Consider the following 57671-nt stretch of genomic DNA (forward strand, 5'->3'; position numbering starts at 1 on the left):
CCCAACATTAAAAGTGTTGTGCTCTACCAGCTGAGCTAGCGAATCATCGAGGTGCTTTTTTCAAAAGCGATGCAAAGATAGTAATTTCATTTTATTGTTCCAAATTATCTTATTTATTTCTTTAAAAGAAAAAAAGTAATACTTGGTCGGTTAACATATTATATATATTTTGATGTTTTACCCAATTAGACAATTTATATATTATATTTGTGAATCAAAATTTTTATTATGAAAGAAATTATCCAATTTCTGAGTGAACTCAGGAAAAATAATAACCGGGATTGGTTTAACGCACATAAAGACGAATACAAAAAATTACAAACGTATTTTGAAACGCAGGTAGATGCATTGATACAACGTATGCAAGTTTATGATAAAGATTTATCGGGTCTCGATGCCAAAAACTGTATGTATCGTATATATCGGGATATACGTTTTTCTTCTGATAAAACACCTTATAAAACTCATTTTGCAGCTTACATGGCGAAAGGTGGCCGTAGCAGTTTACGTGCAGGGTATTATTTACATATCGAACCCGGGAACTGTTTAGTAAGTGGGGGAGTGTGGTGTCCCGAACCCAAATTACTGAAGGCTTTACGGCAGTCGGTATTTGAGAATTATGAAGAATTTCTTTCTATTATAGAAAATAATAAATTTAAGAAGGTATATCCTCAATTTGAAGGTGAAACATTAAAGATAGTACCTCGACCTTTTCCTAAGGATTTTATATATCCTGATTTACTGAAAAGAAAGGATTATGTCGTGCTTAGTTCTAAGCCAGATTCTCTTTTTTTACATTCCGATTGGCAAGATGAAGTAATTGATAATTTTAGAGTATTGATGCCGTTTAATGAATTCCTGAATTATACGGTTGATGAATTAGTTTAAGTATAAAAAAACGCAATAATTTTGCTAAATCGTTGCGCCCTTTTATATTGTTCTATAAATAATTATTATTCAAGCTCTACAATAGTGATGCCCGCACCTCCGAATTGAACATGTTCGTCATGATAATTTTTAACTCCCGTAACTGTAGCCAAATATTGTCGTATTATTTGGCGCAAAGCTCCTGTTCCGGTACCATGTAAAATACGAACACGAGCACAACCTACCAAAATCGCATCATCGATAAAATAAGTTACAGCTTGTAATGCTTCGTCTCCGCGCATCCCTCGTATATCGATCTCTTGTTTGAAGTTCAATCTTTTTTCTCTCATATCATCAGTTGTCTGAACACTCACAAAGGTAGATTTTGCATTTCGGTCTTTCTTTAACTGATTTTTGCTTACTTTTTCAAGCCGATCCAATTTTACATTCGATTTGATGATTCCAAAAGCTACTAACACATTTTTTCCTTGTATTTCGAGTACTTCTCCGGCTGAACTTTGGCCTTTTAGTCTTACAGCATCACCTACTTCTATCGTATCTGGTTTAAATACTGTTTTAGTATCTTTTTCCCCATTACTTTTCTTTTTTTCTTCTCGCTCTTTTAGTTTTTGTATTTTTCTGGATATTTTGTCATCGATTATAATATCTTTAGAAACTGAGTTTTTAAACTCCTCGAGCTGTTTTCTTATTGCTCTTGTTTTTTCCTTTTCTGCCTGAGCTTCTTTAATTTGGCGTATCGTATTTTCGATACGGGCATTTGCTTCAGAAAGTATTTTCTCAGCTTCAACTTTCGCATTTGTCAATACTTCTTTCCGTTGTTTTTCTAAAGTCTTAATTTCAATCTCGTAACGGGAAGTAAGTTCTTCTAGTTTTTTTTCTTGCTGACGTATATTTTGTCGTTTATTCTCCCAATAACGTTTATCTCTTACTATATCTTGCAAATATTTATCCATATCGATATAATCAGAACCTACTTTCTGAGAAGCATCTGCTATTACATCTTCTGGTAACCCAATTTTACGAGCAATTTCAATTGCAAAAGAACTACCCGGATTTCCAATTGACAGTTTAAACAATGGTTGCATAATGTGTCTGTCATATAACATAGCTCCGTTAATAATACCAGAGTTATCTTCAGCAAAATGCTTTAAATTCTGATAATGAGTAGTTATTACACCATAAGCTCCCTTTTGGTTGAAACGATCGAGTAGAGTTTCGGCTATAGCTCCACCTATTTGAGGCTCGGTTCCGCCGCCAAATTCGTCGATGAGTAAAATCGTACCGGAATCACAGTTGCGGACAAAATATTTCATATTGGTAAGATGTGAACTATAGGTACTTAGATCGTTTTCGATCGATTGTTCGTCGCCTATATCTATAAATATGTTTTTAAATATGCCGCAACGTGAATTTTCATAAAGAGGAATAAGCAACCCGCATTGCAACATATATTGCAACAATCCTACGGTTTTGAGACATACCGATTTACCTCCGGCATTGGGCCCGGAGATAAGCAATATTCTATTTTTTTCATCAAGAGTAATATCGAGTGGAACCACATCTTTTTGTTGTCTTATCAATGATAGATATAAGAGGGGATGTACAGCATGATACCAGTCAATTTGTCTGCAATCTTCTACAACAGGTAAAAGCCCATTTACTTGATTGGCAAATAAAGCTTTCGCTCTAATAAAATCTATATCAGCCAAAAATTCATATGAAGAAAATATATCATCGATATACGGTCTTAATGTATCTGAAAAAGAGATGAGGATACGCATGATTTCCCGGCGTTCATCCCCCTCGAGTTCCCGTATTTTATTATTAGCTTCTACAACTTCTGCAGGTTCTATAAAAACGGTTTTTCCACTGGCAGATTCGTCATGAACGATTCCCCGTATTTTTCTTTTAAATGCAGGAATTACCGGAATTACCAGTCGCCCATCCCGCATAGAAGGGGTAACATCTTTATCGACATAACCTTCACTTTGAGCAGTTCGTAATATATTATTAAGGCTACGTGATATTCCCGACAAGGTACTTGATATTTCACGCCTTATTTTTAATAATTCGGGAGAAGCATTATCTCTGATGCGTCCGAATTTATCGAGTATTTTATCGATGTACCCAATAAGCTGCGGAAAAACCATAACGTTACCAGCTAACGTCGAAAGATAAGGGTAAACAGGAGGAAGATCTTCCTCCGTTTTAAAAAATTCTACAATAGATTTTATCGTGTCGAGTGAACGTCGAATATCAAAAAGCTCATTCTCTTCGATATATGTACCCTCTACATGTATTCTTTTCAATGCTTTCCGTACGTCGAAAAAATAACTTACCGGGAAATTATCTTCACTATCAAGAATAGAAGTAAACTCGTGCGTCTCATGTAATGTTCTGAGAACAGAATTATAATCGGTTGAAAAACTCATATCATAAACCCGTTCTGTACCAAGCGTACTTAGGCATTTGGATGCAATGAGGTCCCTGACTTTATCGAATCCTATCTTCTGTTCGAAATTATGCGGATATATCACGTAAAATATTTTAAAATAAACTACACAAAGGTACGTTTTTTCGAAGTTAAATAAAACAGATGATTAAAAACATAATAAAACGTCTGAACAAAATACAAACAGGAATGTATTATTCTGAAAAGAAGTAAACTTATCATCGTATGGGAAATGAATATGTGTCGAAAACACCAGCCTCCGAGGAAAAGCTATTGCAACAACGTTTCATGGTATGGGTGTATCGCTGGATGACTTTAGGACTTGCACTTACGGCTGTTATTGCTATGCTGGTGTTTTATAATAAGACTTTGCTCACTTATATAAGCAACAGTAATTGGATATTTATGGGAATGATCTTAGCTGAGCTGGCTGTTGTTTTTATTTTGTCATTCAATATACAACGTATGAGTATAAGTATGGCAATTATAATGTTTTTATTATACTCGATACTCAACGGTTTTACGGTATCGGTCATCATATCTCTTTACACTGCTGCATCAGTAGGGTATACGTTATTTATTGCAGCTTTAATGTTCGGCATAATGAGTATATACGGATATTTTACACAAAAAGATTTGACTCGTTTTGGGAATTTACTCACTATGGGACTCATCGGACTTATTATCGCATTTATAATCAATATAATTTGGTTTAACAGTACGGTTTACTGGATATTATCGATTGTAGGAGTACTTATCTTCGTAGGACTTACCGCATTCGATACACAGCGTTTAAAACAAATAGGTGAGAGTGCTACGCCCGGTGAAGCGAGTATGAAACTGGGTGTAATAGGGGCTCTTACATTATATCTCGATTTTATAAATATCTTTTTTCTTCTATTGGGTATGAGTGCCCGCAGATCATAAAATTAAATATCAAATTATTATGGAAGTTGTAAACGAAGCATTTAACGTACTAAAAGAACTGTTGTCATCTGTCGTTCCTCCATTTACGGCAACAATAGATGATAATTCACAGTATGAAGTTTGGGCAATAAAACAAGAAGCCGGGAAATCTCAGGAAAACCATGTATTTTTCGGAAAAGTCATTAAACATGCCGATAGCATAACTGTTGAATTTAATGATCATCTTGGAAAAGATAAACTAAAGGAACTTTTTTCTGCATATCTTTTACAAAAGATGAATCCGCACGGTCGTATTCGGATACACGAAATGAATCATCAGTTACATACCGATTTACAAGGTGCAATAGACAGCATATGGAGATATTATAACAGTATGGGTTGGATATAATGTTTGTAATGTCTAAAATTTAGGCATAGAAAGTTTATATATAAATTTTTGTCAGAAATTGTCCGATTTAATGGAGTTGAATATAAAATTTCAACTCCATTTTTCGTATTTATTATTTCTCATTTTATAGATATTCAATTTATAGATCAAAAAATAATTATTTATTCAGAGATAAGTGTCGAAAGTAAAGTTATAAATGAAATTATTATACGCAAAATAAAACTAAAATAATAATATTTTATATTATATCCCATATAAAATTATTTATTTCGTCAAATATTTTAATATCAAAAACAGAAAATTACTTATTAATGCTGAAAACACAAATTCCTACGGCTGCTTTTGCCGATACTAAACCACATTACGAAATACTCGATGGCTTACGAGGAATTGCAGCCATCACTGTTGTATGTTATCATATATTCGAAGCTTTCGCAACCAGCCATTTAGATCAAGAAATAAATCATGGTTATTTAGCTGTAGATTTTTTCTTTATATTATCAGGATTTGTCATCGGCTATGCTTATGACGATCGCTGGGGAAAAATGAAAATAACAGACTTTATTAAACGCAGAGTAATTCGTCTTCAACCTATGGTTGTAATAGGCGCTATCATCGGCGGGATTATGTTTTATTTTCAGGGATGTTCAGTATGGGATGTGTCGAAAGTAACTATTTTTGCTTTATTCGTCGCTACTTTTGTAAACGCGATACTGATTCCTGTTACTCCAGGAACTGAAATTCGAGGATTGGGTGAAATGTATCCTTTAAATGGTCCGAGCTGGTCTCTATTTTTCGAGTATATCGGAAACATTCTTTATGCCTTGCTTATTCGTAGATTTTCGACCAAAATTTTAGCTGGGCTTTCCTTTATTTCCGGTTGCAGTTTAGCAGCCTTTGCAATATTGGGGCCTTATGGCGATATATGTGCTGGATTTAAACTTACGGGAATAGAATTTATCGGAGGATTTTTACGATTGTTGTTTTCCTTTACAGCCGGGCTCCTTCTTTTTCGAATTTTCAAGCCTGTTAAAATAAAAGGCGCTTTCTGGATATGTAGTTTATCAATTGTTGTTCTATTATCTGTTCCACGTATTGGAGGAGCAGAACATTTATGGATAAACGGAATATACGAAACTGTTTGCTTTGCTGTACTTTTCCCATTTATTGTTTACCTCGGTGCTTCAGGTAAAATTACCGATAAATATACAACCCGACTATGCCATTTTTTAGGAGAAATATCTTATCCTTTATATATGGTGCACTATCCTTTTATTTATCTCTATTATGCATGGGTTAAAAATAATAATTTCACTTTTTTAGAATCTTTGCCCGGAGCAATAGGGGTTGTTGTAGGGAGTATTATTTTAGCCTATATTTGTTTGAAATTTTATGATGTCCCAGTTCGAAAATACTTAACATCTAAATTTTTAAAGAATAAAAACAATTAATATTCCAACAAATATCATAATATAACATAGAATTTATATACAAATATTTTTTTAGATATATTTATTATTCGAAATTAAAAATTTATATTTGAATCAGAAAATCTGTTTTTAAATATGTACACTGTAAAAAAGACCATAGAAATATCTGCGTCACACAGCCTTAAGTTATCTTATCCGAGTAAATGTTGCGATTTGCATGGACATAACTGGATAATTTCGGTATATTGCAGATCGATGAATTTAAATGCTGACGGTATGGTTGTAGACTTCACGCATATCAAAACTCTTGTAAAAGAAAAATTGGATCATAAAAACCTAAATGAGATACTTCCTTTTAACTCTACCGCCGAAAATTTGGCAAAATGGATCTGTGATCAGATTCCACAATGCTATAAAGTAGAAGTTCAAGAATCGGAAGGTAATTTAGCTATTTATGAAAAAGATCAATGAAATATTTTACAGTCTTCAAGGAGAAGGCTATTTTACTGGAACTCCAGCTGTTTTCGTTAGGTTTTCAGGATGTAATCTTTTTTGTCCGTTTTGTGATACCGAATTTCAGGATTATACAAATATGTCCGACGAAGAGATAATATCGGTCATAAAAAATTATCCTGCCCGTCATTTGGTACTTACGGGAGGAGAGCCTACTCTACAGATAAACGAACCATTTATGCGATTACTGAAAAAAGAAGGATGGTATATACAGATAGAAACAAACGGTACCAAAACATCCGGGTTAGAAATCGCAGATCGTTGGGCCGACTGGATCACATGTAGCCCCAAGTCTGCATGTGTACGAAACAGTGCTGATGAACTCAAAGTGGTATATACAGGTCAAAATATGGAACCATATGAAAATTTTTATTGTAAATACCGTTTATTACAACCTTGTTCTATGGAGAATACGGATGAAGTAATCGACTATATAAAAAAACATCCTGAATGGCGATTGAGTCTGCAAACTCATAAGTTACTCGAAATCCGTTAAATCCTATACGAGTTATCTATAAGATTTTAATGTTGTTCATAGTCAAATATGCATTATTATTAATATATTTGCATCCATTTATAAAATATACCGTCTTTTGAATTAAGCCTATATGACACAGATTGAAAATAACGAAGAAGAAAAAAGAAGCCTTAACTTTATTGAAGTCGCAGTCGAAAGCGATTTGGCTGCAGGTAAGAACGGGGGAAGATTGAATACTCGTTTCCCGCCTGAACCGAATGGTTACCTTCATATCGGCCATGCAAAAGCTATTTGTATGGATTTTGGAATAGCGCAAAAATATGGAGGTACCTGCAATCTGCGTTTCGATGATACTAATCCGGTAAAAGAAGATGTAGAATATGTCGACTCTATAAAGGAAGATATTCATTGGTTAGGTTTCGATTGGGGAGACCGTTTATATTATGCGTCTGATTATTTCCCCAAATTATGGGACCTCGCTATTCGTCTGATAAAAGAAGGTAAAGCATATGTCGATGAGCAATCGGCAGAAGAAATTGCTCGTCAAAAAGGAACTCCTACACAACCAGGGACCGATAGCCCTTATCGTAATCGAAGTATTGAGGAAAATCTTGATTTATTTGCCCGTATGAATCAAGGAGAATTTGAAGAAGGCTCTATGGTATTACGTGCAAAAATAGACATGGCGTCTCCTAATATGCATTTTCGAGATCCAATCATGTACCGCATTATTAAACATCCTCACCATCGTACGGGTACAACTTGGAAAGTATATCCCATGTATGATTTCGCTCATGGACAATCAGATTATTTCGAAGGTGTAACCCATTCTATATGTACTCTTGAGTTTGAGGTACATAGACCTCTTTACGATTGGTTTCTCGATCAATTTGCAGGTCCGGATTATCGTCCACGACAAATGGAATTTAATCGATTGAATCTTACTTATACCGTAATGAGTAAGCGCAAATTGTTACAACTGGTACAAGAAAAGTTAGTATCTGGTTGGGATGATCCCCGTATGCCGACTATTTGCGGGTTGCGTCGTAGAGGATATACATCGACTTCTATAAAAAATTTCATAGACAAAATCGGTTACACTAAATATGACGGCCTTATCAGTGTGTCGCTTTTAGAACATAGCATACGCGAAGAATTAAATAAAACGGCAAATCGGGTTTCTGTGGTTATCGATCCTGTAAAATTAATTATAAAGAATTATCCGGAAGGAAAAACAGAAAATATGATCGCTGATAATAATCCGGAAGATACTGAAGCTGGAACTCATGAAATACCGTTTACCCGTGAGCTGTATATCGAAAGGGAAGATTTCATGGAAAATCCTCCGAAGAAATTTTTCCGTATGACTCCCGGGCAAGAAGTACGCCTTAAATCGGCCTATATAGTAAAATGTACGGGATGTAAAAAAGACGTGAATGGTAAAATAGAAGAGATATATTGCGAATACGACCCCTTAACCAAAAGCGGAATGCCCGAAAGTGGTCGCAAAGTAAAAGGAACGTTGCATTGGGTTTCGGCAGAATATAGTCAATCTGCTGAAGTCCGTTTATATGATCGTTTATTTAATGTAGAAAACCCGTCTGAAGAAAAAGAAAAAGATTTCAGGGAATTACTTAATCCAGAATCGTTGATTATCCGAAAAAATGCCCGTATTGAGCCTTATCTTGCAAAAACGGCTGAGATCGGAGATCGATATCAATTCCAACGTACGGGTTATTTCACTGTAGACCCAGACTCTACTGAAAATCATCTTGTATTTAACCGGACAGTTGCATTAAAGGATAGTTGGGAAAAAATTAAATCGAAGTAAAATATTACGATAATATACAGAGCCGAACGATTGGCAAGGCTTATATTTGGGCAATGCCTTTAGTTCGGCTTTTATTATTTCAATATGTCAAAAAAAGAAAAGTCAGGATTGTTGGCTCGTTACGAATTCATGCTGGAACATGATGAGAGTTGTTATTTCGATACCGACGAATGGGAAGAAATAGCTTATCAGTATGAAATCGACGATAAATATCAGGAAGCCTTAGAGGCGATAAACCGGGGATTATCGATGCATCCGGGTAATATTGCTTTAAATATAAAAAAATCCCGCTATTTAATGAGTCTCGATAATATCGACGAAGCCGAAGAGTTGATATATTCTATTCCTCATGATTCTGAAGATGCTGTATTAATACGGGCTGAATTATGTTTTATAAAAGCTAAACCGGAAGAAGCAGTAAGATTATTGCACGGACTATTAAAAAGTGATGAAATATCAGTAGAGCTCTGTTTCGAAATAATGGACATGTACATTGATTTCGGATATTTCGAGGATTTGGTTACTTTTATATATGAAGCTGATAAAGTATTGAGCGACGGTTCTGAATTACTGCGAGAACTCGCATTAATGTACGAAGATCGCCAAGAATTAGACAAAGCAGAAGAACTATATAATCTTCTTATCGATCGAAATCCTTATTCTGCCGTAGATTGGTTTAATTTAGCTAAGATAAACGCTATAAATAAGGAATATGAGAAAGCAATAGATGCCTGTGATTTTGCATTGACGGTAAACGATGGCGATGAGAATATTTTATCCTTTAAAGGGTATTGCCTATATGATTTAGGTGAATATGAGAAAGCGATAGAAGTATTCGATGAATATGCAAGAATATCAGATGAAAAAGCTGTTGCATACGAACTTATGTCCGAATGCTATGTGAAACTTTTACATTATGATATTGGAATAGAATATTTGAAGAAAGCTTTAGAATATAGTCCCGACAATACAAATTTATATTATCAGTTGGCTACCGATTATTATGATATCGGAAATCGAGAAAAAGCATTCGAGTGTTTATTAAAAGCAATTAAGCTAGAGCCGAATGATGCCGATGCTCTTTCTTTTATGGGCGAAATTCTAATCGATGAAAATAAGCTCGAACAGGCAGAATCGTTTTTGAGAAAGTCTATTGAAATAGATGCTACAAATGCCGAAGCATTTGTTTTACTCGGTGATATAATGGTTAGAGAAGAAAAGTACGAAGAATCAGTTTCTTGCTATGAAAAAGCTCGTAAAATTACTCCGTATGATGTAAAACTGATATTTAAATTAACCTTATCATATTATAATATAGGTGCACAAGATAAAGCTGAAGAATTAATAAAATATCTTGAGGAAAGTACTTCCCATATTGATGAAATACCGGATATACCCGAAGAAAATAAATCCGAGTTATTAGAAACAAAAGAAATGCTCGAACAATTACGAGAGATTTTAAAAAATAATTTAGGAGAAAATTTATAAAAATAATATATTTGAAATTTCATACATTCTTATCCTATTTTTTAAGTGCGAATGGAGTATATTTTTTTGTATAAAAGTAGCGTTCACTAAAAATAAATAACCTTATGTCATTAAAAAACACTTGTTTAAAATTATTTTCGTTAGTCATTCTTATCAGTTTATCATCCAATCACGTTATGGCATCTCAAAAGGGAAAGGCTTCAACCAATGCTTCTCCTAAAATTGTAAACATCATTAATTTTATACGTGAATGCGAGCCCAGAAGTAAAGAAATTACAAACGATGTATTATATGAAACAGTATATAATCAAGTAAAACAGCTATCACAATATGACCTTCCGGGAACTTTCTTATTACAATATGATGCTCTTATAATTCCAAGATATCAAAAATTACTTAAAAATGAAATGGTACGAGGATCAGAAGTAGGAGCTTGGTGGGAAATAACACAGCCTCACGTAGAAGCTGCAGGACTTACCTGGCGTGGAAGATATTCTTGGGATTGGCACGCAAATGTAGGATTTTCTACAGGGTATTCCCCCGTAGAGCGGGAAAAACTGGTTGATGTATATATGGAAAAGTTTAAAGAAATATTTGGAAAATATCCGGCATCAGTGGGTTCGTGGTTTATCGATGCTCATACATTATCATATATGTACGATAAGTATGGAATCGTTGCTTCCTGTAATTGTAAAGATCAATTAGGAACCGATGGGTATACATTATGGGGTGGCTATTGGAATCAGGCGTATTATCCCAGTAAAGAAAATGCTTATATGCCTGCACAAAATAAAAAAAATCAAATTCCGGTTCCTATATTTCGTATGTTGGGAAGTGACCCGATAACTCAATACGATAATGGCATAGGAGGTCATATACAAGGTGTAGTTTCTTTAGAGCCAGTATATCCCGAGAGTGGAGGAGACCGATGTTGGATAGAATGGTTTTTTGACGCAATATTTAATGAACCATGTCTCGCATTCAATTATACGCAAGCCGGACAGGAAAACTCGTTTACTTGGAATGCGATGAAAAAAGGGTTGAATGTCCAAATTCCATTATTAGATTCGTTGAGAAAAAAAGGGAAAATAAGAATCGAAACTTTAGAAGAATCGGGTAAATGGTTTAAAGAAAATTTCCGAGAAACCCCATCTACGGCTGTTACAGTAACAAAAGATTTTAAAAATAATGGTCGTAAAACAGTTTGGTTTAATAGTCGTTATTATCGTGCTAATTTATTATGGGATAACGGAACCTTTTATTTTCGGGATATTCATATTTTCGACGAACGCTATCCTTCTGACTATTTTAAAAAGGCCGGCACATCTACTCAGTGTATTTATACCACTCTGCCTATTGTAGATGGATTTCAGTGGAGTAATTCGAAAATATTAGCCGGACTTTATTTTCAGCATGTAGGTAGTAATGGAAAAGAAAAAAATATGTGTTTTAGTGATCCTGAAGTAAAAGAACTTTCGAAGGATGTGTTACAAGTGTCCTGTGAAGCAGAATCAGGAGAAAAAATCCATATTCTGTTTTATGAAGACCATTTTGAAATTACAAATACATCCAAAAGCAAAAATAATTCATGGGCGTTACAATTGATAACTGCTCCGGACGCCCAATTACCTTTTACATCTTTAAATAAAAAAGAAATCAAGGCTGAATTAAAAGGTTTTCCTTATCAGCTAAAATGCAGTAAAGGAGATATTTATTGGCCGAATAATCACAATTATAGATTTATTCCACAAAATGAAACGATAAAAGTAGATTGTTCTATCCGGAAATAGAATAGAATATTTATTAATCTAATATGTTTATTTCTATTATTATTACTTGCGTGTACATTAAATAATAAAAGTAAAAATGTTGAATTTATTTCGAATATCGATAGTAGTAAATGTGAACGAATAAATTTGTCATCTTTTTTAGCAATGTTGAACCTATTCTTTTAGAAACAATATTACTCCAAGTAATTTCACAATAGATACAGATAATGGATATGTATATATAATGGATTTTTCTACATAATATCTTAATAAATATAAGTAAACACTGGAGAATTTGTAGATCGTATTTTATGATACTCAAATGTATCATGCACAATATACAAATGGACATTTATAATGAAGATGTATATTAATACTTATCTCTCAAATAAAAAATATTTATTAAAAGAATTTCCCTAATATATAATATCCCTGTAAAGACTTTAGTTATTCAAAATTCGATTTCAGGAATTGTAATAAACCCCGATTGGGGATAAATATTTTGGGCATAACGTTTTATATATGACATTGTATCTTCAGCAATGATGGAATCAGTAACAGGGAAAAGATTATAGACGATATAACGTAGTTCTATATTTCGTCTTTTTAAAGCTTCCAGGCTTAATAAAGTATGATTTATGCTCCCTAATCGGCCTGACGTAACAAGAATGACGGGATATTTTTTTTCGGCAATATAATCTATTGTAAGTAAATTTTCGGTGAGTGGTACCATAAGACCACCGGCACCTTCAAGCAGCACGACATCATACTTTTTTTTAAGATTTTCGGTCGCTTTCGATATAACATTCATATCCAGTTCTCTTTTATCAAGACGGGCTGCCAGATGTGGAGAAGCCGGATATGTATATATAACAGGTGCTGTTAATCTATGTCTATCTTCGTCTAATAATTTTATACCCATTATTTTTCGATGCAATTCAATGTCTTCAGAAAATTTCCTATTTCCAGTTTGAACCAACTTTTGGGTAATTACCTTTTTCCCTTTATTAATCAGTCCCCGAGCTATCCAGCCGGTTGCAACCGATTTACCGATATTCGTATCTATACCACTGATAAAATAAACTTTACTCATACTTACCGTTTTTTGCGTACAATAATATAAATCGGATGATACGTTAGCGGTACACATCCGTTTACTTCATATTTAATTTTATAATTTTTTATCAATCTATTTAGTTGTTCCCTCGTTTTTAATGTTGTTTTCGTACCATTCACTCCCGTAAATTTCAGATGGTAAAAGACCTCTTCGGGAGACGAAAACCAAAGTGTATAATATTCTTCAGAAATATATAGTATATCATATACGGCAGATAATTGCTGTTGCCATTGCGAAAGCGATATGTAGTTCAATGCGCGCTCTCCTATGGAATTGGATAGTTCATGCAGATTTTCGGGACCAAAAGTACTGAAAGCGATTAAACCATTTTTTGAAATAGACGAATCGAGCCGAAGTATATAAGATATTGGATTATCGAACCACTGTAAAGAAGAACTGCTGACTATCATATCGAATAACCCTGTTAAAGTCATCGTTTCTGCATCTCCCGGATAAAAAATTATGTTATCGGGGAGAAACTTAGAGACATCCGGACATATATCGATCGCAAAATATTCACAATTACAAAAGAAGTGTAGTAACTTTCTGGTGAGCAAACCTGTTCCACAGCCAATTTCAAATATTCTTTTCCTTTCACTATTTTCAATTCCGATAATCTTTTCGGCCAATTTCTCCGCAACTTTTATTTGTATTTGAGCATGATCGTTATAACTGTTTAAAAAACGTCCGAAAGATTTTACAACCCTGTGTTTAGATGTATTCATATTTCTAACATAAGTTTAAAGAAATCGGTATAATGATATATCGGTTTTACAATTATATTATTACAATCATTTTCCCATGCTCTGAGTTGGCATTCATAAGGGAAAATATGATCATCACTGCCTATGATTACTTTATCCCAGGGATATTTGAATACCGGGGTTCTGTAAATTCGGTCTCCAATGACTTGAAGCTCTTTTTTAATATCTTCTATGCTCCGTTGTGGATGCAAAGAGTTATATACTGAGACTTTTTCCTTATTACCACACATACGAAGATTAAATTTTATCAGTGAATTTTTATTTAACCCCTTTAAGGTTGCATCGAAGATATCAGCGGATATCCCTTTTTCGTTATCAATAGGGAACATGGTTCCGTTTATCGCTATTCTTTTTCTAACCGGTAAAGTAGAATTTCGTAAATATAGTGCAGCATGCCAAACCCCCAATGACCATGCGTATATATCGATATGAGTATAGGAATCGAATATTTCCGAATTGAGATGCATGTCAGTATAATCATAACAAATACAACAATCATTAGTAATATTCCGCAACGAAATAAACGGATGTATATCCATTCCCCAACCGGCGAAAAATAAAGTTAGCCTAGGAGTATTATTTTTATTAATAAATGTGTATTTCATTTTTATCTAAATTTTTCATTAGCGATAACAATTTATCTATTTCATTTTCTGTACAGGCGGCCGTTAAAGATATCCGTAATCTCGACGTACCTTCGGGCACAGTAGGAGGTCTAACCGGTAATATATAAAATCCTTCTTTTTGAATTTCTTTTGCATACAAGGAACAGCGATGGGAATCTCCGATTATAAAAGGGATTATGTGAGAAAAACTACAATTATTTTCTACACATTCATTAAATACGGTGTGTACTTTTATACTTAGATTATTCAAATACATTCTTTCTTGTTTCATTTCAACTGCTTTATTCAACATATATAGGCTCCATCGTAAATTTACAGATGGCAATGCAGTTGAAAATATAAATGAACGTGCTGTATTAATTAGAAAGTTACGTTTTTTTTCATCACAAACAACATAAGCTCCGTAAGAAGCGAGGGCTTTACCAAAAGTCCCAATTAAAAAATCAATATTCGGAATTACATTTTGCTCTTCTGCGCATCCTAATCCATTTTTTCCTCTTACACCCACAGCATGAGCTTCATCAACATATAGAACAATGTTATCATATTTATTTTTTAATTTCACTAAAGCTTTGAGATCAGAAATGTCTCCATCCATGCTATAAATACTTTCGACAACAATTACAATAATATCATAATTATTAAATTCCCGTTCCACAATGCTATTTAAATGATTCAGATCATTATGTTTAAATCGAATACATTTAGCTTCGGATAAACGTATGCCGTCGATAATACTGGCGTGCACGAGTTTATCTGCTAAAATCAAAGACCTACGAGTTGTTATAGCTGGTAAAATTCCGATATTAGCATGATATCCACTGTTAAATAATAGAACCGCACGAGAATAATATAATTCAGATAACCTGTTTTCCAGCTGTCTATATTCTATAGAATTACCGGTAAGTAAACGAGATGACGAAGATGCAAATTTAGTTTCCTTCCGATCAAAATCTTTGTTCGAATAAAAAGATGAAGCCAGTCCGAGATAATCATTCGATGAAAGATTTAACATACATCTGTTTTCTACATAAACATATTTTCCCTCTATTTTCAATTCAGGAAGCACTCGTAAATTCCCTTTTTTTTCTATTTTATTTAAGCGGTCGGCTAAAAAATCAATCATATTATTTTTGCTTTTTTACTACACATAATAAGGCATTCGTAAGAATAGAAAGCTGTTCGGACGTAATAATATAGGGAGGCATTACATATACCAATTTGCCAAAAGGCCGAACCCAAACACCCAGCTCTACAAATTGTTTTTGTATCGTTGCCATATCTACGGATTCTTTCATCTCTACAACGCCAATAGCACCCAAGACACGAACATCGGCAACTTGAGGGAATTTTGCGATGGGGGCTAACTCATTCCATAATTGAGTTTCAATAGATTTTATTTTCGATTTCCAATCATAAGAAAGCAATTCTTCTATCGATGCTTTTGCGATAGCACAAGCTAAAGGATTCGCCATAAATGTAGGTCCGTGCATAAATACTCCAGGTACTCCCTGAGATAAAGCTGTGGCAATATTGTCGGTTGCCAATGTCGCTGCCATTGTCAGATACCCTCCGGTGAGTGCTTTACCGATACACATAATATCAGGAGTAATGCCAGCGTGTTCACACGCAAACATCTTTCCCGTGCGGCCAAAGCCTGTAGCAATTTCATCTACAATTAGTAACACTCCAAATCTATCACATAATTCACGCGCTTTTACCAGAAACTCAGGATGATAAAAACGCATACCACCTGCACCCTGTACAATTGGTTCTAAAATAAGAGCAGCTAATGTATCAGCATTTTGTTCGAAACATTCTGTTAAAGGCTCGATACAATCTTTTTCCCAAATATCTACATAACGACAAGAAGGAGATGGAATAAAAAAACGTTGGGGTAGTGTGTTACCAAAAATCGAATGCATTCCTGTTACAGGATCGCAAACAGACATCGCATTCCATGTATCACCATGATACCCGGAGCGAATAGTCACAAAGTTCTGCTTTTTATACTTTTTTTTACTGTACCAATATTGTATAGCCATTTTAAGTGCAACTTCAACCGAAACAGAACCCGAGTCACAATAGAAAATTTTTTCAAGTCCCAGAGGTACAAGAGACAGGATAAGTTTACCCAACTCCACTGCCGGACGATGGGTTATGCCACCAAACATCACATGTGACATACTTTTAAGCTGGACATTTGCAGCCTTATTCAGACGAGGATTATTATAACCATGAATAGCGGCCCACCAAGACGACATCCCGTCTATTAAACGTTTTCCATTCGATAATTCAAGATAAACTCCTTCTGCCCGTATGATCTCATAAACCGGTAGAGGCTGTTCTGTCGATGTATAAGGATGCCACAAATGTTCTCTATCGAAATATAAAATAGCTTCGTTTGTCATATTTCATCTGTTAAAATGTAACCAGCATGCTGAAATAGCTTTTTATCTTCCTCTACTTTAGAACTTATCGTAGTAAGCATATCTCCTGTAATGGCCGAATTTATTCCGATCTTTAAAGCCTTTTCCTGTAGTGATTTTGACATAATTCCTCGTCCACCGGCAAAACGTAATTTTGCCATAGGATGTATAAAACGAAAAACGGCGATAGTAGTAAGAACATCTTCTTCGCTCAGAGGTGGCATATTTTCAAGTGGTGTCCCAGAAATAGGTTGTAACACATTTATAGGAATAGAAGTCACATTTAATTCTCTTAAACTGAAAGCCAATTCGATTCTTTGTATCATAGTTTCACCCATGCCTATAATTCCTCCCGAACATATTTCCATACCCGTTGCACGGGCTGCACGAATCGTTTCAATTTTTTCTTCTTGAGAATGAGTTGTACAAAGTGTTGGAAAATAAGAAGCTGCTGTTTCGAGATTACAATGATAACGGGTTACTCCCGAATCGTATAATTTTTGTAATTCTTCTTTATTTAATAATCCCAAAGATGCGCACAACGAGAGCTTGGTTTGTTTGCCTATAACACGATATATATTACAGATTTCATTTAAAGTTCTTCCAGATACTTTACGTCCGCTCGTTACTAAAGAGAATCGTTTAATACCAATATTTTCATTGTGAATAGCCTGGCGTAAGCATGTTTGAATATCGAGTAGAGGATACGTCTCAATTTTTGTATTATGATGTGCCGACTGAGCACACCATTTACAATTTTCGGGACAGCTTCCCGAACGAGCATTAATAATTGAACAGGTATCAAAAAATCTGGATCCGAAATGTCTGGTGATTTCACCTGAAGCTTGGTATAACTTATCTTTATCCGTTGTTTCTGATAATTGAACTGCTTGGTCGAATGTAATGCATTTTCCTTCAAGTACCAATTTCTTAAATTTTTCTATCATAAGCATTTTATTAAAATAAAAAGCGACAGATGATTGATTTCTAATTATCAAGCATCTGTCGCTTCTAAAAAATATAAAAATATTTGCATAAACAAACATCCTTGGAAATATCAAATCTCGTAATTATTTCAGATTTTTCTTCCAGAATAATTATTTCCGGACAGAAAAAAGCCGGATCGGTAAATTCTGAGTTTTCTTCAGTAAAACAAGTAAACGTAATATACTTTAAAGAAATACTTATCGGTTGCTTTCTTAATGAAGCTTCGATAATACTTTTACAGACAGTCCCTATATTTACACACTTTCCGATACTGCAGAATGCCGCAAAACGACTACGACTCCATCTGCGAAATCTTAATTTATAATATGTAAATAATATTTTATTTTGCATTATCTGTTAGTAGTTACCTACTGCAAATATATAGAAATAAAGCTAAAGATAACTAATATATTGATGAAGAATTAATAAAACTTATCATTCATTTTAGTACAATCTTAGTATATTTGGCGAAGAAAATTTATTTCTAAATAAAGTAAGAGTTTATGAAATTATTTCGCAATATTATTACTTTTATCATTACTTTTTTGTTTCTCTCTCAGGGAGTCGAAGCTGCTTCTCCATCTGATTTTTTTAAAAAGAAAAATGAAAACACAGAAAACGAGGAACTTTCAGTTGAAGAAATTTTTATGCGGACTAATTTTAGTACAGAAAATTGTCTTTTATGGCCAATAGGAAAAACATTTATTCATGTAGGAAATAAATTGGGGTTAACTTTACGCCCCGATACTTTACTACCTGATAAGGAAATATCTTATAAAGATAAAATATTTACTTATAAAGGATCCCGAGATGAGTTGATATTCGGATATATGCCCTCTGTAAATCTTATTTTTGAGTGTGATGGGATTATATATAAATATGAAAGCAGAAAAAAACGTCAGGAGATGGAACGATCGACATACCGCCCATTGATTCCGGATTTAGTGCCTGTTTCAGAAATCGAACTTGCTAAAAAATTACTCATCGGAAAAACATTATATATAAAAACATCTTTATGGTATAATGCGAATGGTAAAGAAATAAACGGATTTAAAATGGTTCCCGTCGTCATAACCGACATATTACCTGGAACAAATGTTCTTCCCATACAATTTGTATTTAAAACAACTGATGAAAATGAAGGTCGTGTTTTCGGAGTTTTGTCTCCGGACGGCATTGCTGGGGAATTTATAACATTCGATCAATTATTTACATTTGAAGATCCTAAAAACAAATATAAAGATATATCAGAAGAAATGTGGGATTCGATTACCCAATCTAAAGTTAAAAAAGGGATGACTCAACAAGAGTGTCGTTTGGCTATCGGGAAACCGGCTGATATAAGACAATATCTCACGACAATGGGACTCCGGGAAGAATGGTTTTATAAAACCGGTGCATATTTATTATTTGAAGACGGCATATTGAAAAATTTTAGACAATAAATAAACTGCGGATTAAATGATTATTCACGAAAATATACAATTAAAAGACAAGCATACTTTCCATATTCCTGCCATAGCAAAATGGTTTGTCGAATATGACTCTGTAGAAGAATTAAAAGAATTGTTGGCATCGGAATGGATAAAAGATAAGAGATTTTTGCACATTGGTAGTGGTAGTAATCTTCTTTTCCTCGGAAATTATGACGGTGCGATCTTACATTCCCGCATTAAAACAATCACCATTAAAGATGAAACGGAAAGATGTGTAAAAATAAAAGTCGGATCGGGTGTAATATGGGATGATTTTGTAGCTTATTGTATTGATCGAGGATGGTATGGCACCGAAAATCTTTCGAAGATTCCCGGAGAAGTAGGAGCGAGTGCTGTTCAAAACATAGGTGCATACGGTAGTGAGGTAAAAGATATTATAGATACTGTTGAAACGATTGAGATCGAATCGGGAGAACATCATGTCTTTAATTGTATAGATTGTAAATACGGTTACAGAAATAGTATTTTTAAAAATGAATTAAAGGAAAAACACATCGTTACATTTGTTACGTATTGTTTGAGTAAACAACCGATATACAATCTAAGTTACGGAAATCTGAAAACTGCAGTCGAAACTAAAGGAACTATAAATTTGAGAAATATTAGGAACGCGGTTATTGAGATTAGAGAAAACAAATTGCCTGATCCGGAAATAACAGGTAATGCAGGGAGTTTTTTTATGAATCCTGTTATTCCTCTGTTTCAATATTCTTTGTTAAAAGAAAAATACCCTGATATACCCCATTATCCGATAGATAATGAAAAAGTTAAAGTGCCGGCTGCTTGGTTGATAGACCGGTGTGGATGGAAAGGGAAAATACACGGAGGTGCAGCTGTTCACGACAAACAATGTTTAGTCCTCATTAATAAAAACAATGCAACTTCCGACGATGTTGTCGAGCTTTCTGAGGAAATAAAACAGTCGGTAAAATCTAATTTTAATATAACGATTACTCCTGAAGTAAATTTCATTAGATGAATGGATCATATGATGAAAATTGAATTTTTAGGAACAGGAACTTCCACCGGAATCCCACAGATAGGATGCAAATGCGAAGTATGTACGTCGATTGATAATAAAGATAAAAGGTTACGTACTTCAGCTCTAATTTCTGTCAACAATAAAAATATTTTAATTGATTGTGGCCCTGATTTCAGACAGCAAATACTCAGAACAGGTGTTACGTCTCTCGATGCAGTGCTAATTACCCATGCTCATTATGACCATACTGCCGGTTTTGACGATCTGAGACCATTTTGTAATAATCGTCCAGTTCCGATTTATTTGGAAACCTCGGTTGCTCAAGCTATACGAACCCGAATGCCATATTGCTTCACAGAAAAGAAATATCCGGGTGTACCCAATTTACAATTAAAAGAAATAAGTATCGCCCCTTTCAGTATAAACGGAATACAAATTATTCCTATACGGGCAATGCATTATAAATTGCCGATATTAGGATATAGAATAGGAGATATGGCCTATATAACTGATATGCTTACTCTTCCAGAAGAAGAATATCAAAAGCTTTCAGGATTAAAGATATTAGTTGTAAATGCCTTACGTATTACCGAACATATATCGCACCAAAGTCTATCACAGGCATTGAATGTAATTGAACGAGTTTCACCTCAAAAAGCGTATCTTATTCATATGAGTCATCAAATGGGTTTACATGAGCATGTTGCACCCCAATTACCTGATAATGTATATTTATCTTACGACGGCCTTACCGTTGAATATTAAATTGAACTTATTGATTTTACCATTTGTTTTATAAGTAGTATTTGTAAACAAAAAATTATGGCAAAATCAAAAAAAATTCCGGTAGAAGTCGGTTCTAAAGCGGCTCCAGAAACATTTTACATTAAAATTACAGATCAAGGTCCTTATCTTGTGTACGGAAATCCACCTATCGATCAGGAAATAATTATGCCTAACGAAGAAGGGAGTTCGTGGGTATATCGTAAAGGGACACACTTTAAAAGTGAAGGAGAGCCTATTTCATTATGCCGATGCGGAGAGTCCAAACACAAACCTTTCTGCGACGGTTCTCATCAGCATGCTCACTGGAACCCCAAAGAAACAAATGACAAAACACCTTTACTAGAAAATGCAGAAGAATTTGAAGGACCGACTATGATTTTGGCTGATAATCAGGATTACTGTGCTTTCGCACGTTTTTGTGATGCATATGGCCGTATCTGGAATTTGGTTCAAGAGGCTCAGTCAGAAAAAGAAAAGGAACTCGTAAGACACGAAGCCGGTCATTGCCCTGCCGGTCGATTAGTATTATGGGACAAAGAAAAAGAAGAAGTATTCGAGCCTCCATTTTTGCCTTCAATCGGTATTATCGAAGACCCGGGAATACACGTTAGCGGTCCCATATGGGTAAAAGGAGGTATTCGTATCGAAAGTGCCGACGGAACAAGCTATGAAATAAGGAATAGGGTAACTCTCTGCCGGTGCGGACAGTCCTCGAACAAACCATTTTGTGACGGGACACATGCCCAAATGAAATTTCAAGATCACCTGCCCTTAGAAGATGCTGAGAAAGAATGGTAATGGTATTTATAAAATAATAGATATAAAAACAGAGGATAAATATAGCCTCTGTTTTTTGCATTTTTATGACTACATTTAAAATACGGTACAGATAAATGAAAAGTTTTGGCAACATAAATTGCAGAATAAAAAAATAGCGCTATATTTGTACCCGCAAAAGAGAAAGATCGGGGTGTAGCGCAGTCCGGTTAGCGCACCTGCTTTGGGAGCAGGGGGTCGTGGGTTCGAATCCCGCTACCCCGACACTGAAAAGAGGAAGTTAAGTAAGATTAGCCTCCTCTTTTTATCTATAAATAAGTCTATTCAAAATTATTCGAACGATATTCTACAATCGTCAAGGCTTTTTATTATAGCTAAAGATTCAACTCTAATACCTTTTCGACGTAAAACTTCACCTCCATTCTGAAATTTTTTTTCTATTATAAATCCCATTCCCGAAAGGTGAGCTCCGGCCTGTTGTATAAGATCATACATTCCCAAAGCAGCATTACCATTTGCCAAAAAATCATCGATACAAAGAATATGATCTTTAGAATTGAGATATTCTCCGCTAATGCTTACCGGGTATTCTCTATCTTTAGTAAAAGAATGAACGGTCGTAGTAAGCGCATGTCGCATGGTTTTTGGCTCTTTCTTCTTAGCAAATACAACCGGTAGTTGCATAAGGTAGCCAACCATAATAGCAGGAGCTATACCACTCGCTTCTATTGTCATAATTTTATTTATTTCTACATCAGAGAATCGTTTTACAAATTCTTCGGCTATCAAACGCATTAGCATAGGGTCCATCTGATGGTTGATAAAACTATCTACTTTAAGGATTCCCCCTTCGAAACATACGCCATCCTGCAATATTCTTTTCTTCAATATTTCCATATTTCCTTTTATAAAGCGAGCAATTCCTTTTCGGAAATCAATTCAAGGCCAAACTGTATCGCGACTTTCTTTGCTTTCAGTACATTATCTGTTTTTAATATCAAAAATGCCTTTTCAGCTATCGAGAAACAATACATATATTCTATACTAATCCCATTTTCTGAGAAATATCTTAACTGCTTGGCAAACGTACCCGCACGAGAATCACAGGATATAGCGATAACTTCACTCATATTGGCACTTACTTTTTTTTCTCTCAGTGTCGTACAAGCTTTTTGAGTGTCGGTGGTTATCAATCTCAAAATGCCATATTCAGAAGTATCAGCGACCGTAGCGGCTATAATACGAATATTTACTTGCCCCAACATTTCAAGAATTTCATTTAATCGCCCCGATTTATTTTCAAGAAACACTGATAATTGTTGTATGATCATGATATCTGTATTTTAATTTTTATTTTTTTCTTAAATCTTTTACTCTAATAGCCTTTCCATCGCTTTGCGGCAGACTCCCTTTATCCACTAAAGTTACTTTCGGAGTAAGCAATATTTCATCTTTTAAACGCCGTGTAATTTCGCGGGTAAGTTGCTGCAACTTGGAATAATCATCAGTAAAAAGTTCACCAAGTTCAACTTCAACCATCATTTCATCATTATTACCTACCGTATCAATTGTAATCAGATAATTAGTCCCTAATTCGCTAAATTGCATCAGTATTTTCTCAATTTGCATAGGAAAAATATTTACCCCCTTCACAATAAACATATCGTCACTGCGTCCTTTTATCCGATCAATTCTACGATGTGTTCGTCCGCAAGGACATTTACCGGGAATTATGCGGGTGAGATCTCTTGTCCTATACCGTATCAGAGGCATTGCATCTCTATCGAGAGTTGTAAGTACCAGTTCTCCAATTTCTCCCTCGGGCACAGGTTGTAAAGTTTCAGGATCGATTATTTCCATAATAAAGCAATCTTCCCAAAGATGAAGCCCATTCTGATAAGTACATTCAAATGCGACGCCCGGACCACTCATTTCAGACATTCCGAAGCAATTATACGCCTTTACACCTAATAATTTTTCAATCTTTTTACGTTGTTCTTCGGTATGAGGTTCGGCTCCAATAATTAAAGTATGTAATTGGGTATCTTTATAGGGGTCTATTCCTACTTCCTGCATGACTTCAGCCAAACGTGTAGCATAACTGGGAATGGCATGTACTGCGGTAGTTCCAAAATCGGTAATAAACTTAATTTGCCTTAAACTATTACCGGCAGCGGCAGGTACTGTGAGAGCTCCTAATCTTTCTGCAGCGTATTGTATCCCTAATCCACCGGTAAACATTCCATAACCCGATGTGTTCTGAAATACATCGGTATTTCGTAATCCGACCATATACATACAACGTGCCAAACGATTTGACCATTGGTCGAGATCGTGCTGAGAATGGCATATAACAGTCGGATTTCCTGTAGTACCACTTGAAGAATGTAATCTTACCACATTCTTCATGTCTGTCGCAATTAACCCGAAAGGATAATTATCTCTTAAATCAGATTTTGTTGTAAATGGCAATTTTTTTAAGTCATCGATACAACCAACCGACTCATGAGTAATTTTATTATCAGAAAATAATTTTGCATAAAAAGGAGCATTTGATGCAATCCTTATCGTTTCTTTTAATCGGGCTAACTGTAGTTTTTCAAGTTCTCCCCGTTCTATGGTTTCAATTTCCGGCTGATAATAGATAGATTCTTCTTTCATGTGTTTTGATATAAATATCGTTTGATACTTCTTTTGGGTGTTTTTTCAAATTCTTCGTAAAATATTTTTATTTGACTAATTTGACTATATGCGGGTAACTCTTTATTAATAACGATACGATTTTCCTCCATTTGATCCTCGATTTTATCTTTGGTAATTCCTTCTTTTTCAGCATTATCAAAATCAGGATAAATAAGAGCTACCAATTTGCCGTCTTTATCGATAACTACCGATTCATTTACATACGGCATATTATTAAGTTTTCCTTCTATTTCTTCAGGATATATATTTTGTCCTGAAGGTCCGAGAATCATACTTTTACTTCGACCTTTCAGATAGATATAATTATCTTTATCAAGAAGGGCAAGATCTCCAGTATTCATCCACCCGTCTTTTTTCAAGACCTGATGAGTCGCTTCATCATTTTTATAATACCCTAACATTACATTATCGCCTTTTACCCACAATTCTCCAACTATGTTTTGTGGGTCTGCAGATTCAATTTTAGCTTTCATACGTTGAACTACCTTTCCGCAAGATGTAAGTCGGGTTTCAGTCCAAGGGGCATAGGAGATAAGGGGGCCACATTCCGTCATACCATATCCCACAGTAAAAGGAAATTCTATTTTTCTCAAAAAATCCTCTACTTCTTTATTCAGAGCTGCTCCGCCGATAATTAGTTCCTGTAGATTTCCTCCAAAAGTTTCAGTAAGTTTATTCTTTATCTTCGATAACAATTGAGTATCGAGAAAAGGAACCATCATCATTAACCTCATAATAGGCTTTTCTAAAAGCGGAAAAACTTTTGTTTTTATGATTTTTTCTATAATCAAAGGTACAGCAACAATCATTTTCGGTTTAATCTCAGCAAACGCATCCATTATGACTTTGGGAGAAGGAACTCTAGTAAGAAAATGAATGTGACATCCTTTAGCGAAGGGATTCATCAACTCTATCGCCAAACCGTACATATGTGCCATCGGTAACATAGATACTGTTCCATCACCCGCCTGCAAAAAGTCGAGGTTCTCATTACAAAACTTCAGGTTAGACCAAATACTTCTATACGATAACATAACTCCTTTTGAAAAACCGGTAGATCCAGAAGTATAATTGATAAGAGCCAGCTCATCGAGTGAATCTTCATGATATTTCACATCCTCTTTTGTAAACCGGCTCGGATACTTTTTACCAAAAAATTCATTTAAATGTTCTCGAGCCGTAATCAATTCTTTTTTGTCAGTTTTTAAAACAGAAAAATCGTTGATTAGAATAATTGCGTTAAGATCGGGCATTTGCTGGTCATTGAGATTTTCCCATACAACATCTCCAACAAACAATACTTTTGCATCTGAGTGATTTACGATATGATGTACATTATCGGCTTTAAATTCGTGTAATATCGGAACAGCAACCGCACCATAAGTAAGAGTCGCAAAAAAAGAGACAGCCCAATGAGAGGAGTTTCGTCCGCAAATAGCTACTTTATCCCCCTTTTTTATACCTGATGCCTCAAGAAGTATGTGTAATTTTGCAATTTTACGAGCGATATCTTTATAGCTATACGATACCCCATTAAAATCAGATAACGCTATTCGTTCCCAATTTTCGATAATTGCATTTTCTATATAACGGTTAAAACTTGTCTGCATAATTACTTTCAATTTGATTAATAAAATAATAACAAACACTATCAGCAATAAATTAATATCAAAGTCTCATTATTACAAATAAGATCGTAATATTAATTATTATTACAGTTTATGTTGAATTTCCTTTAATACGCTCAGAAATTCTTCGTTAGAAAGCCCGAAATCAATATTATCCCTATAATGGGCATAATCTTCGAAATAATCACTGGCAATATCTGCCATTAAGTTTTCTCCATCGAGCGAAAGATTGTTCAGAAATTCTTTAAGCTTATTTTGATAATAATGAATAATCTCAATTTTTTGTTCCCATTGATCATTTTTATCAAGAGAAGTAAGATGTTCGTTCTTCGCAATAAGATAGGCGGTTTTATAAAACATTTCGGGATTTCCGAAAACCTGGGCAAAAGCATCCTTTAAATTCGAGGATAACTCTACAAAGTATTTTTCAGTCTGTGTCATGTCGGCATTCGATTCCGGGATTAATAACAGACAAATGTACAATTTTAACCAGATTATCAAAAATAATGACTTCTGAAAATCAAATGTAGCGACTCTTATTTCATTAAAACTCTTAATTTCAGGGAAATGAGATTCTCATTTTTTCAATGTAAAAAGAAACTCGAGGCCCCCATCAAGCTTGTTTTTAGCCAATATTTCTCCTTTATGAAAAATGACTGCATTTTTTACAATAGCTAATCCAAGCCCTGTACCTCCCAACTTACGCGAACGACCTTTATCAACACGATAAAAACGTTCGAATAATCGATTCAGATGCTCCTCCGATACACCTGGACCATTATCAGAGAAAGAAAAATAATAGTAATTGGCATCCTGCAAATAACAATTGATCGAAACCTGAGTATTCTCTCCAGCATAAGCAATTGTATTATCGGTAAGATTGCGAAATATCGAATACAACAAAGAATGATTTCCATTGATAATTGCATTTTCAGGGACAGATATTTCTACCCTCATATGCTTTTCTTCTAATTGTACAATCGTATCATTAATTACTTCATTAATTATGAGTCCGAGATCGATACTTTCCATATCAAAAAGATCATTCGACTCATCGATCCGGTTCAAAATAGAAATATCCTGAAGAAGACCGGTTAACCTGATTGTTTGGGCGTAACAACGTTCTAGGAAAATTACTCTTTTTTCATTACTCAAAGATGGATTGGATATAATAGTTTCCATATATCCCTGTATACTACTAACCGGAGTTTTTAATTCATGAGCAATATTTTGTGTAAGTTGTTTTTTCAAACGACTTTCTTCTTCTTGTTGTGTTATATTATTCAAAGATATTTCAAAAGTTCTGTCTTGAAAAATTATACATTCTATAAGAAACGATTTACCGTTTTTTGTAACGGTCATCGAGTCTGAAATATACTCTTCGGTTTTATTGGCTCTCCAAAGATTATTATCGATAAATACAGTAATTTTTTTAAATTCGGAAAGAGAGAAAACATCATCTGTCGATGTCAACTGATCATCGGAAATAAGATTTACATATTGTATAAAAAGATTATTGGCTATAATCGCTTTTTTATCTGTAGAAAAAACAGCAAGACCTTCTTTTGAAAATTGAAGGTGAGTAATCAGCTTTTCCTTCTCTATGGACAATTCATTTTTAGTCGCTCTTAAATTTTTATATATCCTAATTATATTATGAGTAATATCCCCTATATCATTTTTAGCGACTTTTACATGTAAGTCTACAGGTTGATCTTGTTCTGCTTTTTGAGAAAACTCCTGCAAAATAGAAATTGACCGACTCAATTTATTACAAAAATAATAAAGCAAAAGAATTACTAAAATAGAGATAGCGAATAAAAAATAAGTGAATTTATTATCAGCCTTTAACATGCTCATTGTCGATACATCGAATGGGAGGGAAGACCGTACAATAATATCTCCATATCGCCTTGTTGAATAAAAGAAATCTTTACCCAATGTGGCCGATTCTCTTTGGGCATATCCTAATCCGTTTTGTAAAGCCTCCATTACTTCAGGACGAGTCGAATGACTGGGCAATGGTATCGAATCGTTATGGCCACTATCGGTAAGGACTTTACCATTAGTAGTCATAATGGTTACGCGTAAATTTTTATCAGTTATTCCCTTAATAATCGAATCCAGGCGTGCTTCTGTCATTTTAGATGAAGAATATTCCCTATAAATTAGATTATTGTAATCTTGGAGGATGGAGTTAAGCATCTCTTTTTTGGATTCTCGTTCGAGATTGAATTGAAAAAAGAAAATAACCAATACGAATAGTACAAATAATGAAGCGATCGAAATGAACAGCTCTTTATAAAAAGGTAATTTATAGTTAGTTTTATCAGAATTTCCCATCCTCCTTCATATTAATATACCGCTTATGCTATCTCAAAACAGTATCCATATCCTAAACGTGTTACAATATTTTTTCCGTATTTACCGATTTTCTTTCTTAGGCGAGTAATATTCACATCTATTGTACGGTCCAATACATATACTTCATCACTCCAAACCCTGCTTAAAATTTCTTCTCGGGAAAAAACATGACCCTGATGTTCGAGTAACAATTTAAGTATTTCAAATTCTTTCTTGGTAAGAGTTATTTCTTCATTATCGATAGTAACTTTTTTCTTTGGGAGATCGATTTTTAATGTTTCGAACAGAAGCAATTCCGGCTCTACATCACTTTGTTTGACAGCCGTACGGCGTATTACAGCTTTAACTCTTGCTATCACTTCCCTAATTGAAAAAGGCTTGGAGATATAATCGTCCGCACCCAAATTAAAACCGGTAAGACGGTCATTTTCAGCATCTTTTGCTGTAAGAAAAATAATGGGAATTTTAGCTTTAGCTTCGTCTTTCCTGATTAGGTTAGCCATTTTAAAACCGCTTATTTCACCCATCATCACATCAAGCATTAACAACTGATATATCGACAAATCTTTTTTTAAAGCTTCTTCAGCAGAATTTGCCGTATCTACTTCAAATCCTTCAATCTCGAGATTAAATTTTAGTATTTCGCATAAGTCTTCTTCGTCGTCAACTACAAGAATACGAGCATTTGTTGTCATAGCTTTTATTTTTTAATACAATGCGAAGTTCTTATTTATTTATTTCAATCTTATGAAACAAGTATTACAAATATATTTCATTTTTTGTTATATATCATTACAATAAACAATTTATATCGCAATTCCTGCAAACGATAATCCGGTCGGCTTCGTTATTTGTTTGTAAACGTATTAATCCCCATTTTTAAGAACCAAAAAAGTGTTATATTTGCATTTGAAAAAGAAAAAACAATAAATGAAGAATATACGCAACTTTTGTATAATCGCACACATCGATCATGGTAAAAGTACCTTGGCAGATCGCTTACTCGAATTTACAAATACTGTCGCAGGAAAAGATTTGCAAGATCAAGTATTAGATAATATGGATCTGGAAAGGGAAAGGGGGATAACAATAAAAAGTCATGCGATACAGATGGAATATATATATAACAATGAAAAATATATTCTGAATCTGATCGATACCCCGGGGCATGTCGATTTTTCATATGAAGTATCGCGTTCAATTGCAGCCTGTGAAGGAGCTCTTCTTATCGTAGATGCTTCACAGGGAATACAGGCTCAAACAATTTCCAATCTGTACATGGCTATCGAGAATGATCTGGAGATCATTCCGGTTGTTAATAAGGTTGATCTTCCGAGTGCTATGCCCGATGAAGTAGAAGACCAGATTATAGAACTTATCGGATGCAAGCGAGAAGATATTATACGAGCCAGCGGAAAAACCGGTGAAGGTGTGGAATCTATTCTTAATGCAATCATCGAAAGGATAAAACCTCCTATGGGTGATCCTGAAGCTCCGCTGCAAGCCCTAATTTTCGACTCCGTATTTAATTCTTTTCGTGGTATTATCGCTTATTTCAAAATCGCCAACGGAACAATACGAAAAGGTGATAAAGTAAAGTTTGTCGCAACGGGGAAAGAATACGAGGCCGATGAAATTGGCGTTTTAAAACTCGACATGTCTCCGAGAGAAAAATTGCAAACGGGTGATGTAGGCTATATTATTTCGGGTATAAAAACATCTCGTGAGGTAAAAGTCGGGGATACGATAACACATGTAGCACGTCCCTGTACAAAAGCCATTGAGGGATTTGAAGAAGTTAAACCAATGGTTTTTGCCGGTGTTTATCCGATCGAAAGCGAAGATTTTGAAAATCTGAGAGCTTCTCTGGAAAAACTTCAACTGAATGATGCATCTTTGACATTTCAACCGGAATCATCCGTGGCACTCGGGTTCGGATTCCGATGCGGTTTTTTGGGCCTTTTGCATATGGAAATTATCCAAGAAAGGCTCGATAGAGAATTTAATATGGATGTAATCACGACTGTTCCGAATGTTTCATACAGAATATTCGATAAAAAAGGAGGAATGACCGAAGTCCATAATCCTTCGGGATTACCCGATCCTACACTAATCGAACATATTGAAGAACCTTATATACGGGCTTCCGTTATTACTAATACCGATTTTATCGGCCCTATAATGACTTTATGTTTGGGGAAAAGAGGAGAACTCGTTAAACAAGAATATATATCGGGAAATCGCGTAGAACTTATATACGACCTTCCTTTAGGGGAGATTGTAATAGACTTTTATGATAAACTAAAAAGTATATCTAAAGGTTATGCTTCATTCGACTATCATATTCATGATTTTCGTCCGTCGAAATTGGTAAAACTCGATATACTGCTTAACGGAGAACCGGTAGATGCTCTTTCGACACTAACACATTTCGATAATGCGGTAACATTCGGGCGTAGGATGTGTGAAAAGCTTAAAGAACTTATTCCCAGACAACAATTTGATATTGCCATACAAGCTGCAATCGGGTCGAAAATTATTGCTCGGGAAACAATTAAAGCCGTAAGAAAAGATGTAACTGCCAAATGTTACGGAGGGGATATCAGTCGAAAACGTAAATTATTAGAAAAACAGAAAAAAGGTAAAAAACGAATGAAGCAAATCGGATCGGTAGAGGTACCTCAAAAAGCATTTTTAGCTGTACTTAAATTAGATTGATAATATATAAACAACAAACGACCCTTTATTTGCACATATAAAAGATTTCAAACATAAAGGGCCGTTTGTTGTTCTAATAAAAATATGTATACTCAATAAAAGATGAAAGATACTATTTTTGCATTACGAAAATCGTTACAAAATTATGCAAACGGAGGCTATGTATTAATCGCAGTCACGGCTTTAGCCCTGATTATGGCTAATTCTCCGTTAAATACATTTTATTTTTCTTGGTGGAATTATCCAATCTCATTACAGATCGGGAATTTTAATCTTTTCAGCCATCATGGCGAATCTATGTCGCTAATGCAATTCATTAATGATGCTCTTATGGCTATTTTCTTTTTTTCAGTCGGCCTCGAAATAAAAAGAGAAGTTTTAGTCGGAGAACTTTCTTCTATAAAGAAAGCTCTTTTGCCGGTCATAGCAGCAATCGGAGGTATTATATTGCCTATATTGATATTTCGTTTTATAGCGACCGGAGAAGCCGAATTACGAGGCAGTGCTATTCCCATGGCTACGGATATTGCCTTTTCATTGGGGATATTAAGTATGTTGGGAAAACGAGTACCTATCGGATTGAAAATATTTTTGGCAACATTAGCGGTAGTAGACGATATAGGAGGAATTCTTGCAATTGCATTGTTTTATTCCGATAGTATAACTTTCACCTATCTGTTATATGCTGCTGGACTTTTAATAATAATGGGGTTAGGAGGTTATGTTCTCAGAATTAATAGCAAAATGTTCTATATTCTCATCGGAATAGCTGTTTGGTTCCTTTTTTTGAATTCTGGAATACATCCGACAATAGCCGGTGTATTGGTCGCATTCTGTATTCCTGCCCATCCACGTATCCCTACGGCCCGATTTATCGAAAAAATAAGAGAAGAAATTGCTAAATTCCCTGTAAACGAGACTCAAGTTAAAGGCCAAACCAACATTTTATCAAAAGAACAATTGAATATGCTAAAATGTGTCGAATCCGCTTCAGATAAAGTAATAAGTCCTCTTCAAGACCTCGAAGATACATTACATCCTATTGTTAATTACCTGGTAATTCCTCTATTCGCATTTGCAAATGCTGGAATTGCATTACAAAGTTTACAAATGAATGATATATTTCACGGAGTGAGTCTGGCTGTATTTTTAGGTTTAGTAATCGGTAAGTTTATTGGGATTTTCCTATTTTCATATGTGGCTGTAAAATTAAAAATTGTTGCAATGCCGAAAGGTACTACCTGGAAAATGATTGCCGGTATATCAGCCTTGGGGGGTATCGGATTTACAGTATCCATGTTTATTGCAAATTTATCTTATGGAAATATGGAAAGTATAGGCGATACGTTATTGAATCAATCAAAAATCGGTATTCTTTTGGGATCTTTATTGTCAGGAATAGTAGGATATATATTGCTTAATTTATTTTTGCCAAAACATATACCTGAAGAAGAATTGTAAGATATACATACAAAAATATCTCTGAAAATTATTCAGGGATATTTTTTATAGTAGAAATCAATAACCGTGATTATGTATATTTTTTACTGCACGACCTGAAGGATCATTCATATTCTGAAATGAAGCATCCCAAGCTAAAGCTTCTGCCGTACTACAAGCAACAGAAGGAATTGACGGTACTGTTTTTGCCGCGGTACGAGAGGGGAAAAGTTCTTCGAAAATAGTACGATAGTAATATTCTTCTTTATTCATGGGCGGATTTACCGGAAATCGTTCTGGGGCACGAGACATTTGTTCGTCGCTCACTTTTTCCGAAGTAATTCTTTTCAAGGTATCTATCCAACCATAACCTACACCATCAGAAAATTGCTCTTTCTGTCTCCAGGCAATACTTTCGGGCACCATATCTTCAAAAGCTTTTCTCAATACCCATTTTTCTATTTTCCCATTTTTCGACATTTTGGTATCAGGATTCATTCTCATTGCCACATCGATAAATTTTTTTTCAAGAAATGGGACACGTCCTTCAACTCCCCAAGCTGCCAATGATTTATTTGCACGCAAACAATCATAAAGATATAATTTACTTAATTTTCTAACGGTTTCTTCATGAAAAGCTTTAGCATCAGGAGCTTTATGAAAATAAAGATATCCTCCGAATATCTCATCGGCACCTTCACCCGATAAAACCATTTTTATACCCATTGATTTTATAACACGTGCCAACAGATACATAGGGGTAGATGCCCGAACGGTAGTAACGTCATAGGTTTCTATATAATAAATAACATCACGCAAAGCATCGAGGCCTTCTTGTATTGTATAATTTATTTCATGATGTACTGTACCGATATAATCAGCGACTTTTCGTGCAGCTATAAGATCAGGGGCACCTTTTAAACCTACGGCAAATGAATGTAATTGAGGCCACCATGCATCTTTCTGACCATCCGATTCAACTCTTTTGGCAGAATATTTTTTAGCAATTGCCGAAATAATAGAAGAATCCAGCCCACCCGAAAGTAGTACCCCGTACGGCACGTCTGACATAAGCTGTTGTTTTACCGCTTCTTCCAAAGCATTTTTCAATTCGGATATATCGGCTTTATTATCTTTTACACTATCGTATTTTTCCCAATCTCTTCTATACCAGCGTACAAGGCCAGGTGCTTTACTATACCAGTAATGTCCGGGCAAGAAAGGTTCGATGTGTGAGCATATTCCCTCCAAAGCCTTTAATTCGGATGCAATATAGAATTGGCCTTTATTATCCCGTCCCATATAAAGAGAAATAACCCCAATCGGATCTCGTGCAATAAAATAAGCATCATTTTCTTCATCATATAGTGCAAACGCGAAAATACCGTCTATATCTTCCAAGAAATCAATTCCTTTTTCTTTATATAAAGCTAGAATAACTTCACAATCAGATCCTGTAAGAAACTCATATTTCAATCCCAACCGTGCACGTATGTCTCTGTGGTTATATATCTCACCATTAACAGACAGAATGAGCTTCCCGTCTTTACTCTTTAACGGCTGACCTCCCGATTCGGGATCTACAATAGATAATCTTTCATGTGCAAGTATCGCTCTATTTCCACAATAAATTCCCGACCAATCTGGTCCGCGATGTCTTATTTTTTTAGACATTTTTAATACTTGTTCCCTTAAATCATCCGATTTTACTTTTAAATCAAATACACCTACAATTCCACACATATGCTTTGTATTTTTTAGTGATATTATCTATTTGCAAAGATAAAAATAAAAATATCATAATGATTAAATATAAGCATTTAATAAATCACATTTCTTTATATATTTACAAATATAAATCATATATCTATTTAATACATTATATTAATATTCAAAATGATATTTTTAATATTAAATAGAAAGAATGATAAAAATATAATAGGTAATCTTGTTAACTTTGTACATAAATCAAAACAATATTGAAAAATGGAAAGGAATAAGATTATATTATTATTAATAATACTACTATCTACTGCCTGTAATCACATACCAACATCCTATTCTATATATGGTGAATGTTCGAAATTAAATGGTAAAATGGTTTATATATCAAAAGTATCGGAAAAACAACTGATAGATATCGATAGTGTATTAATAGAAAATAATAAATTTATTATAAAAGGGATACAAGATGCACCGGCAGTTTATTATATAAGAGTAGGGGATGACCATAATTTACATACTCCTTTTGTTCTCGAAAATGGTAATTTATTATTAGATTATAACACTACGCTTACAGTATCGGGTACATTTTTAAACGATGTTTTACAGAAATATTTACAATATAAAAAAAATATAGATTATTCGTTGCTTAAGGTAGAAGAAAGATATATGAAATCATTAAAGGACAGTACTATAAATCCCTCTTTGGAAAACTTATTGTCTCTTCGCTACGATTCACTAACCGATGTGAGAAAAAAAGAAATAAAAAAAATGATATTAAATAATTCGGATAATGTAGTAGGTGCATTTATTTTAGGAAGAAATTGTAATATATTTACCAATAACGAACTATCATCGATACTGGATAAGGTTGAACTTATATTCAAAAATGAAGCAGATATAAAAACTCTACAATCCCGTTTGAAAAATCAGTCGAAAGTTTCGGTAGGACGATATTTCGAGGATTTGGTATTAAAATATCCTAATGGAAAAAAAGGAAATCTTTCGGATTGCGTTGGGAAAGGAAAATTTCTGATAGTAAATTTTTGGGCGTCATGGTGCCCTGCATGTAATCGGCTGTTTCCTGAATTAAAGCAACTATATTATGAAAATAAATATAAAGGTGTAGATATTGTCGGTATATCTCTCGATAGAGATTCTTTATCATGGAGAACATCAATTTCGCAGAATGAACTACCTTGGGAACAGTTTTCCGATCCCAAAGGTTGGGATTCAGAAACGGTAGAAAAATATGGAATTTATCGCATTCCGTCTTTCATGATTTTTACTCCTGACGGAACAATAGCCGCAAGAGACTTATCAATAATAAACTTAAAGGAAAAATTAACCGAATTAATTCAATAATATTCTATTCATATTTTATAGATTTTGCCGGTCTAATCAAAGACACAAGATAAGAAGGCCCTATAAGCATTAAAACCGAAATAATCAAAGAGGATATATTCAGTAATAACCAATACCAAAAATTAAATTCAATAGGTACTGAAGTAATATAATATACTTCAGGGTCTAATTTGATAATCTTAAAAAAATACTGAACGGCACATAACCCTAATCCGATAACATTCCCCCAAAGCATACCTTTACCTACCAAAAATACAGCAACATATAAGAAAATTTTTCTTATCGTGATATTATTGGCTCCTAGTGCCTTTAATATTCCGATCATATTGGTATGTTCGAGAATAATTATCAATAACCCGGAGATCATTGTAAAACCAGCAACCAATGACATAAGTATAAGAATAACCCATACATTAGTATCTAAAAAATCGAGCCAACTAAATAATTGAGAGTTCTGTTCTTTAACAGATCTTACATAATAATTTTCACCGTATTTATCAGTTTTATCGATATATTTAAAATACAACGTCTCAGTCATAAAATTAAGCTGATCAAAATTTTTTAACCGTATTTCTAAACCGCTATACTGATCTTTCTTCCAATTATTTAGTCGCTGTACCTGCTTAATATCACCGATAATAAATATCTTATCATAATCGGTATAATAAGTTTGATAAATACCTGTAATCTTAAATTTACGAGCCCTGATGTTATCTTGTACAAAATAACACAATATCTGATCACCAACACCGAGATGTAATTTATCTGCAATATTTTTTGAAATAAGTATTTCGTTAGAAATTACAGAATCGTTGATCTGAGGTATAGATTCAGATACAAGATACTCTTTAAAAAAATCCCAGTTATATTGGCTGTCGACTCCTTTAATTGCTACGCCAAGAAAAGCATCATCGGTCTTTAATATTCCGGGTTTTGTCGCAAATGGTTCAACATCTTTTATTTCAGGATATAAACATAAAGAGTCTCTCATCTCTTGTGAAATGGCGATAGGATGTGTTTCGTAAGACTGATTATTATCAAATGTCGCTATTTGTATGTGAGAACCAAACCCAATTACTTTATTACGAACTTCTTCTTTGAAACCGATAACGATAGCTACAGCCAATATCATTACCGCTAAACCTAAAGTTACCCCCGTTATAGCTATACGTATGGCAGGAGGCGAAACCTTACGAGTTTCGTCTTTTTCAAAATGTATTTTACGGGCTATGAAAAGCTCTAAATTCATATTATTCTTCCCGGATAAGCCTCAAGTGCTTTTGCTAACACTGTTAAAGCATTTGCCAAATCTTCTTTTTTAAGCACATACGCAATTCTGACCTCATTTTTCCCTAATCCAGGTGTTGTATAAAACCCTGAACATGGAGCCATAAATATGGTTTGTCCTTCATATTGGAAATTACTAAGGCACCAGGCGCAAAATTTATCGGCATCGTCGACAGGCAACTTAGCCACTGTGTAAAAAGCTCCCATGGGTATGGGTGAATAGCAACCCGGTATGCGGTTAATACCATCAATTAGGAACTTTCGTCTTTCAACATATTCATTATATGTATCCAAAAGATATTCTTCGGGAGCTTCGAGAGAAGCTTCTGCAACCAATTGCCCGATTAAAGGAGGACTCAAACGCGCTTGGCAGAACTTCATAATATTCTTTTTCAGCTCTTTATGTTTTGTAATAAGTGCGCCAATACGTATGCCGCATTCACTATAACGCTTAGAAACAGAGTCTATAAGAATAACATGATCTTCAATACCTTTTAAATGAAATGCTGATATATAAGGTGCTCCTGTATAACAAAATTCACGATATACTTCATCTGAAAATAAGAACAAATCATATTTACTTACCAGATCACGTATCTGGTTCATTTCTTTTTGAGTATATAAATATCCTGTCGGATTGTTCGGATTACATATAAGTATGCCTTTCGTGCGTTTTGTAATCAATTCTTCGAATTTTTCAACAGAAGGCAAAGCGAATCCTTCTTCGATAGAAGAGGGTATTGTCTTTATTACGGCACCGGCAGATATTGCAAAAGCCATATAATTTGCGTAAGCCGGTTCGGGTACGATTATTTCATCACCTGGGTCAAGACATGCCATAAATGAGAATAATACAGCTTCAGATCCACCTGTCGTTATAATTATATCGTCTGCCGTAACATCAATATTAAATTTAGCATAATATTTAACAAGTTTCTCTCTGAAACTTCTAATTCCATCACTGGGACTATATTCGAGGACCTTACGATCGAGATTACGTGCCGCAGCTAAACCAATTTCCGGTGTTGGTAAATCAGGCTGTCCGATATTCAGATGATAGACCTTAATTCCTTTTTTTTTGGCTTCATTTGCCAAAGGTACTAATTTCCGGATAGGGGATGCGGGCATAATTTCTCCGCGGTACGATAATTTAGGCATTCTCGGTATTCAGTTTAATTTATAAATCTCTTACAAAGTTAGAATTCTTTGTACGATTTCACAAGTATTTTTATCATTATCACAATTATTGTACTTAATACGAATTTAATTATTATTTTTGTCAGGTTAATGAACTGGAACATTCCCAAAATGATAAAAAATATACTATCCCGAATTTTTTTTCTGATAGTAGCACCCGGTAAGACATGGGCAGAAATCAAGGAAAAGGATGAATCTACAGACCATTTTCTGAATAATTTCCTGTATCCGGTTATGGGTGTTACCGCATTATCAGTTTTCGGAGGATTTTTCGGCTCGGATTTTACTTTGGAAAAAGGAATAAAATTAGGGACTATCTGTTTCGTTAAATATTTCGTAGGTTTTTATCTATGTGCCTTTTTAATTGAAGAAATGAGCCTACGTATTTTTGAAATGCCGAAAAATATTAAAAAGAGCCGAATATTTTCAGGATATCTATTGAGCATTTCCATGGTTATTACTTTTGCAATGAACTTGTTGCCGAACAATTTTTCATTTCTCGCGTTTGCACCTTTATACATTGTATATGTCGTATGGGAAGGAATTAAAAATTATTTTGAAGTCCCCGAAACGAAAAAAATGTTGTCAACCATATTTATATCGATCGTCGTATTACTTTCACCGATGATTATCGAACGTATCATGTATATGCTCATGCCTGGAATCAAAGGATGATAGATATTTATTAATTATGAAATTACCGCAAATTAATATAAAAAATAAAAGAGCATCATTCGACTATGAATTGCTCGATACCTATACAGCAGGAATTGTGCTTACCGGAACCGAAATAAAATCTATCAGGCTCGGTAAAGCCAGTCTTGTCGATACATTCTGCTATTTCAATAACGGTGAATTATGGATAAAAAATATGTATGTAGCCGAATATTTTTACGGGACATATAATAATCATTCTGCTCGCCGAGATCGAAAATTATTACTCACAGCAAAAGAATTACAAAAAATTCAACGTCTTACCAAAGAGGCCGGTTTTTCTGTAATACCGACTAAAGTATTTATCAGTGAAAAAGGTCTGGCAAAAATTGTTATCGCTGTAGCTAAAGGTAAAAAAGCCTATGATAAACGGGAATCTATTAAAGAAAGAGAAGATAAACGACAGATTGACCGGGCTTTTAAACGATAATACGTTTAGCGATAATCAGTATTTTTTTCTGAGGAAATAATGTTGTTGCAAACAAATATAATTCTCCACCATCTTTAATATTCGATCTTTTTCGTATTTCTTCAGGTGATAAAGGAAAATTTCTCGTCGAAATGAGTAAACGGTCGTACTTATGCGATAAAGTTTTAAGTATTTTACCCGAGAAAACAATAACATCCAAAACCTCAAAAATCTTTCCTGGAAAATCTTTAATCCATCGGTCCTCTGTATATAAATGACTGCTTGCATCCAATTTATTCAAACCATAAGTTTCTGCAATAGATTTAAACGCACCGCCTTTTAAAACAGAAGAGTTAGGTTCATATAAATATCTTTGCATACACTCGGCATATGTAGAGGAGGGTAGGGAACGCTCTGCTTTTAAGTTAAAGCAATAAACGTTTTTGGTATAATCCGAAAAAATATTTGTACAATAAATAGGGATAACATCATTTGAATTATATTTATCAATGTAAAACAAAATTTCTTTACATTCATTCTGTACCGAAACGATATATACTTCTGAAACATCCTTTAATTGGCTGATTGCTAAATTAATATCAATCATCGGAGAAGCTTTGATCATCATTTTATCCGAAAATTTCAATATTTCGGGAATCATTGATAAAACATTAGGCTCACAACTCTCAAAAGCAAAAACTCTTTTATTATTAATACTTCGTCTGGCTGGATCTATGTAACAAAAATCGAATTTTTCTTTGTTTCGATGACAAAAACTATCCGAATCGGTATTTAAAATATAGATATTTTCGGCATTTAACACATTAAAATTATGTTTGGCAATCTTGCAATAATCAGGAAAACGCTCAATATATAAAACCTTTTTAGCTTTTAAAGAAAAATAATAACTATCGATACCTAAACCTCCGGTAAGATCACATATCGAAAATTGAGAATGTGATTTTCCGGCTATTATATCGGCTTTATATCGAGCTGTATATTCTGAAGAAGATTGTTCCGAAGAAATAACAGAAGGAAAAAGCAATGTGTGATTATTATACCATAACGGTAACTTGTTTTTTATTTTTTTCCTTGATTCGATTTGGTCGATAGCAAAAGAAATATCAAAACTGTTATTTTTATTTTTTTTCAATCGTAATGCTGTGATATCGCTACTGTTATGAGTAAAAATAAATTGATATAGTTCTTCGTTTATCTCCATATATATATTATTATATTATTCTACAAAAGTATTCAAAAAAAATAATATATTAATTACTCTATATCAAATCTGCCTTAATTGTGCTATAATTAAGATTATGTTAAATACAATAGATAACTTTGCTAAAATTGAGATTAATCAAGACTAAACAGTAAGCATTAAGAGAACACCCTATTTATTAAAACAAAAGATAATAAATAAGGTCATACTCTTTGGGTATGACCTTATTTTATTACTTAAAGAACTTATATCTTTTACATTTCAGATTCTATGCGTTTAAGATTTGCTTCATCTTCAAGATTGTAATAAATACCTCTCAAAGCAATTTTATACATGCTTTCATCAGGTTTCATTTTATGAGCTTTCTCAAGTAAAGGCATAGCTAATTTATAATAAGGAACGACCTTTTCATTACGAGCCTGTATATAAGCCTTATCTTCTTTTATTGTACTTATTTCACTGGTCATTTCAATCGCTTTATTATAATACAAACGGCCGAGTTCTCCAATTGCATCGACATAATCAGGGTTAATCTCGATTGCTTTCTTCATACACTCTATTGCTTTATCATCATCTTTAAGTTCAGAATAAAGGCTACCTTTAACTTTCCAATATTCAGCATTCTGAGGATCTGTTTCGAGAGCTTTATCAAGATAAGCGATAGCTCTTTGGGCCTGATCAGAATAAATATAATAGTTTATTAATTTCAAAAGAAATTGATAATCATCTTTATTAGCATCTTTACCGAATTTTGTTACAGCTTCTTCTAAAGTTTTTACCAATGAGGTTGTATCCTTCATGGTTTCATACTCATAAGTAAGAAATTTATATACATCCATTTCATTATACTTGCTATCTTTTAAGCCCTCGAGAGTTTTTATGGCTACCTCATGTACTGCCTTATCGTCTTTCCCCTGTCCTTCGATAACAGCAGCAATAGCACGATTATATTTTATCTGAGTATAAGTCGTATCTTTTTTTATATCCATAGATTTCATAAAATCGATATCAGGAATATCAAGATATGTTTGCCACATTTCTCCAGCTTTATTATAATCTTTTTGATTGTAATAATACGCTCCTGCATTCATGAAAAAAGCCTGATTATTTTTCAAAATAGTTTTAATATCACGCAGATATTTGGGTTTTACTTTACCTTTTTCATTCGGTACAGTATCGTATTTAGCCGCCACACGGAAATATTTATATGTATTATACAATGCATTATACATATCGTTTTCTTTCACTTCCTGATTGATCATCATTTTTTTCTGATCATTCTCAAAAGCTTTATTTTCAACAAAACCACCTACATACCAAGTTTTGGCAACTTCTTTAGTTTCGGGATTTTCCATTGCCTCCTTAATCGCATTCCGGGCGGCATTGAAATCGGGATTTTCCATTTTTGCTTCGCTAAACGCGCGATTTACCATCTTCATTTGGGCAAATGAAGCACTGGCGAACAAGCAACATGCTGCGGTTAAAAATATTTTTCTCATCTTACTCATGTTTTAGTTAGAGATATTTATTTATTTAATTATTCTACATCGTTTACAGATTCCTCTGGTGATTCTTCTTCTACGGTTTCAGACAATACTTTACAAACAGATGCGATTTCGTCGTTACGTTTTTCAAGATTAATCAATTTCACACCTTGTGTCGCACGCCCCATAATTCTTACATCGGCCACCTTCATACGTAAAGTGATACCCGATTTATTAATAATTACGAGATCATTATCATCTGTGACACTCTTAATGGATACTAAATTACCTGTTTTTTCTGTAATATTCAAGGTTTTCACCCCTTTCCCACCACGATTTGTTATACGGTAATCTTCCACTTTAGAACGTTTTCCATAACCTTGTTCAGAAACGACCATCACAGTTTCTTTTTCAACATCTTTTATACAAATCATTCCTACGACCTCATCACTACCACCGTCGAGAGTCATTCCTCTTACACCGGTAGCCATACGGCCCATTTCCCGAACGGCACTTTCGTGGAAGCGTATAGCACGTCCAAATTTGTTCGCCATGATAATCTGGCTGTCTCCATTTGTAAGGCGTACTTGTATTACCTGGTCATCTTCTCGTATAGTGATTGCATTTACCCCATTTTGTCGAGGTCGAGAATATGCCTCGAGTTGAGTTTTCTTTATAACACCTTTTTTCGTACAAAATACCAGATAATGTTTTGTATTATAATCAGGATCCTGTAATTGTTTCACCCGTATAAAGGCATTTACTTTATCATCGGCATCTATATTAAGCATATTCTGAATAGCACGGCCTTTCGAATTTTTTGTACCTTCGGGGATTTCATATACTTTCAGCCAATAACAACGTCCTTTTTGCGTGAAAAACAACATGTAATTGTGCATCGAAGCCGGATAAATATACTCTATGAAATCTTCATCTCTGGTATCACTACCTTTCGCCCCTACTCCGCCTCGGTTCTGAGCTCGAAATTCGGTTAAAGGCGTACGTTTAATATACCCCATATGAGATATGGTTATAATCATTTCATCATCTGCATAAAAATCTTCAGCATTAAATTCTTCCGATGCATATATGATCTCGGTTTTACGATCATCGCCGTATTTTTCTTTAATTTCGGACAATTCATCTTTTACAACTTGCATACACAAACCATCATCTGATAAAATACGATTGAAATAATCGATTTGTTCCATAAGATTCTTATAATCGGCACGCAACTTATCTTGCTCGAGACCAGTTAACTGTCTCAAGCGCATTTCCACAATAGCCCTCGACTGAGCTTCACTAAGATTAAATGTAGACATTAAACGTTCACGAGCTTCATCAGGACTTTTAGAAGAACGAATGATTTGTATTACCTCATCGATATGATCACAAGCAATAATAAGGCCCTCCAATATATGCGCTTTTTTCTCCGCCTCAGCCAGTTCATAACGGGTACGTCTAACCACAACGTCATGTCTATGCTCTACAAATGCCTCGAGCAATTGTTTTAAGTTTAATAATTGAGGGTGCCCGGGATTTCCGTCGATACTTCCCACCAAAGCAATATTATTAACACTGAAAGAAGATTGCAGAGCTGTAAGTTTATATAATTTATTCAAAACGACACTCGAATTGGCATCTTTCTTTATATCGATAACAATACGCATGCCGGTTCGGTCCGATTCGTCATTAATATTTGATATACCTTCTATCCTTTTATCTTCAACCAGATCGGCAATATTTTTTATCAGTTCGGCTTTATTTACAAGATAAGGAATTTCGGTAACTACGATTTTCTCTCTATTACCATCAGCTTCAATTTCAGCTTTAGCCCTTATTACAATACGCCCCCTTCCAGTTTCAAACGCATCCCTTACACCAGAATATCCATAAATATAACCTCCAGTAGGGAAATCAGGAGCTTTAATGTATTGCATCAAATCAGAAACCTCCATATTACGATTATCGATAAGAGCAATCGTCCCATCAATTACTTCCGACAAATTATGAGGAGGCATATTTGTTGCCATACCCACAGCAATACCAGATGCTCCGTTTACCAAAAGGTTCGGAATACGTGTAGGCAATACAGTCGGCTCACGTAATGTATCATCAAAGTTATTTCGAAAAGTGACCGTATCCTTATCGATATCCCGCAACATTTCTTCAGCAAGTTTAGACAAACGAGCTTCGGTATAACGCATTGCGGCAGGACTATCACCATCTACGGATCCGAAATTACCCTGTCCGTCGACCAACGGATAACGGAGTGACCATTCCTGAGCCATACGTACCATAGCAAAATATACCGAAGAATCGCCATGAGGGTGATATTTACCTAATACTTCACCCACGATTCTGGCCGATTTCTTATACGGCTTATCAGAAGTATTTCCTAACTCGTTCATCCCGAATAATACACGGCGGTGCACCGGTTTGAAACCGTCTCTAACATCCGGCAATGCACGGGCGACAATCACCGACATCGAATAATCGATGTAGGCAGATTTCATCTTGTTTTCGATATTTACTTTTATAATTCTGTCTTGGTCAACCATTTATATTAAGATTGGTTATACGATTATTAATTTGGCATAAAAACCGCACTAAATTACGACTTTCTTTCCGATTATAAAAAATTTTCAACTTATTTTTGAAGTGATAAAAACACAATACGATTCTATAAATACACCTTTTTATAACCGGTTATAAACATAAACACACTTATTTACCCACACTCAAGAATAAGACTCGTAAACAAAAAACGGCACAGTATTTGTTATGTATGTTATATAAATAAAAGAATAGCTTGTTATAAAGGTATATTCGTATATTTGTATAGCATTAATTAAGGATTTAAGAAAGGAAGATCATTATATGGAAAGAAATTTTTCACAAAGAGTGAAAGATGTATTGGGATATAGCCGCGAAGAGGCCGAACGGATGCAAAATAATTTCATCGGTCCGGAACATCTTTTATTGGGCATTCTCAGAGACGGAACCGGCAGAGCCATCGATGCTTTGCGATTTCTGGGTGCTAAACCGGGTATCATAAAGTCGTCACTCGAAGATATGTTGCGAGCAACGGCTGAACATCACCAACCGGGAGATGAATTAATTATTAGCAAAAGCACCGATAAAGTTTTAAAAATGAGTATTTTAGAAGCAAGACTTTTAAAAAGCAACGTTACCGATACCGAACATTTATTATTGGCTATTTTGAAAGAAAATGAAACGAAAGCAGCCATGATTTTAATGGATAATGAAGTTAATTACGCGGATGTTATGGGATTCTTGAAAAAAGAACCCGAACAAACTTCCGATCCTTCTATGGGTGCTGAATTTGCTGATGACGATGACGATATGGATGATGAAAAAAATTATCGTAGCGAACAAGGCAAACAAGCAACAGGTAGTTATACTAAAACGACAAACGACACCCCTGTTCTTGACAATTTCGGTACCGATATGACAAAAGCCGCCGAAGAAAACAGGCTCGATCCGGTTGTAGGGCGAGAAAAAGAAATTGAGCGTCTTGCTCAGGTGCTAAGTCGTAGAAAGAAAAATAATCCGGTACTTATCGGAGAACCCGGCGTAGGTAAATCTGCCATTGTTGAAGGATTGGCACTGAGGATAATACAGCGGAAAGTATCTCGCGTTCTTTTCGATAAACGTGTTGTTTCACTCGATATGGCCTCGATTGTTGCAGGAACTAAATATCGAGGACAATTCGAAGAAAGGATAAAAGCAATCCTGAATGAATTATCGAAAAATCCGAATGTCATCTTGTTTATAGATGAAATACATACTATTGTAGGTGCCGGAGGTGCAACAGGCACTCTCGATGCTGCCAATATGTTAAAACCGGCTTTAGCTCGCGGCGAAATACAATGTATCGGTGCGACTACTCTCGATGAATACCGAAAAAATATCGAAAAAGACGGTGCACTCGAACGTCGTTTCCAAAAAATTATGGTAGATCCGACTACCCCTGAAGAAACCTTGCAGATATTAAATAATATCAAAGGACGGTACGAAGATCATCATAATGTCACCTATACACCCGAAGCTCTCGAAGCCTGCGTTAAGCTGACCGAAAGATACATCAGTGACCGAAATTTTCCGGATAAAGCGATAGACGCTCTTGATGAAGCCGGTTCGAGAGTACATATTTCGAACATTGTCGTTCCGAAAGAAATAGAAGAACTCGAAAAAAAGATCGCAGCGACAAGTGAAGATAAAATGAAAGCTGTAAAATCTCAGAACTACGAACTGGCAGCAAGTTTCAGAGATAAAACAAAAGAGTATCAAATAGAACTCGACGATGCAAAAAGGCGCTGGGAAGAACAAATACAAGAACAACGTGAAATTGTCGATGCGGAACAAATAGCCGAAGTCGTTGCAATGATGTCCGGTGTTCCGGTTCAAAGAATTGCCCAAGCCGAAGGAAGCAAATTGCTACAAATGGCCGACATCCTAAAAAGTGAGGTTATCGGACAAGATGAAGCCGTAAATAAAATCGTAAAGGCAATTCAGCGTAATAGAGTCGGACTAAAAGATCCCAATAAGCCCATTGGCACTTTTATGTTTCTGGGGCCTACCGGAGTAGGTAAAACACATTTGGCAAAGATGTTGGCCGAATATCTTTTCGATTCTAAAGATACTCTTATACGAGTAGATATGAGTGAATATATGGAGAAATTTACGGTATCTCGTCTCGTAGGAGCTCCTCCGGGATATGTAGGCTATGAAGAAGGAGGCCAATTAACTGAAAAAGTACGTCGACGCCCCTATTCTGTCGTATTGCTCGACGAAATAGAAAAAGCACATCCGGACGTGTTCAACCTATTACTACAGGTAATGGACGAAGGACGTCTTACCGATAGCTTGGGCCGTCGTGTCGACTTTAAAAATACGATACTGATCATGACATCGAATATCGGTACTCGTCAATTAAAAGATTTCGGGCATGGAGTCGGATTCGCGACATCCAATGCAGATAATAAAGATTTTTCGAGAGGTGTTATACAAAAGGCGCTTAATCGGGCTTTTTCTCCTGAATTTTTAAATCGTGTAGATGATATCGTAATGTTCGATCAGCTTGATAAAGATGCGATTTATAAAATTATCGACCTCGAACTTAAAGGGTTTTACCATCGTGTCGAGACACTGGGTTATAAACTCATTATAACCGACGAGGCTAAAGATTTTATCGCATCTAAAGGATATGATGTTCAATTCGGTGCAAGACCTTTAAAACGAGCTATACAAAAATATCTCGAAGATGAAATGGCCGAAATGATTATTCGGGCTACAGTAAACGAAGGCGATACAATTATCGTAGAATTTAATAAAGATGAACAAAAAATTGTCACTCGTATCGAAAACTCAAAAGATAAAAAGAAAAACAAAGAGTCATAAAAGGTGACAGAATAACCTTATAAAGCCAAAATGTCAGACCTTGGGGTCTGGCATTTTTTTTGTGCTTATAAATCAAGAAAATTAAGAACAATTAAAATATTATATTGAGCTATGCAAAAAGGAAAAATCGGGGTTACAACGGATAATATATTCCCCATTATTAAGAAATTTTTGTACAGTGATCATGAAATTTTCCTTCGTGAACTGGTTTCGAACGCCGTGGATGCTACCCAAAAATTAAAAACACTCTCTTCTTTCGGCGATTTTAAAGGAGAAGTGGGTGATATGAAAGTATGGGTTTCGATTGACAAAGAGAATGGAACTCTTACTATCTCTGACCACGGTGTAGGTATGACATCTGAAGAAATTGAAAAGTATATCAACCAAATTGCATTTTCAGGAGCGGAAGAATTCCTTAGCAAATATAAAAATGATGCAAATGCGATTATCGGACATTTCGGATTAGGATTCTATTCGTCATTTATGGTGGCTAAAAAAGTCGAAATAAGAACTCTTTCTTATCAAGAAAATGCAAAAGCCGTAATGTGGACTTGCGATGGTTCTCCTGAATTCGAAATGAGCGAAATTGATAAAAAAGAACGAGGCACAGATATAATTCTGTATATTGACGATGAAAATAAAGAATTTCTCGAAACATCTAAAATAGAATCTTTATTACGTAAATATTGCCGGTTTTTGCCTGTTCCGGTCGTTTTCGGAAAAGAACAAGAATGGAAAGACGGGAAATATGTCGATACCGATAAAGATAAAATCATTAACGATACTGAGCCGGCATGGACCAAAAAGCCGACTGAACTTACAAACGAAGACTATAAGAAATTTTACAGTGACCTATTTCCGGCATCCGACGAGCCTCTATTCTGGATTCATCTCAATGTAGATTATCCTTTTAAACTTACAGGAATTCTTTATTTCCCCAAAATAAAAAATAATTTCGATCTGAACAGAAATAAAATTCAGCTATATTCCAATCAAGTATTCGTCACCGATTCTGTAGAAGGAATTGTCCCTGAATTTTTGATGTTATTACAAGGAGTTATCGATTCACCGGATATACCTCTTAATGTTTCACGTTCATATCTCCAAAGCGACTCCAACGTAAAGAAGATATCTACCTATATTACCAAAAAAGTAGCGGATCGTCTGCAGGAATTATTTAATTCTGAACGAAAGCAATTTGAGGAAAAATGGGATGACATAAAATTGTTTATAGAATATGGTATGTTAACCGACGAAAAATTTTATGAACGCGCCCAAAAGTTTGTACTGTTAAAAGATACAGCAGGAAAATATTATACGCTCGAAGAATATAAAACACTTATAGAAGCAAATCAGACTGATAAATCCGGTTCTCTCGTATATATATATGCAACTGATCGTGTAGCCCAGTATAATTATATAGAGATGGCCCAGTCAAAAGGTTATAGCGTTTTATTAATGGACGGGCAATTAGATATTCACTTTATCGGACTTCTAGAACAAAAGCTTGAAAAGAGCCGTTTTGTAAGAGTAGATAGTGATGTAGTCGAAAATCTGGTACAAAAGGAGGATAAAGATAAAGGAGATGTTTCGTTAGACACTTTTCAACGTAATATGATGACAACCGTATTTAAATCACAAATTCCCACTGTCGAAAAATCAGAATTTATGGTGATGTTCGAATCGGTTGGTGAGTCAGCTCAGCCTGTCATGATTACTCAAAACGAATTTATGAGGCGTATGAAAGAAATGTCGGCAATGCAACAAGGAATGAATTTTTATGGAGAATTGCCCGACAGCTACAATTTAATAATAAATACCGATCATCCTCTCTCTAAAAAAGTAATAGAAGAAACCGAGTCTGCCTGTGAAAGTGAAGTAAAGCCAATTCAGACAGAAATAGACTCTCTTAATGAAAGTATTACGAAATTAAAAGACGGACATAAAGATAAAAAAGAGGATGAAATACCTGTCGCAGAAAAAGAAGAGATAAAAAATAAGCAGTCTCAGGTTGAAGATCTGAAAAAGAAAGAAAACCAGATTCTTTCTGAATATGCCGGACAAAATAAACTCGTAAAACAATTAGTCGACTTGGCACTTCTCTCTAATAATATGTTGAAAGGAGAAGCTCTCAGTCAGTTTATCAGACGTTCGATAGAAATGTTGTAATCAAATTCAATCCGAATAAAAAGATTCCGGTCGAAAATCGATCGGAATCTTTTTTATAAATAATACAAAAATCTTCCTTTTTGTTACTTAAAGCAAAAAACGTATATTTGCAGCCATAATTAACGACAAAAAAAACGACAATCAATAACCGAAATGAGTAAAAAAGTAAATCCGGCAACAATATGTGTCCAGGCCGGATGGACTCCTAAAAAAGGTGAACCGCGCGTTTTACCTATATATCAAAGTACGACTTTTAAATACGAAACCAGCGAGCAAATGGCTCGTCTTTTCGACCTTGAAGACAGCGGTTATTTCTATACCCGGTTACAAAATCCGACTAACGATGCAGTTGCCACAAAAATTGCCCAACTCGAGGGAGGAGTTTCGGCTATGCTTACATCTTCCGGACAGGCTGCTAATTTTTATGCTATATTTAATATTTGTTCATCTGGAGACCATTTTGTAAGTGCATCGGCCATTTATGGAGGTACATTCAATTTATTCGGAGTTACAATGAAAAAACTCGGGATTGAGGTCACTTTTGTCGATCCAGATGCTAGTGAAGAAGAAATCTCTACAGCTTTTCGCCCTAATACAAAAGCACTATTTGGAGAAACACTCTCAAATCCGGGACTTAATGTTCTCGACATCGAAAAATTCGCACGCATAGCACACTCTCATGGTGTACCTTTAATTGTAGACAATACATTTGCAACTCCTATTAACTGTCGTCCTTTCGAATGGGGGGCCGATATTGTTACTCACTCGACGACAAAATATATGGACGGACATGCGACTTCTGTGGGAGGTGCAATTATAGACAGTGGCAATTTCGACTGGGATGCACATGCAGATAAATTTCCGGGATTGACCCGTCCGGATGAATCTTACCATGGGCTCACTTATACTAAAAGCTTCGGTAAGAATGCATATATAACTAAAGCAACAGCACAGGTTATGAGAGATTTAGGATCGATACAATCTCCGTTCAACGCTTTTTTACTGAATTTGGGATTAGAAACTCTCCACCTTAGAATGCCACAACATTGTAAAAATGCCCAAACCATTGCCGAATATCTCGAAAAGAATGAAAAAGTAGCATGGGTAAATTATTGTGGGCTGAAAAACAATAAATATTATGATTTGGCTCAGAAATATTTATCTAATGGATCATGCGGGGTAATTGCATTTGGATTAAAGGGAGGCAGAGATACTTCGATTCGCTTTATGGATAATCTGAAATTAGTTGCTATCGTAACACACGTAGCAGATGCACGTACTTGCGTTTTACACCCGGCAAGTCACACTCATCGCCAACTAACTGACGAGCAACTGGTTGAAGCTGGTGTCGCACCAGACTTAATTCGCTTATCCGTGGGGATCGAATGTGTAGACGATATCATCGACGATATAGAACAAGCACTAAATAAATAAAATAACGGGGAACTAAAAAAATATTCAGTTCCCCGTTATTTTATTGTCGAAATATAAAACTATACAACAAGACCACCGATAATTTCAGATACCGATTTACATCCATTTCTATCGAGATATTCATTAATACCGTCGACTACTTTTGTCGTAATTTGAGGATCGATAAAATTAGCAGTGCCTATTTGTATTGCAGTAGCACCGGCCAGTAAAAATTCGATAGCGTCAGTTGCATTCATAATCCCCCCTAAACCAATTACCGGGATCTTTACAGCTTTACAGGTTTGCCAAACCATACGTAATGCGATCGGTTTCACGCAAGGACCGGATAATCCCCCCGTAATTGTTGAAAGTATAGGACGACGCGTACGAGAATCGATTGCCATTCCCAGTAACGTATTTATCAATGAAACACTGTCAGCTCCCTCGGCTTCAACCGAACGTGCTATTTCGGTAATATCGGTAACATTTGGCGAGAGCTTCACAATGAGCGTCTTTGTATAAACTTTTCTAACTGCCTTTACTACTGCTGCAGCACTCTTACAACTTGTCCCGAACGCCATTCCTCCCTCTTTTACATTGGGACAAGATATATTTAATTCTATCGCAGGTATTTTCTCTAAAGCAGCAATCTTTTCGGCTGTTATTGCATAATCATCGATACAAGATCCCGAAACGTTTACTAACATATTCGTATCAACTTCTTTGATACGAGGATATATTTCTTTTACAAAATAATCTACTCCTTTATTTTGTAAACCGACTGCATTAAGCATTCCAGAAGGAGTTTCGGCCATACGAGGATAAGGATTACCCTCTCGATGACGCAAAGTCGTACCTTTCACTATTATGCCTCCGAGGCACGAAAGATCGATAAAATCGGCAAATTCTTCACCATAACCGAATGTCCCAGACGCTGTCATAACGGGATTTTTCATTACCATCCCGCCTATATTTACTCTTAAATCTGCCATTTTAATTTTTCAATATTAAATACCGGACCTTCTTTACAAACACATAAATGGCCTTCTTGCGTATCTTCTACACAGCACAAACAAGCACCGATACCACATGCCATCATATTTTCAAGGGAAGCCTCGCACACTATTCCTTTAGCTTTTGCATAAGCGGCGACAGCAATCATCATCGGTTTCGGCCCGCATGTGTAAATACGATCAAAATGTCGATCTATAAGTACAGAATGCTGAGTCACATACCCTTTTTCCCCTGCCGAACCATCTTCAGTTGTAATTAATACCTCACCGTTTTTCTGAAAATCAGAAACTTGTAATACATCTTTTGAAGACCTGGCTCCCAATAAAAATACAGGTTCAAAACCTTTTTCTCTCAAAGATTGTCCCAGAAATAACATCGGAGCAGTTCCTACACCTCCACCGATCAGCAAAATTTTTTCTCCCGGATTCGGATTAGAAAACGTATTACCTAAAGGCAAAACCATATTAACTGTATTTCCTTCTCGCTTTTCGGAAAGTTTACGGGTTCCAACACCAACTAATTGAATCAGAAGCCATAATTCGTTTTTTGATTTATCTATATAGTTTACCGAAATCGGACGACGGAGAAAAGTATTAGGCGAACCGTCTATCCTTACCTCTGCAAATTGCCCGGGTAGCATTTCTGGTAAAACTTCATCATTTAAAGTCGTGAATTTCAGCAATACATAATTATCATTCAGCTTTATGTTCGCTGTCACTTTCAGATCAAGAACGTATTTTTTCATTTATAATAGATTTGCAAACTCTCGCAAAGATAGAGATAAAAACTGAAACAGACTTAAGGTTACAATAAGATAAGTTTACAGGAACAGTATAATGAATACCAGTCATCAGTAACATTATGAGTTTTTGTGATTTCTCGGGTACTTGTATATTTTGTACGTAAATAAATTACAGGATAGAAAACATCAAAAATATTTTATCGTTTCGTATCGGATGAAAAAGTATCAAAAGTGTTATCTGAGTAAAATACCATTATTTTTATGACCTTTTTAGCCGGCGTATTCTCAAAAGAAGAGCTAGCATTCTCTTTTTTTTCCTGAATCGGTATTTTAGGTTCTGTTATATATTCGTCCACTTGCATGTCTTCTTTTGCATTAGAACGATTGGTAGGGGTTTCTGGAAAAAACGATATTTCATCAAATAAAGTACCTTCATTTTTACCTATTGTTTTTTCGGGATATGCTTCTCCCTCGCCAAACATCAGCCAGTTCATCGAAATGCGAGGAAATGTTTCATGTATTTTCTTTATAATATTTATGCTTACCTGGTTTCTACCTCTCAAAGCGTTTGAAAGCGTAGAACGATCAATACCTACTTTATCGGCGAATTCCGCTTGGGTCAACCCCAAATTTTCTATTAGTTGTCTAATTCTTACATCCATAGTTTAAATAAATAATTAAAAGTAGGGCAAAAAAAATCTGCATATTTATTTCCTTTTGCAATTTACAAATATAAATATTTTATTTACATAATCAAATTTCAAATATACACATATGAATTTTCAGATGTAATCTTCTTATAATTTACATTTGTATTAAGCAACTTAACTGCATAGCCATACATTAAAGCATTAGATTATATCTATATATATAAATATATGATATTAAGTAGTATATAAATATCAAGATCAAGAAAATATCAAAAAAAACGAAGACAATGTTTGATTAACTACAATTATATTAAACTAAAAATATAGATTAGTACAAATATACGACTGATTATCAATTGAATAATCTTATATATTAGATATTAATCAGATTAAATTCACAGTGTGGTTATTGTAAATTACAAATATAAATATTAAAATGTAGGGATGAAAATTCGATTAAAATTTTTCTTTTTAATATACAAAACAATATCCATCTATCTATATTTCAAATGAAATCTAATATAATATTTAAGAAAAATGGACAAATGAAAAATAAAAAATAAAAAATCCGGCAAATACTTTTATATTACGTATTGCCGGAAAAAACTCAAGAAAATATTGAAAAGAAATCAATGAATAATTTTATATACTAATTCTCGCAAAAGGTCTGAATCGGCAGTTAAAGGAGCCCTTTTTATCCCCTTTGAACGCGTATCGTAAATTCTAATCTGAGAAATAATTTCAATACATTTAAACGCATTATAATTACGTAAAGCAGTTATATAGTCTTTAGTCTGAAAACTACTTTTTAATTTTAAAACACTCATGATACCTGTAGGAGATTTATCAGGAATAAAATATAACAGCATTAAATTGGCATAAAAATTAAATAATACACTAATCGTAACTACCAACGGATTTGTTTTCGGATTCTTTTCGAAATATTGTATAATCAAATTAGCTTTTGCTGCGTCACGTACAATTATAGCTTTTAGTAATTCAAAATTATTAAAATCTTTACTTATACCGATATTTTTTTCAATATCAGCTGCCGTGATTCTTTTCTCATTTTCGGGCAGAGTTAATAATAATTTATCGATTTCACTGGTAAGACGACTAAGATCTGCACCGATAGAATCACATAACATTGCAGATTCTTTAGCCTCGATGCTTATGCCTTTATGTAATAAGTAAGTAGAAACAAAACCAGGAATTTCACTATCATATAATTTTCTCGATTCATAAACAACGCCAGCTTTTTCAATTTCTGATATTATTTTTTTATTTTTCAGGGTATTATATTTATAATTTATAACCAGTACCGTACTCGTTAAAGGCTTTTGTACATAATACAACAAATCATCGAATTTATCGATTAATTGAGCTTCTTTTACCACGACAAGTTGCCTCGGTGCCATCATCGGATATCGTTTAGCAGCATTTATAATCACCGAAATATCAGAAACATCTGCACCGTAAACAATAGTTTGATTAAAATCTCTATCAGCATCTTCAAGTGCATTTGCTATTATTTCATCTGTAATCATATCAATAAAATACGGTTCACTTCCCATAAGTAAATATATGGGTTTGAAATTCTTTTTACGAATATCAGAAATGATTTGCAAATGCCGGTCGACTTCTTTTTTTGCCATAGTAATATTTAGATCGGTGACCTGTTCAAAAAACTTTATTCTTCTTCAAACCGCAAATGTTTAACAGTCGTACGTTTATCGATAAGCATTTTAAGAGAATCAAAACCTATCATAACATGTTCATCGACGTATTTTTGCGTTATTTTGCGATCGCTTTCTTCTGTTTTTACTCCTGTAGATATCATCGGCTGATCGGTGACTAGTAATAAAGCTCCGGTCGGTATCTGATTAGCAAAACCAACTGTAAACAACGTGGCAGTTTCCATATCGATGGCCATACTACGGGTTTTTCGCAGATATTCTTTAAAGATATCATCATATTCCCAGACACGCCGATTAGTGGTATAAACAGTACCAGTCCAATAATCTTTATGATGATTTCTGATAGTAGTAGAAACGGCTCGTTGAAGACTAAAAGCCGGTAAAGCCGGGACCTCAGGAGGAAAATAGTCATTAGAAGTACCTTCACCTCTTATAGCAGCAATAGGAAGTATAAAATCTCCAAGTTGATTTACTTTTTTCAATCCCCCGCATTTCCCTAAAAACAGAACCGCTTTAGGCTGCACAGCACTCAACAAATCCATAACGGTCGCAGCATTTGCGCTACCCATACCAAAATTAATAATCGTAACACCCTCAGCAGAGGCATTAGGCATATTCCCATCTTCTCCCAGTATAGGTACATTAAAATGCTGCGCAAATATCTCAACATACTTCGAAAAATTCGTTAGTAATATATGCTTTGAGAAATCGTTTATCTGCCGTTTGGTATATCGAGGTAACCAATTTTCGACAATCTCTTGCTTTGTCTTCATTTTTCAGTAATTTTGAAGTAAAAGTACGGAATTATCGTATTAAGAACAAATTAATTTGAGTTATGACAGGATTAAATTTACCGTCATTCGATTTTCATATCAAAAAAAATAACGATAAATATCTTATTTTTGATAATATACGAAAAAAATACATTACTCTCACTCCTGAAGAGTGGGTAAGGCAACATTTCGTTTGTTTTCTGACAAAATACAAATCATATCCGGCCGGTAGATTAGGAAATGAAATATCTCTTGTTTTAAACGGACGTAAAAGACGATGCGATACGATTGTTTATGACAAAAATGGGAAACCCTTGGTAATTATCGAATACAAAGCTCCTGAAATAATACTTACACAGGAAGTCTTCGACCAGATTATAAGATATAATATAGCATTAAAAGTCAAATATTTAATGGTATCTAACGGCCTAAACCATTATTGTTGCAAGCTCGATTATGAAACTATGCAACCGGTCTTTTTGCCTGATATACCCTTTTACGATGAATTATAAAAAAGAGCGTTTGTAACTCAATACAAACGCTCTTAGAAGAATATAAATAGTTTATTTTTTATTCTACACCGGCTAATTCAGGATCGATCATTATACGGCCACAATATTCGCAAACGATAATTTTCTTACGCAATTTTATATCAAGTTGTCTTTGGGGTGGGATTTTATTAAAACATCCTCCACAAGCATCCCGTTGAATATATACTACAGCTAACCCGTTTCTTGCATTTTTACGAATACGTTTAAATGCAGCCAAAAGACGAGGTTCGATATGTTGTTCGAGTTTTTTTACCTTTTCTCTCAGTTTTTCTTCATCCTGTTTCGTTTCTGAAACAATTTCATCGAGCTCGCTTTTCTTTTCTTGAAGATCGTGTTGCCTGTCTTCTAAAAGAGCCTGGCAGTTCTCTACTTCTTCTTTCTTAGTTTTTTCCTGAGCCGTAAATTCACGTATTCTTTTTTCGCACAATTCGATTTCGAGAGTCTGAAATTCTATTTCTTTGGTTAAAAAATCAAATTCCCGATTATTCCGTACATTGTCCTGTTGTGCAGAATATTTATCGATCAGATTTTGAGAATTTTGTATCTCCACTTTCTTTGCAGCAATTGCGGCATGGAGTTCATCGATTTCCGTATGGAAGTTTTGGATTCTGGTTTCAAGGCCTGCAATTTCATCTTCAAGGTCTTGAACTTCCAAAGGAAGTTCACCCCTTAGAGTTTTTATGCGATCCACTTCAGAAAGCATGGTTTGCAATTCATACAGGGCTTTCAATCTTTCTTCCACTGTATATTCTTTTTCAACTTTTGTCTTATCAGTAGCCATATGCTTACAAATAATTTATCGGGTTTGTTTCTACCTTTGTATAATAAGTTGCAAATGTAGGGAATTTTTTTGTAAT

General features: G+C 34.8%; 49 protein-coding genes and 1 tRNA gene (1 of these 50 running past the window's edge). 23 read left to right on the plus strand and 27 right to left on the minus strand.

Going from position 1 to position 57671, the window contains the following annotated elements; genetic code table 11:
- Nucleotides 1–225: 225 nt before the first annotated feature.
- On the plus strand, nt 226–888 hold the full coding sequence (locus tag NMU02_RS08190; RefSeq protein ID WP_255027511.1) for a DUF2461 domain-containing protein: 663 nt from the start codon (nt 226–228) through the stop codon (nt 886–888).
- Nucleotides 889–953: 65 nt separating this feature from the next.
- On the opposite strand, the gene NMU02_RS08195 is transcribed toward NMU02_RS08190, so the two are convergent.
- Nucleotides 954–3425, minus strand: coding sequence for an endonuclease MutS2 (locus NMU02_RS08195; RefSeq protein WP_255027308.1), 2472 nt, complete (start codon nt 3423–3425; stop codon nt 954–956).
- A gap of 140 nt (nt 3426–3565) precedes the next feature.
- Between NMU02_RS08195 and NMU02_RS08200 the strand changes: the two genes are divergently transcribed.
- The 8 genes from NMU02_RS08200 (at nt 3566) to NMU02_RS08235 (ending at nt 12185) form a co-directional block, all read left to right on the plus strand.
- Nucleotides 3566–4267 (plus strand): Bax inhibitor-1/YccA family protein, encoded by a 702-nt coding sequence (locus tag NMU02_RS08200; protein WP_255027309.1) that lies wholly within the window; start codon nt 3566–3568, stop codon nt 4265–4267.
- Nucleotides 4268–4286: 19 nt separating this feature from the next.
- Nucleotides 4287–4655 (plus strand): hypothetical protein, encoded by a 369-nt coding sequence (locus tag NMU02_RS08205; RefSeq protein WP_255027310.1) that lies wholly within the window; start codon nt 4287–4289, stop codon nt 4653–4655.
- A 311-nt stretch (nt 4656–4966) separates the two neighbouring features.
- Entirely contained in the window at nt 4967–6106 is a 1140-nt protein-coding gene (locus tag NMU02_RS08210; protein ID WP_255027311.1) for an acyltransferase family protein, read from the plus strand.
- Nucleotides 6107–6220: 114 nt separating this feature from the next.
- Nucleotides 6221–6556: a 6-pyruvoyl trahydropterin synthase family protein gene (locus NMU02_RS08215; RefSeq protein WP_255027313.1), complete on the plus strand. Its 336-nt coding sequence runs from the start codon at nt 6221–6223 to the stop codon at nt 6554–6556.
- Nucleotides 6540–7094, plus strand: a complete 555-nt coding sequence (locus NMU02_RS08220) for a 7-carboxy-7-deazaguanine synthase QueE (RefSeq protein ID WP_255027315.1) — start codon at nt 6540–6542, stop codon at nt 7092–7094. Before NMU02_RS08215 ends, NMU02_RS08220 begins: the two co-directional genes overlap by 17 nt.
- Before the next feature lie 112 nt (nt 7095–7206).
- Nucleotides 7207–8907 (plus strand): glutamine--tRNA ligase/YqeY domain fusion protein, encoded by a 1701-nt coding sequence (locus NMU02_RS08225; protein WP_255027316.1) that lies wholly within the window; start codon nt 7207–7209, stop codon nt 8905–8907.
- A gap of 84 nt (nt 8908–8991) precedes the next feature.
- The gene (locus NMU02_RS08230) at nt 8992–10395 is read left to right on the plus strand and encodes a tetratricopeptide repeat protein (protein ID WP_255027318.1); all 1404 of its coding nucleotides are present in this window, start codon (nt 8992–8994) and stop codon (nt 10393–10395) included.
- Between the two features lie 104 nt (nt 10396–10499).
- On the plus strand, nt 10500–12185 hold the full coding sequence (locus tag NMU02_RS08235; protein WP_255027321.1) for a hypothetical protein: 1686 nt from the start codon (nt 10500–10502) through the stop codon (nt 12183–12185).
- 430 nt (nt 12186–12615) lie between these two features.
- Here the strand turns inward: NMU02_RS08235 and bioD are convergent, their stop codons facing one another.
- From bioD to bioB, 6 genes are read right to left on the minus strand one after another with little or no spacing between them, the layout of a single operon-like run.
- Nucleotides 12616–13257 (minus strand): dethiobiotin synthase, encoded by a 642-nt coding sequence (bioD, locus tag NMU02_RS08240; protein ID WP_255027322.1) that lies wholly within the window; start codon nt 13255–13257, stop codon nt 12616–12618.
- A 2-nt stretch (nt 13258–13259) separates the two neighbouring features.
- On the minus strand, nt 13260–14006 hold the full coding sequence (gene bioC / locus NMU02_RS08245) for a malonyl-ACP O-methyltransferase BioC (RefSeq protein WP_255027323.1): 747 nt from the start codon (nt 14004–14006) through the stop codon (nt 13260–13262).
- Nucleotides 14003–14650, minus strand: coding sequence for a pimeloyl-ACP methyl esterase BioG family protein (locus NMU02_RS08250; RefSeq protein WP_255027324.1), 648 nt, complete (start codon nt 14648–14650; stop codon nt 14003–14005). The genes bioC and NMU02_RS08250 overlap by 4 nt, the downstream gene beginning before the upstream one ends.
- Nucleotides 14631–15797 (minus strand): aminotransferase class I/II-fold pyridoxal phosphate-dependent enzyme, encoded by a 1167-nt coding sequence (locus NMU02_RS08255; RefSeq protein ID WP_255027326.1) that lies wholly within the window; start codon nt 15795–15797, stop codon nt 14631–14633. Before NMU02_RS08255 ends, NMU02_RS08250 begins: the two co-directional genes overlap by 20 nt.
- A gap of 1 nt (nt 15798) precedes the next feature.
- Nucleotides 15799–17082 carry an adenosylmethionine--8-amino-7-oxononanoate transaminase gene (gene bioA / locus NMU02_RS13725; RefSeq protein ID WP_435522028.1) on the minus strand — a complete coding sequence of 428 codons (1284 nt, stop codon included), beginning with the start codon at nt 17080–17082 and terminating at the stop codon, nt 15799–15801.
- A complete protein-coding gene (gene bioB / locus NMU02_RS13730; protein ID WP_354003112.1) occupies nt 17079–18047 on the minus strand; it encodes a biotin synthase BioB in 969 nt (322 codons plus the stop codon). The genes bioA and bioB overlap by 4 nt, the downstream gene beginning before the upstream one ends.
- A 543-nt stretch (nt 18048–18590) precedes the next feature.
- Here bioB and NMU02_RS08265 point away from each other — a divergent pair.
- From NMU02_RS08265 to NMU02_RS08285, 5 genes are all read left to right on the plus strand, one after another.
- Entirely contained in the window at nt 18591–19532 is a 942-nt protein-coding gene (locus NMU02_RS08265; RefSeq protein ID WP_255027327.1) for a hypothetical protein, read from the plus strand.
- 16 nt (nt 19533–19548) lie between these two features.
- On the plus strand, nt 19549–20562 hold the full coding sequence (murB, locus tag NMU02_RS08270; protein ID WP_255027328.1) for a UDP-N-acetylmuramate dehydrogenase: 1014 nt from the start codon (nt 19549–19551) through the stop codon (nt 20560–20562).
- Nucleotides 20563–20574: 12 nt separating this feature from the next.
- Nucleotides 20575–21330, plus strand: coding sequence for an MBL fold metallo-hydrolase (locus NMU02_RS08275; protein WP_255027512.1), 756 nt, complete (start codon nt 20575–20577; stop codon nt 21328–21330).
- A gap of 57 nt (nt 21331–21387) precedes the next feature.
- Nucleotides 21388–22149 (plus strand): CDGSH iron-sulfur domain-containing protein, encoded by a 762-nt coding sequence (locus tag NMU02_RS08280; RefSeq protein ID WP_255027330.1) that lies wholly within the window; start codon nt 21388–21390, stop codon nt 22147–22149.
- A gap of 168 nt (nt 22150–22317) precedes the next feature.
- A tRNA-Pro gene (locus NMU02_RS08285) sits at nt 22318–22392 on the plus strand.
- A 66-nt stretch (nt 22393–22458) separates the two neighbouring features.
- On the opposite strand, the gene xpt is transcribed toward NMU02_RS08285, so the two are convergent.
- From xpt to phoB, 7 genes are all read right to left on the minus strand, one after another.
- Nucleotides 22459–23025 carry a xanthine phosphoribosyltransferase gene (gene xpt / locus NMU02_RS08290; protein ID WP_255027332.1) on the minus strand — a complete coding sequence of 189 codons (567 nt, stop codon included), beginning with the start codon at nt 23023–23025 and terminating at the stop codon, nt 22459–22461.
- An 8-nt stretch (nt 23026–23033) separates the two neighbouring features.
- Complete coding sequence (locus NMU02_RS08295) at nt 23034–23459, minus strand: acetolactate synthase (RefSeq protein WP_255027333.1); 426 nt, start codon at nt 23457–23459, stop codon at nt 23034–23036.
- A gap of 19 nt (nt 23460–23478) precedes the next feature.
- A complete protein-coding gene (locus NMU02_RS08300) occupies nt 23479–24789 on the minus strand; it encodes a phenylacetate--CoA ligase family protein (protein WP_255027334.1) in 1311 nt (436 codons plus the stop codon).
- Nucleotides 24786–26441 (minus strand): AMP-binding protein, encoded by a 1656-nt coding sequence (locus NMU02_RS08305; protein WP_255027335.1) that lies wholly within the window; start codon nt 26439–26441, stop codon nt 24786–24788. Before NMU02_RS08305 ends, NMU02_RS08300 begins: the two co-directional genes overlap by 4 nt.
- A gap of 102 nt (nt 26442–26543) precedes the next feature.
- On the minus strand, nt 26544–26900 hold the full coding sequence (locus NMU02_RS08310) for a hypothetical protein (protein WP_255027336.1): 357 nt from the start codon (nt 26898–26900) through the stop codon (nt 26544–26546).
- 135 nt (nt 26901–27035) lie between these two features.
- Nucleotides 27036–28802, minus strand: coding sequence for a two-component system sensor histidine kinase PhoR (phoR, locus tag NMU02_RS08315; protein WP_255027338.1), 1767 nt, complete (start codon nt 28800–28802; stop codon nt 27036–27038).
- Nucleotides 28803–28825: 23 nt separating this feature from the next.
- Nucleotides 28826–29518 (minus strand): two-component system response regulator PhoB, encoded by a 693-nt coding sequence (phoB, locus tag NMU02_RS08320; protein ID WP_255027339.1) that lies wholly within the window; start codon nt 29516–29518, stop codon nt 28826–28828.
- A 235-nt stretch (nt 29519–29753) separates the two neighbouring features.
- On the opposite strand from phoB, the gene lepA reads away from it, so the two are divergent.
- Both lepA and nhaA read left to right on the plus strand, forming a co-directional pair.
- Nucleotides 29754–31541, plus strand: coding sequence for a translation elongation factor 4 (gene lepA / locus NMU02_RS08325; RefSeq protein WP_255027340.1), 1788 nt, complete (start codon nt 29754–29756; stop codon nt 31539–31541).
- A 102-nt stretch (nt 31542–31643) separates the two neighbouring features.
- Nucleotides 31644–33002 carry a Na+/H+ antiporter NhaA gene (gene nhaA / locus NMU02_RS08330; protein ID WP_255027341.1) on the plus strand — a complete coding sequence of 453 codons (1359 nt, stop codon included), beginning with the start codon at nt 31644–31646 and terminating at the stop codon, nt 33000–33002.
- Nucleotides 33003–33059: 57 nt separating this feature from the next.
- Here nhaA and asnB read toward each other — a convergent pair whose 3' ends face one another.
- Nucleotides 33060–34724 carry an asparagine synthase B gene (gene asnB, locus NMU02_RS08335; RefSeq protein ID WP_255027342.1) on the minus strand — a complete coding sequence of 555 codons (1665 nt, stop codon included), beginning with the start codon at nt 34722–34724 and terminating at the stop codon, nt 33060–33062.
- 243 nt (nt 34725–34967) lie between these two features.
- Between asnB and NMU02_RS08340 the strand changes: the two genes are divergently transcribed.
- Nucleotides 34968–36068, plus strand: a complete 1101-nt coding sequence (locus NMU02_RS08340; protein ID WP_255027343.1) for a TlpA disulfide reductase family protein — start codon at nt 34968–34970, stop codon at nt 36066–36068.
- Nucleotides 36069–36072: 4 nt separating this feature from the next.
- Here NMU02_RS08340 and NMU02_RS08345 read toward each other — a convergent pair whose 3' ends face one another.
- Together NMU02_RS08345 and NMU02_RS08350 are read right to left on the minus strand one after the other, a co-directional pair.
- Complete coding sequence (locus NMU02_RS08345; RefSeq protein WP_255027344.1) at nt 36073–37317, minus strand: ABC transporter permease; 1245 nt, start codon at nt 37315–37317, stop codon at nt 36073–36075.
- Nucleotides 37314–38513, minus strand: coding sequence for a pyridoxal phosphate-dependent aminotransferase (locus NMU02_RS08350; protein ID WP_255027345.1), 1200 nt, complete (start codon nt 38511–38513; stop codon nt 37314–37316). Before NMU02_RS08350 ends, NMU02_RS08345 begins: the two co-directional genes overlap by 4 nt.
- A gap of 150 nt (nt 38514–38663) precedes the next feature.
- Here NMU02_RS08350 and NMU02_RS08355 point away from each other — a divergent pair, with 150 nt between their 5' ends.
- A complete protein-coding gene (locus NMU02_RS08355) occupies nt 38664–39227 on the plus strand; it encodes a YIP1 family protein (protein ID WP_255027346.1) in 564 nt (187 codons plus the stop codon).
- 16 nt (nt 39228–39243) lie between these two features.
- Complete coding sequence (gene smpB, locus NMU02_RS08360) at nt 39244–39696, plus strand: SsrA-binding protein (protein WP_255027347.1); 453 nt, start codon at nt 39244–39246, stop codon at nt 39694–39696.
- Here smpB and NMU02_RS13735 read toward each other — a convergent pair.
- The 3 genes from NMU02_RS13735 to gyrA form a co-directional block, all read right to left on the minus strand.
- On the minus strand, nt 39686–40498 hold the full coding sequence (locus NMU02_RS13735; protein ID WP_255027348.1) for a THUMP-like domain-containing protein: 813 nt from the start codon (nt 40496–40498) through the stop codon (nt 39686–39688). The genes smpB and NMU02_RS13735 overlap by 11 nt on opposite strands.
- Before the next feature lie 653 nt (nt 40499–41151).
- Nucleotides 41152–42396: a tetratricopeptide repeat protein gene (locus tag NMU02_RS08370; protein ID WP_255027349.1), complete on the minus strand. Its 1245-nt coding sequence runs from the start codon at nt 42394–42396 to the stop codon at nt 41152–41154.
- A 38-nt stretch (nt 42397–42434) separates the two neighbouring features.
- Nucleotides 42435–44942 (minus strand): DNA gyrase subunit A, encoded by a 2508-nt coding sequence (gene gyrA / locus NMU02_RS08375; protein ID WP_255027350.1) that lies wholly within the window; start codon nt 44940–44942, stop codon nt 42435–42437.
- A gap of 319 nt (nt 44943–45261) precedes the next feature.
- Between gyrA and NMU02_RS08380 the strand changes: the two genes are divergently transcribed.
- From NMU02_RS08380 to NMU02_RS08390, 3 genes are all read left to right on the plus strand, one after another.
- Nucleotides 45262–47805 (plus strand): ATP-dependent Clp protease ATP-binding subunit, encoded by a 2544-nt coding sequence (locus tag NMU02_RS08380; RefSeq protein ID WP_255027351.1) that lies wholly within the window; start codon nt 45262–45264, stop codon nt 47803–47805.
- 111 nt (nt 47806–47916) lie between these two features.
- Nucleotides 47917–49974, plus strand: a complete 2058-nt coding sequence (htpG, locus tag NMU02_RS08385; protein ID WP_255027352.1) for a molecular chaperone HtpG — start codon at nt 47917–47919, stop codon at nt 49972–49974.
- Between the two features lie 153 nt (nt 49975–50127).
- Nucleotides 50128–51408, plus strand: coding sequence for an O-acetylhomoserine aminocarboxypropyltransferase/cysteine synthase family protein (locus NMU02_RS08390; protein WP_255027353.1), 1281 nt, complete (start codon nt 50128–50130; stop codon nt 51406–51408).
- A 59-nt stretch (nt 51409–51467) separates the two neighbouring features.
- On the opposite strand, the gene NMU02_RS08395 is transcribed toward NMU02_RS08390, so the two are convergent.
- The 5 genes from NMU02_RS08395 to NMU02_RS08415 form a co-directional block, all read right to left on the minus strand.
- Nucleotides 51468–52379, minus strand: a complete 912-nt coding sequence (locus NMU02_RS08395; RefSeq protein WP_255027354.1) for a dihydroorotate dehydrogenase — start codon at nt 52377–52379, stop codon at nt 51468–51470.
- A complete protein-coding gene (locus NMU02_RS08400) occupies nt 52367–53146 on the minus strand; it encodes a dihydroorotate dehydrogenase electron transfer subunit (RefSeq protein WP_255027355.1) in 780 nt (259 codons plus the stop codon). The genes NMU02_RS08395 and NMU02_RS08400 overlap by 13 nt, the downstream gene beginning before the upstream one ends.
- A gap of 194 nt (nt 53147–53340) precedes the next feature.
- Nucleotides 53341–53805: a helix-turn-helix domain-containing protein gene (locus tag NMU02_RS08405; RefSeq protein ID WP_255027356.1), complete on the minus strand. Its 465-nt coding sequence runs from the start codon at nt 53803–53805 to the stop codon at nt 53341–53343.
- 617 nt (nt 53806–54422) lie between these two features.
- The gene (gene holA / locus NMU02_RS08410; protein ID WP_255027357.1) at nt 54423–55448 is read right to left on the minus strand and encodes a DNA polymerase III subunit delta; all 1026 of its coding nucleotides are present in this window, start codon (nt 55446–55448) and stop codon (nt 54423–54425) included.
- Between the two features lie 35 nt (nt 55449–55483).
- A complete protein-coding gene (locus NMU02_RS08415) occupies nt 55484–56263 on the minus strand; it encodes an AMP nucleosidase (protein ID WP_255027358.1) in 780 nt (259 codons plus the stop codon).
- 62 nt (nt 56264–56325) lie between these two features.
- Between NMU02_RS08415 and NMU02_RS08420 the strand changes: the two genes are divergently transcribed.
- Nucleotides 56326–56775, plus strand: a complete 450-nt coding sequence (locus tag NMU02_RS08420) for a type I restriction enzyme HsdR N-terminal domain-containing protein (protein ID WP_255027359.1) — start codon at nt 56326–56328, stop codon at nt 56773–56775.
- A gap of 58 nt (nt 56776–56833) precedes the next feature.
- On the opposite strand, the gene NMU02_RS08425 is transcribed toward NMU02_RS08420, so the two are convergent.
- Nucleotides 56834–57595 (minus strand): zinc ribbon domain-containing protein, encoded by a 762-nt coding sequence (locus tag NMU02_RS08425; protein WP_255027360.1) that lies wholly within the window; start codon nt 57593–57595, stop codon nt 56834–56836.
- A gap of 4 nt (nt 57596–57599) precedes the next feature.
- Nucleotides 57600–57671, minus strand: the 3' portion of a protein-coding gene (locus tag NMU02_RS08430; RefSeq protein WP_255027361.1) for a Nif3-like dinuclear metal center hexameric protein. 1023 nt of this gene lie beyond the right edge of the window; the window shows 72 of its 1095 coding nt (coding positions 1024–1095); the start codon falls outside the window, past its right edge; it ends in the stop codon at nt 57600–57602.

Origin of the sequence: Coprobacter tertius (assembly GCF_024330105.1) — a bacterium.
Classification (GTDB): Bacteria; Bacteroidota; Bacteroidia; order Bacteroidales; family Coprobacteraceae; genus Coprobacter; species Coprobacter tertius.

Coding starts and splice junctions, on each gene's coding strand:
- NMU02_RS08200 (WP_255027309.1), top strand. CDS start 3,566: ATGGGAAATGAATATGTGTCGAAAACACCAGCCTCCGAGGAAAAGCTA.
- NMU02_RS08205 (WP_255027310.1), top strand. CDS start 4,287: ATGGAAGTTGTAAACGAAGCATTTAACGTACTAAAAGAACTGTTGTCA.
- NMU02_RS08210 (WP_255027311.1), top strand. CDS start 4,967: ATGCTGAAAACACAAATTCCTACGGCTGCTTTTGCCGATACTAAACCA.
- NMU02_RS08215 (WP_255027313.1), top strand. CDS start 6,221: ATGTACACTGTAAAAAAGACCATAGAAATATCTGCGTCACACAGCCTT.
- NMU02_RS08220 (WP_255027315.1), top strand. CDS start 6,540: ATGAAAAAGATCAATGAAATATTTTACAGTCTTCAAGGAGAAGGCTAT.
- NMU02_RS08225 (WP_255027316.1), top strand. CDS start 7,207: ATGACACAGATTGAAAATAACGAAGAAGAAAAAAGAAGCCTTAACTTT.
- NMU02_RS08230 (WP_255027318.1), top strand. CDS start 8,992: ATGTCAAAAAAAGAAAAGTCAGGATTGTTGGCTCGTTACGAATTCATG.
- NMU02_RS08235 (WP_255027321.1), top strand. CDS start 10,500: ATGTCATTAAAAAACACTTGTTTAAAATTATTTTCGTTAGTCATTCTT.
- bioD (WP_255027322.1), bottom strand. CDS start 13,257: ATGAGTAAAGTTTATTTTATCAGTGGTATAGATACGAATATCGGTAAA.
- bioC (WP_255027323.1), bottom strand. CDS start 14,006: ATGAATACATCTAAACACAGGGTTGTAAAATCTTTCGGACGTTTTTTA.
- NMU02_RS08250 (WP_255027324.1), bottom strand. CDS start 14,650: ATGAAATACACATTTATTAATAAAAATAATACTCCTAGGCTAACTTTA.
- NMU02_RS08255 (WP_255027326.1), bottom strand. CDS start 15,797: ATGATTGATTTTTTAGCCGACCGCTTAAATAAAATAGAAAAAAAAGGG.
- bioA (WP_435522028.1), bottom strand. CDS start 17,082: ATGACAAACGAAGCTATTTTATATTTCGATAGAGAACATTTGTGGCAT.
- bioB (WP_354003112.1), bottom strand. CDS start 18,047: ATGATAGAAAAATTTAAGAAATTGGTACTTGAAGGAAAATGCATTACA.
- NMU02_RS08265 (WP_255027327.1), top strand. CDS start 18,591: ATGAAATTATTTCGCAATATTATTACTTTTATCATTACTTTTTTGTTT.
- murB (WP_255027328.1), top strand. CDS start 19,549: ATGATTATTCACGAAAATATACAATTAAAAGACAAGCATACTTTCCAT.
- NMU02_RS08275 (WP_255027512.1), top strand. CDS start 20,575: ATGAAAATTGAATTTTTAGGAACAGGAACTTCCACCGGAATCCCACAG.
- NMU02_RS08280 (WP_255027330.1), top strand. CDS start 21,388: ATGGCAAAATCAAAAAAAATTCCGGTAGAAGTCGGTTCTAAAGCGGCT.
- xpt (WP_255027332.1), bottom strand. CDS start 23,025: ATGGAAATATTGAAGAAAAGAATATTGCAGGATGGCGTATGTTTCGAA.
- NMU02_RS08295 (WP_255027333.1), bottom strand. CDS start 23,459: ATGATCATACAACAATTATCAGTGTTTCTTGAAAATAAATCGGGGCGA.
- NMU02_RS08300 (WP_255027334.1), bottom strand. CDS start 24,789: ATGAAAGAAGAATCTATCTATTATCAGCCGGAAATTGAAACCATAGAA.
- NMU02_RS08305 (WP_255027335.1), bottom strand. CDS start 26,441: ATGCAGACAAGTTTTAACCGTTATATAGAAAATGCAATTATCGAAAAT.
- NMU02_RS08310 (WP_255027336.1), bottom strand. CDS start 26,900: ATGACACAGACTGAAAAATACTTTGTAGAGTTATCCTCGAATTTAAAG.
- phoR (WP_255027338.1), bottom strand. CDS start 28,802: ATGGGAAATTCTGATAAAACTAACTATAAATTACCTTTTTATAAAGAG.
- phoB (WP_255027339.1), bottom strand. CDS start 29,518: ATGACAACAAATGCTCGTATTCTTGTAGTTGACGACGAAGAAGACTTA.
- lepA (WP_255027340.1), top strand. CDS start 29,754: ATGAAGAATATACGCAACTTTTGTATAATCGCACACATCGATCATGGT.
- nhaA (WP_255027341.1), top strand. CDS start 31,644: ATGAAAGATACTATTTTTGCATTACGAAAATCGTTACAAAATTATGCA.
- asnB (WP_255027342.1), bottom strand. CDS start 34,724: ATGTGTGGAATTGTAGGTGTATTTGATTTAAAAGTAAAATCGGATGAT.
- NMU02_RS08340 (WP_255027343.1), top strand. CDS start 34,968: ATGGAAAGGAATAAGATTATATTATTATTAATAATACTACTATCTACT.
- NMU02_RS08345 (WP_255027344.1), bottom strand. CDS start 37,317: ATGAATTTAGAGCTTTTCATAGCCCGTAAAATACATTTTGAAAAAGAC.
- NMU02_RS08350 (WP_255027345.1), bottom strand. CDS start 38,513: ATGCCTAAATTATCGTACCGCGGAGAAATTATGCCCGCATCCCCTATC.
- NMU02_RS08355 (WP_255027346.1), top strand. CDS start 38,664: ATGATAAAAAATATACTATCCCGAATTTTTTTTCTGATAGTAGCACCC.
- smpB (WP_255027347.1), top strand. CDS start 39,244: ATGAAATTACCGCAAATTAATATAAAAAATAAAAGAGCATCATTCGAC.
- NMU02_RS08370 (WP_255027349.1), bottom strand. CDS start 42,396: ATGAGAAAAATATTTTTAACCGCAGCATGTTGCTTGTTCGCCAGTGCT.
- gyrA (WP_255027350.1), bottom strand. CDS start 44,942: ATGGTTGACCAAGACAGAATTATAAAAGTAAATATCGAAAACAAGATG.
- NMU02_RS08380 (WP_255027351.1), top strand. CDS start 45,262: ATGGAAAGAAATTTTTCACAAAGAGTGAAAGATGTATTGGGATATAGC.
- htpG (WP_255027352.1), top strand. CDS start 47,917: ATGCAAAAAGGAAAAATCGGGGTTACAACGGATAATATATTCCCCATT.
- NMU02_RS08390 (WP_255027353.1), top strand. CDS start 50,128: ATGAGTAAAAAAGTAAATCCGGCAACAATATGTGTCCAGGCCGGATGG.
- NMU02_RS08395 (WP_255027354.1), bottom strand. CDS start 52,379: ATGGCAGATTTAAGAGTAAATATAGGCGGGATGGTAATGAAAAATCCC.
- NMU02_RS08400 (WP_255027355.1), bottom strand. CDS start 53,146: ATGAAAAAATACGTTCTTGATCTGAAAGTGACAGCGAACATAAAGCTG.
- NMU02_RS08405 (WP_255027356.1), bottom strand. CDS start 53,805: ATGGATGTAAGAATTAGACAACTAATAGAAAATTTGGGGTTGACCCAA.
- holA (WP_255027357.1), bottom strand. CDS start 55,448: ATGGCAAAAAAAGAAGTCGACCGGCATTTGCAAATCATTTCTGATATT.
- NMU02_RS08415 (WP_255027358.1), bottom strand. CDS start 56,263: ATGAAGACAAAGCAAGAGATTGTCGAAAATTGGTTACCTCGATATACC.
- NMU02_RS08420 (WP_255027359.1), top strand. CDS start 56,326: ATGACAGGATTAAATTTACCGTCATTCGATTTTCATATCAAAAAAAAT.
- NMU02_RS08425 (WP_255027360.1), bottom strand. CDS start 57,595: ATGGCTACTGATAAGACAAAAGTTGAAAAAGAATATACAGTGGAAGAA.